We start from the raw sequence: 57,671 nt of genomic DNA, 5'->3' as shown, positions 1-57,671 counted from the left end.
GTTAACATAATATTAACTCAGCGTACCAGTTTATAAATTGTGCAGAATGCAGGTTGCGAAGCGCGTCACTATTTATTTTTCTTATGACCTCAGGAACAAAGAAACAGCGGACGGGCCGCTGTTTCTTTTACTACTAAATACAACAGGTTATTCCGTTACAAAGGTCTGTACACTGGCAGGCCCCGGGTTATACCATCCCCAACCGCCATAACCGTACCGCCCATGACGTGGATACGGGCCCCACATCCATGGATCAATGGGTTGCGGCGGCATCACCACCTGTTGTACGACGCGCCAGCGTTTATAGCCGGTCACGTTCATCATCATATATTTGTATGAGGTATCGCCGATTTTTCCGTCTACCGTCCCAACAATAGGCCCGACGACGGTCACCAGCTGGTCGCGGAAATCAACCGGATCAAGGAAGCCGTTCACATCGGCATAGATGCGCCCGCGCGATGCAGCGCCTAATAACGGGCGCGCACCGCTGTCCAGTGGAACCGTAGCGATTTCAAGCCGGGTTTTCCCCTGCTCGTTGCGAACACTGACCACCTTGCCGCCAAATCGCGCCTCCTGCCCCACGTACAACGTCGGAGCGGCCATTACCCGAGTCAAATCCTGCTGTGGTGTCGGGCTTGTCCCCTGAATGGCATCAGGGACGGTAACACAGCCGCTTAAGGCAATGGCCATCAGTCCGACCAGCAGCCCACGTGAAAAACGCTTTTGACCCACCATGGTGTGGCTCCTTCATCATAACTGCCGAAAAAATCTCTTATTACTAAGATTCATTCACGGCCCGGAAGTTTCTTCCACGCGACTTCATTACGTAAATATTTCGGTTCGGCATTTTCCACCGCCACCGTTTTTTGTTCGCTGAAAAGCTGACAGGCCAGCGGCAGCATATCTTCGGCGGACGGCAGCAGCACGTCGCCATCGGCGAGCATAAGTTCAGCGTTCTGCGCCATGTCAGGATAGGCCTGCCAGCCGGTGCCGACGGTCGCCCAGCGGCCATTGAGCTGCTTCAGTCGCGCGTTAACGGCTTCCGGTTTCAGCACGGCTTCACTCGCTTCGCCGTGCCAGATGCCCTGCTCGTCACGCTGATATTCTGCCCAGTAGACTTCGCCCATTCGGGCATCAATTGCCGCCAGCACACGGGTCGCCCCGGTTTTACGCCACGCGCCCTGCGCCATGGTCGCCAGCGTCGAGACGCCGATCATCGGCAACGCCGCGCCCAGCGCCAGCCCCTGCGCGATGCCAATGCCGATACGCACGCCGGTAAAGCTCCCCGGTCCACGACCAAAGGCCAGCGCATCGAGGTCAGTCAGCGCAATGGCATTCTCGTTCAGCAGCGTCTGAACCAGCGGCAGGATGCGTTGAGTATGTTCGCGGGGGCACAGTTCAAAGTGTGCAGAGAGAACACCGTCGTTCCACAGGGCGGCAGAACAGGCCTCTGTGGCGGTATCAATAGCCAGAATTCGCATGGGTTTTCGCGCTCTTGCAATAGCAGGTCTTCAAAATGGCGCGCATATTACCACAGTCTGCAACAAATTACCGCGTTGATGACAGTGCAAGGAAGCGCACCGCCCGGCCGAGGTCGCGCGTGCGTGGCGCCGGGGGGAGGCTGGCGAGGAACACCGCGCCGTAGGGGCGCATCACCAGCCGGTTGTCGCAGATCACCAGCACTCCGCGGTCGTCCACGTCGCGGATCAATCGTCCGACACCCTGCTTGAGGGTAATGACCGCATCCGGCAACTGGACTTCGTCAAACGGATCGCCGCCGCGCAGGCGACAGTCGTCCATACGGGCTTTAAGGAGAGGATCATCCGGTGAGGTAAACGGCAGTTTGTCGATAATGACCAGCGACAGCGCATCGCCCCGCACGTCCACACCTTCCCAGAAACTACTGGTCGCCACCAGTAAGGCGTTACCGGCACTGACGAACTGCTGCAATAACTGCGCTTTGCTGGTTTCGCCTTGCAGCAACACCGGCAGCGTCATGGTGGCGCGGAACTGTTCGGCGAGATCACGCATCATGGCATGCGAGGTACACAGCATAAAGCAGCGCCCGTCGTTAGCTTCAATCAACGGCCGCAGCATTGCCGCCAGATGCCGTGCGGCACCTGGCTGATTGGGCGACGGCAGATTGCGCGGCACGCACAGCAACGCCTGTTTTTCGTAGTCGAACGGACTTGGCAACAGCAGCGACTCCGCTTCTTCAATGCCGAGACGAGCAGTAAAATGGTGCAAATCGTCATTCACCGACAGTGTGGCGGAAGTGAAAATCCAGCTGCCGGGCTTTTGCGCCATCACCTCTTTGAATTTATCGGCGACGGTCAGTGGCGTCAGTGCGAGCGTGAAATGGCGCGACGTGCATTCATACCAGTAGCTGTAGCCGGGCTGGTTGATCTCTTTCAGCCGTTTGAGACGGCCGCGATACAGCGTGGCGCGCTCAAAGGCCGCATCCAGCAGCGCCGAGCGCCCCAGCGAAAGTTTCGCCACGTCGTAGCAAAGTTCAAGCGCATCATCGAGCAGTAGCAACGCACGCTGAATATTGTTGTCTGCCAGCAGCTCGCGCAGATTGCCGCGATAGCCGGGTTCGCCCAGTTGCAGACGAAAATCCTGCGCGCTTTGCGCCAGGCGATCGGCGCACTTCTGCAATTGTTGGGTATCTTTCAGTTCGGTGCGGTACGCGATGGTGATATCTTTCGCCAGATCCAGCAACTGGCGGCTGGAGAGAGACTGACCAAAATACTGGCTGGCGATGTCCGGTAACTGGTGAGCTTCGTCGAAGATCATTACTTCCGCTTCCGGAATCAGCTCTGCGAAACCACTCTCTTTCACTACCATATCGGCGAGAAACAGGTGATGGTTCACCACCACCACGTCGGCGTCCATCGCCTTTTTCCGCGCTTTGACAACAAAGCAGTCTTTGTAGAGTGGACAATCGCTACCGAGGCAGTTGTCGTTGGTACTGGTGACCAGCGGCCAGGCAGCGGAATCTTCCGCCACGCTGATGCAGGTGCTGATGTCGCCGTCGATGGTTTGATTGGACCATGAGCGTAAGAGGATCACGTCGCTCAGCGTCTGAACGGGTAAGTCGCCGCCCGCCAGCGCCTGCTGTTCGAGGCGTTCCAGACACAGGTAGTTCGAGCGCCCTTTCAATAACGCCGTTTTGCCGGTGAAGCCCAGCGCCTTCGCCACGGTCGGCAGGTCACGGCTGTAGAGCTGATCCTGCAATGCTTTCGAGCCGGTAGAGATGATGACTTTTTTATTTGCCCGCAACGCAGGCGCCAGGTAGGCGTAGGTTTTGCCCGTCCCGGTGCCCGCCTCAACGACCAGCGGTTGCGTCTCTTTGATCGCCTTCGCGACCGCCATCGCCATCTGGCGCTGCGGTTCACGCGGCTTAAAGCCGGGTATCGCGTTAGCTAACTGACCGTCTGTTGCAAAATCGTCTGTCACACTACCCCCTGTATATCTGGACAGGGATTATGTCAGGCCGCAGCGTGTTGCGCCAGTCGAAGTGATGACTCCGGCGGCACATTGTGGCAGTCTTGCGGCACACCGATGGAATACCACAGAGGAACCTGACTATGACGATTACCCGTATCGACGCCGAAGCCCGCTGGTCTGACGTTGTGATCCACAACCAGACGATTTACTACACCGGCGTACCGGAGAATCTTGATGCCGATGCCTTTGAGCAGACCGCCAACACCCTGGCGCAGATTGACGCCATGCTGCAAAAACAGGGCAGCGATAAATCCCGCATTCTGGATGCGACGATTTTTCTCGCCGATAAAGCCGATTTCGCGGCAATGAACAAAGCGTGGGATGCGTGGGTGGTGGCAGGCCATGCGCCGGTACGCTGCACCGTGCAGGCCGGGTTGATGAAGCCGCAATACAAAGTTGAAATTAAGATTATCGCGGCAGCGTAATTACTCGTCGTCTTCGTCTTCAAAGCGCGCCACGATCCGCTCGCCGGTATGGCTGGCGCGCAACTCTTCCGCGACCTGGGCAATCGCCTGACCGCTGCTCATCCCCTGCGACATCAGTTCCTGAATACGCTCTACGGCGTGCTGCTGTTGCTCATGGGAGAGCGAAGGTAAACCTGCAAACATGACTGACTCCTGCTACATTATTGGCTGTAATTATTTCATGTCGCCCCGCCATTCACCAGTGGCTGACTGACTTTATCGATCGAGGAAGATGTTGTCCCCTTCTATTATGACACTGCCCTGGCGTGAAGATGCCGCAGAACACTGGTTTTCTGCGCTCAGCGCGACGCCCTGGGCAATGCTACTGCATTCCGGCTATGCCGATCATCCCTACAGCCGTTATGACATTGTGGTCGCGGATCCACGCTGTACGCTGGTGACCCGTGGTGATACCACCACGCTGCGTCACGGTAGCGATATACGCGAATCCACTGCGGATCCCCTGGCGCTGTTGCAACAGGCACTGGACAACTGCGGTATTCACCCGACTACCGACGATGCATTGCCGTTTCTTGGCGGCGCGTTGGGGCTGTTCGGTTATGATCTCGGCCGCCGCTTTGAGCGTCTGCCTTCCGTCGCGGAAAACGACATCGCCCTTGCCGATATGGCGGTGGGGATCTACGACTGGGCGCTGATTGTCGATCACCAGCTTGAGCGCGTCACGCTGCTCAGCTATGGCGATCCGGCCGTGCGTCTGCAGTGGCTGGAATCGCAAACGCGCCCGGCTGCAGCGGATTTTGTCCTGACGTCGCCGTGGCGTTCAAATATGAGCCGGGAAAGCTATGGCGAGAAGTTTCGCCAGGTGCAGGCGTATCTGCACAGCGGTGATTGCTATCAGGTCAATCTGGCTCAGCGTTTTCAGGCCCGTTGCTCCGGTGATGCCTGGCAGGCGTTTGTGCGACTGAATCGCCAGAATCGCGCGCCGTTCAGCGCTTTTTTGCGCCTTGATGACGGCGCGGTGGCGAGCCTCTCCCCGGAACGCTTTATTCATTTGCAACAGGGGGCGATTCAGACCCGCCCCATCAAAGGGACGCTGCCGCGACTGAGCGACCCCGATGCCGACCAAAAGCAAGCTGAAACACTGGCGGCCTCACCGAAGGATCGGGCGGAAAATCTGATGATTGTCGATTTGATGCGAAATGACATAGGCCGCGTGGCGGTTCCGGGTAGCGTGAAAGTGCCGGAACTGTTCGTCGTCGAGCCGTTCCCCGCTGTACATCATCTGGTCAGTACCATCACCGCCACGTTGCCTGCGCATCTGCATGCCACTGATCTGCTGCGTGCAGCGTTTCCGGGCGGGTCAATCACCGGTGCACCGAAAGTGCGGGCGATGGAAATTATCGACGAGCTGGAGCCGCAGCGACGTAACGCGTGGTGCGGCAGCATTGGCTATCTCAGCTTTTGCGGCAATATGGACACCAGCATCACCATCCGCACGCTGACCTTAACTGACGGCAATGTCTATTGCTCCGCCGGTGGCGGCATTGTTGCCGACAGTGAGGAAAGCGCGGAGTATCAGGAAACCTTTGATAAAGTGAATCGTATATTGCAACAACTGGAGCCGTAACTGATGCAATCCCCTGACCTCAGCCTGGACGATTTTATCTCCCGCTTTCAATTGCTGCGACCGCAAACGCGGCTCGGTACGCAGAATCAGCGGCAGGCGGCGGTGCTCATTCCGGTGGTGCGTCGTGCGAAGCCGGGGTTGTTACTGACGCAACGTTCACCACTGCTGCGCAAGCATGCCGGTCAGGTGGCATTTCCTGGCGGCGCGGTAGACAGCACGGATGCGTCGCTTATCGCCGCCGCGCTGCGTGAAGCGCAGGAAGAAGTTGCTATCCCGCCGGAGACAGTGGAGATCCTCGGCGTACTGCCGCCGGTCGACAGCGTGACGGGGTTTCAGGTCACGCCGGTAGTGGGAATTATTCCCCCGGATCTGCACTATCACGCCAGCGTCGATGAAGTCGCTGCGGTGTTTGAAATGCCGCTTGCCGAGGCGTTGCGTCTGGGCCGCTATCACCCTCTCGATATCCACCGGCGCGGCAACTCGCACCGAGTGTGGCTCTCCTGGTACCAACACTATTTTGTCTGGGGCATGACCGCAGGGATCATCCGCGAGCTGGCGCTGCAAATCGGTGAAACTCCTTAGCTATACTTATCGTGTGAACCCGACGAGATCGGCGTCTCAGTATTAGTAAAATCGCGGTTAAACATTAGTTTTATTCATGTGAATAATTGAGCTGACAACGCCGTTCCCTCTTACACTATGCCCAGTTATTACATCGTTGCCGGAAGGTCCGGCAACCCTGTCAGGAGTGTTATCGTGATTAGTATATTCGACATGTTTAAGGTGGGGATTGGTCCCTCCTCTTCCCATACTGTAGGGCCAATGAAGGCCGGGAAGCAGTTCGTCGATGATCTGGTCGAAAATGGGCTGATTGATAATGTTACCCGCGTGGCGGTTGACGTCTACGGTTCGCTGTCTTTAACCGGTAAAGGCCACCATACCGACATCGCTATCATCATGGGGCTGGCGGGCAACCAGCCGGATACCGTGGATATCGATGCGATACCCGCGTTTATCCGTGACGTGCAAACGCGCGGCCGCCTTCTTCTGGCGCAGGGGCGTAAAGAGGTGGATTTCCCACCGGATGACGGCATGCGTTTTCGCAGCGACAACCTGCCGTTGCATGAGAACGGCATGACGGTACATGCATACGCGGGTGATAATGAAATCTACAGCAAAACCTATTATTCCGTCGGCGGTGGTTTTATCGTCGATGAAGAGCATTTCGGTAAAGACGTCGTTGGCGCGGTGGATGTGCCATGGCCATTCAAATCGGCGAAAGAGATGCTGGATTATTGCAAAGAGACCGGCCTGTCACTCTCTGGCATGGTGATGAAAAACGAGCTGGCGTTGCACAGCAAAGAGGAGATTGACGCGTACTTTGCGAACGTCTGGCAGACCATGCAGGCGTGTATCGATCGCGGTATGAACACCGAAGGCGTGTTGCCTGGTCCGTTGCGGGTGCCGCGTCGCGCCTCTGCGCTGCGCCGCTTGCTGGTCTCCAGCGACAAACTCTCCAGCGATCCGATGGTGGTCGTTGACTGGGTGAACATGTTCGCGCTGGCAGTGAACGAAGAAAACGCCGCAGGTGGACGCGTGGTCACCGCGCCAACCAATGGCGCCTGCGGTATCGTTCCTGCTGTACTGGCCTATTATGATCACTTTATCGAACCTGTCAGCCCGGAAATCTACACCCGCTATTTCCTCGCCTCCGGCGCTATTGGCGCGCTGTATAAGATGAACGCCTCAATCTCCGGCGCGGAAGTCGGTTGTCAGGGTGAAGTAGGTGTAGCCTGTTCGATGGCAGCGGCCGGTCTTGCGGAACTGCTGGGCGCCAGCCCGGAGCAGGTTTGTGTGGCGGCGGAAATCGGTATGGAACATAACCTTGGTCTCACCTGTGACCCGGTAGCCGGTCAGGTTCAGGTGCCGTGCATTGAGCGAAACGCAATTGCATCGGTAAAAGCGATCAACGCTGCGCGAATGGCAATGCGCCGGACCAGCGAGCCACGCGTGTCGCTCGATAAAGTCATTGAAACTATGTATGAAACCGGTAAGGACATGAACGCGAAATACCGGGAAACGTCGCGTGGCGGCCTGGCGATTAAAGTACAATGTGACTAATTCCACATCTTTCCAACGCCCGTCAACCTGACGGGCGTTTTTTATCTCCTTCATCCTGCTCTTTTTTTTTTGCACACTACACTTTCAGTGTTGCGGTTGTTAATTCCCTTTACAGCACGATAACAGGCATCAGCAATGCAAAATGCTCAGCGGGCCATTAAACATTATCGACAAAAGCGCATTTTCATCTGCCTCGTGGTCGCGCTAGTCACACTGTTAACCACACTGGCGGTACGATTTATTTCGCAGCGTAGCCAAAATCAGCAACAATTGCATACTGCCGCCGTTCACGCGATAACGACAATTGATAAAGTCTTGTTGCCATTACAAAAAGAACATGCGGAATTGCTTCAGCTCGTTGGTCAGCCCTGCGAGGCAATTAACCTGCCGTTGCGCAGGGAAGCCGCGGCATTACAGACGCTGCGCTCTATCGCGCTGGTGAAATCCGGTACGCTGTACTGTTCGAGCGTGTTGGGTCAGCGTAACGTTGTTCTTCATGATGTGGTGAGCGAATTGCCCAGCGATTCACCGCAACTTCTGCTGTTTACAGATAACACGCTGATTAAAGGCCGTCCCCTGCTGCTGCAATGGTATCCCGCCACCAGTGACGCAGGCAGCGGCGTGCTGATGAGCGTGAATATTGATCTGCTCAGTACCCTGATGCTGGAACCGCAAAAGCCGCTTATCAACAGCATCAGTCTGACAGTCAAAGACCGCCATCTTTCGGATGCGAGCGGCGTCATGACAACGCTTTCCGTGCCGCCTTCCGACCAGATTTTTTAGTCTTCCTTCAACCCATTTTCCTTTTACCGTCAATCTGATAAGCCCGGGCTCCACTGAACTGGCGTTGAGATCGCTACCTGCCCAGCTACCGCTGGCGTTAATCCTTAGTCTGTTAATGGCTGGCATCGCCTGGCTTGTCACTGCCAGCCGGATGAGTTTTTCGTGGGAAATCAATATGGGGGTTGCATCGCGGGAATTTGACGTCTGGTGCCAGCCGTTGCTCAATGCCGCCGACCAGCAATGCGTGGGGGTAGAAATTCTGTTGCGTTGGAACAACCCGCGACTGGGCCCCATCCCGCCGGATGTGTTTATCCCACTGGCGGAGGAGCATCATCTGATTGAAACACTGACACGCTATGTGATTAGCGAGACCGTACGGCAGATTGACGTCTTTCCAAAAAGCCCGCATTTTCACGTCGGTTTTAACGTGGCGGCAAGCCATTTCGTCGAAGGCAAACTGCTGCGCGACCTGAATCATTACTGGTTCAGCGCCCATCCGCATCAACAACTGATCGTGGAGCTGACGGAGCGGGATGATATTCACGACGTCGATTACCGGCTGATCAGAGAGATGCATCGCAAAGGGATCAAGCTGGCGATTGACGATTTTGGCACCGGCAACAGTTCGTTTTCCTGGCTGGAAAAGCTACGCCCGGACGTGCTGAAAATCGATAAGTCGTTTACCCATGCTATCGGTACCGATGCGGTGAACTCGACAGTGACGGACATTATTATCGCCCTGGGTCAGCGGCTGAAGATTGAGCTGGTCGCGGAAGGGGTGGAAACGGAGGAACAGGCGCAGTATCTGTTCCGGCACGGTGTGCACATTCTGCAGGGGTATTTGTATGCACGCCCGATGCCGCTGATCGCGCTACCCCAATGGCTGGCAGACTACCTGCCGCGCCTGTTGGCGCAGCAGGACGGGCATCCAGGCCCCGTAAGCGGCGACATCGAGGATTACTCTTCTTCGTCGTCGTGATGCGGCTGCTCTTTAACAATATGCACGAGGTCAATACGATAGTCGTTCGCTTCGACAATGGTGATGCGCAGCGGCGGTAACGCAATGACGTCGCCCACCTGCGGGATTTGCCCGTTGACGGCGATCGTCAGCCCGGCGACAGTCGCCACTTCCTGATCGTCATCAACCAGCGTGTCCATACCCAGCATCTGTTGCAGGGCGTGAAGATCGGTGGAACCTTTGACCAGCCAGCCGTTGCCATCGGTGACGATTTCCGGCGTTTCGTCGGCATCCGGGAACTCACCGGCAATCGCTTCCAGCACGTCCAGCGGTGTAACCAGCCCCTGCACCACACCGAATTCGTTGGTGACAATCACGAAACTGCCACGCGCACGGCGCAGAACCCCCAGCAGGTTAATCGGATCGAGGGTTTCCGGCACGACAATCGCTGGCGACGCCGACGCGATAGCGGCGACATCTTCACCCGCTTCCAGGGCCACCAGCATCTCTTTGGCACGCACGATACCGATGATTTCATCCAGTTCGCCACGGCACACCGGGAACAGGCTGTGCGGCGAGGAGAGCAGTTGCTCGCGAACTTCAGCGGCGCTCAGGCTGGCATCAACCCAGCTTATCTCTCCACGCGGGGTCATGATGCTGCGCAGCGAGCGCGAAGCCAGGGTCAGCACGCCGTTGATCATATAACGCTCTTCTTCGGCGAACGCCCCTTCCGGTACCGGCACCGGCGAGGACGGGCTGTCGGCATCATGCGAAACGTTGACCTGTTTGCGACCGCCCATCAGACGCAGGATGGCATCGGCCGTTCTGGCGCGCAGCGGCAGCGTCGACTGATGGCGAATAAAGTTACGACGGGCAATCTGATTAAACAGTTCGATGACAATCGAGAAGCCAATCGCCGCGTACAGGTACCCTTTCGGAATATGGAAACCAAAGCCTTCCGCCACCAGACTGAGACCGATCATCAGCAGGAAACTCAGGCAGAGCACCACCACTGTCGGATGCTGGTTAACAAAGCGGGTTAACGGTTTAGAGGCCAGCAGCATCACCGCCATCGCAATCACTACCGCCGCCATCATCACCGGGAGATGGTTGACCATCCCGACCGCCGTGATGACCGCATCGAGCGAGAACACCGCGTCCAGCACCACAATTTGCAACACAACGACCCAGAAGCTGGCATAGCCCTTGCCGTGGCCTTCGTCATGCTGGCGATTTTCCAGCCGTTCATGCAGTTCGGTTGTCGCTTTGAACAACAGGAATATCCCCCCGAGCAGCATGATCAGATCGCGTCCGGAGAAACTGTATTCCCAGATGCTGAACAGTGGCCGGGTGAGCGTGACCATCCACGAAATTACGGAAAGCAGCGCCAGACGCATCACCAGCGCCAGCGACAGGCCGATCAGGCGTGCTTTATCACGCTGTTTTGGTGGCAGTTTGTCAGCCAGAATCGCGATAAACACCAGGTTATCGATGCCGAGGACAATTTCCAGCACAACCAGTGTTAACAGGCCGATCCAGATGGAGGGATCCATTAAGAATTCCATGTCTGTCTCCTGCTACGGGCGTAAGCCATCGTACCGGGGGTTCCGGCAGGCGTGACAATAACGGGTGAAAAACGAGGCTGGCGCGAGGCGCCGGTTTGCCAGGTGGCGAGGCACCTGAAAAGGATGTGGCGTCGGTGACGGTCCATATAGCGGGCTTAACCCTGTACTCCTGTCTGATTAAACTGGAGGTAAACATATCAAAGAATCCCGGTTTGACGCAAAGATTTACCTGAATTTGCAAAAAACACGATTTTTTGCATCGCAAAATTATTAATCGTCTATAACTAAATTACGGATCTTCATCACATTAATTATTTTTTCACTATCTAAAATAATTCGCGGAAGTCTTAATTTTTTATGCTCGAACCCTTGTCTGAATCGATTCGGTTACTGACAAAGTCTCAAGGTGCATCTATAGGCAGTGGTGCATAAATAGATAATAAGAGGAGGTAGCAAGTGACGATTGCTATTGTGATAGGCACACATGGTTGGGCTGCAGAACAACTGCTGAAAACAGCAGAAATGTTGCTGGGCGAGCAGGAGAACGTCGGCTGGATTGATTTCGTCCCAGGCGAAAACGCAGAAACGCTCATCGAGAAATACAACGCGAAGTTGGCCAGTCTCGACACCAGTAAAGGTGTGCTGTTTCTCGTCGATACATGGGGCGGCAGTCCGTTTAATGCGGCAAGTCGCATTGTCGTCGATAAAGAGCATTACGATGTGGTGGCGGGCGTCAATATTCCGATGCTGGTCGAAACCTTAATGGCGCGTGATGACGATCCGAGTTATGACGATCTGGTCGCGCTGGCCGTCGAAACCGGACGCGAGGGCGTGAAAGCGCTCAAAGCCAAACCGGTCGAGAAAGCCGCGCCAGTAGCAGCAGCACCGCGAGCAGCTGCGCCTGCGAAGCCTATGGGTCCCAACGATTACATGGTCATTGGACTCGCGCGTATCGACGACCGCTTAATCCACGGTCAGGTAGCCACTCGCTGGACCAAAGAAACTAACGTCACCCGAATCATTGTCGTCAGCGATGAAGTCGCGGCGGACACCGTGCGTAAAACCCTGCTGACGCAGGTGGCGCCGCCAGGTGTCACAGCGCATGTCGTCGACGTGGAGAAAATGATTCGCGTCTATAACAATCCGAAATATGCAGGTGACCGCGTCATGCTGCTGTTTACCAACCCAACAGATGTTGAGCGCATCGTTGAAGGCGGCGTGAAGATCACGTCCGTTAACATCGGTGGTATGGCTTATCGTCAGGGTAAAACCCAGGTAAACAACGCCGTTTCGGTCGATGAAAAAGATATCGAAGCATTTAACAAACTGAACGCTCGCGGTATTGAGCTGGAAGTGCGTAAAGTGTCCAACGACCCGAAATTGAAAATGATGGATTTGATCAGCAAGGTCGGCAAATAACACCGGCGCTGGTTTTCACACTTAAGGCTTATGTTATAGGAGAAGTACAATGGAGATTACCACTCTTCAGATTGTGCTGGTGTTCATCGTCGCGTGTATTGCAGGTATGGAATCCGTACTTGATGAATTTCAGTTCCACCGTCCGTTGGTGGCCTGTACGTTAATCGGTATCGTTTTAGGTGATATGCAGAAAGGCATCATCATCGGTGGTACCCTGGAAATGATCGCGCTGGGCTGGATGAACATCGGTGCGGCGGTAGCACCTGATGCGGCACTCGCCTCCATCATTTCTACCGTTCTGGTTATTGCAGGGGGTCAGAGCATCGGCGCCGGTATCGCGCTGGCTATTCCACTGGCTGCAGCAGGCCAGGTACTGACCATTATCGTTCGTACTATTACCGTTGCCTTCCAGCACGCTGCAGATAAGGCGGCCGAAAGCGGCAACCTGACTGCGCTTTCCTGGATCCACGTCTCTTCCCTCTTCCTGCAGGCAATGCGTATCGCCATCCCGGCGGTTATCGTGGCAATTTCTGTCGGTACGAGTGAAGTTCAGGGCATGCTGAACGCAATTCCGGAAGTGGTGACCAGTGGTCTGAACATCGCCGGTGGCATGATCGTGGTTGTTGGTTACGCAATGGTCATCAACATGATGCGTGCAGGCTACCTGATGCCGTTCTTCTACCTCGGTTTCGTCACCGCGGCATTTACTAACTTCAACCTGGTTGCTCTGGGTGTTATCGGCGCAGTGATGGCGATTCTGTACATCCAGCTGAGCCCGAAATACAACCGCGTCGCGGGTGGGCCCGTACAGGCCGCTGGTAATAACGATCTCGATAACGAACTGGACTAACAGGTGAGCGAAATGGTTGATATCACTAAAACTACTACCGAGAAAAAACTCACTCCGGGTGATATTCGTGGCGTGTTCATCCGTTCCAACCTGTTCCAGGGTTCATGGAACTTCGAACGTATGCAGGCGCTGGGTTTCTGCTTCTCAATGGTGCCGGCGATTAAACGCCTGTATCCGGAGAACAACGATGCGCGTCGTCAGGCGATTAAGCGTCACCTGGAATTCTTCAACACCCATCCTTACGTAGCGGCGCCGGTTCTGGGTGTTACGCTGGCGATGGAAGAGCAGCGCGCTAACGGTGCGGAGATCGACGACGGTGCCATCAACGGTATCAAAGTTGGTCTGATGGGACCGCTGGCGGGTGTCGGCGACCCGATTTTCTGGGGTACCGTACGTCCGGTATTTGCGGCACTGGGTGCTGGTATCGCGATGAGCGGCAGTCTGCTGGGTCCGTTGCTGTTCTTCGTCCTGTTCAACCTGGTGCGTCTGCTGACCCGTTACTATGGCGTGGCATACGGTTACCGTAAAGGGGTAGATATCGTTCAGGATATGGGCGGCGGCTTCCTGCAGAAACTGACGGAGGGGGCGTCAATCCTCGGTCTGTTCGTCATGGGGGCGCTGGTTAACAAGTGGACGCATGTGAACATCCCGCTGGTGGTGTCGACCATCACCGGTCAGGATGGCCAGACGCGTGTTACCACGGTACAGACCATCCTTGACCAGCTGATGCCGGGCCTTGTGCCGCTGTTGCTGACTTTCGCCTGTATGTGGCTGTTGCGTAAGAAAGTGAACCCGCTGTGGATCATCGTTGGCTTCTTCGTCATCGGTATCGTGGGTTACGCTATCGGTCTGCTGGGTCTGTAATCTGTTCGCTGTATACCGGGGGCCTGTGCCCCCGGTATTTTTTATCCGGAGGCTTAATGACAATCACGGACTGGATACTGGTTATTTTTATCGTCGCCCTGCTCGCTTACGCCATCTATGATCAGTTCATCATGCCACGCCGCAACGGCCCCCTGCTGCTCTCCATTCCCCTGCTGCGCCGTAACCGTGTGGACGGGATTATCTTTGTCGGTCTGGTTGCCATTCTTATCTATAACAACGTGACGCAACATGGCGCGATCGTGACCACCTGGCTGCTCAGCGCGCTGGCATTAATGGGGTTGTATCTGTTCTGGATCCGCACCCCGAGAATACTGTTTAAAACAACGGGATTTTTCTTCGCCAACGTCTGGATAAATTATAACCGCATTAAAGAGATGAATTTATCTGAGGACGGCGTACTGGTGATGCAATTAGAACAACGGCGGTTGCTCGTTCGCGTGCGGAATATCGACGATCTGGAAAAAATATATAAATTTCTCGTTTCAACTCAATAAGTTAAACATATAGCCAGCGCTATATTTTGCTGCGTTCTTTGCAGTGCGTAATATAGCAATGGCTATAATCCCGGCGTTCATTCCCTCATATTTATTAACGATTTTATTACCAATAAATTTAAATGAAAATCGTTATCAATAAGTAATATAAATAATGATTGCCTGTTATTGTTTTATATTCAAAAAATATGTTAAGGTTGCGCCCGTCGTTGGGGAGTAGCCGATTTCCTTTCCCGGAAATGTACGTATCAACATACTCGTTGCAAAACGTGGTACGTACGGATGACCAGCCCGCTGGTGCATCAGGCGAGACCATAGACACATCCGCTGCTGTACGCCGGTTATGGCGTATGTTTACTGGGGGCAGTGATGTGTCATATGGAGATACCCCGGTCAGGACACACCCATGAATTTATCTGCCACAATTCTTCTCGCGTTTGGCATGTCGATGGACGCTTTCGCTGCGTCGATCGGGAAAGGCGCGACGCTGCATAAACCCAAATTCTCCGAAGCCCTGCGAACCGGCCTTATCTTTGGCGTCATCGAAACCCTGACCCCGCTGATCGGCTGGGGGCTTGGCATGCTCGCAAGCCAGTTTGTGCTGGAATGGAACCACTGGATCGCCTTTGTGCTGTTGGTTTTTCTCGGCGTACGAATGATTGTGGAAGGGGTGCGCGGTGATGATGACGAAGAAACGCTGGCGCCAAACCGGCATGGTTTCTGGCTGCTGGTGACCACCGCAATTGCCACCAGCCTGGACGCCATGGCCGTTGGCGTGGGTCTCGCCTTTCTGCAGGTCAGCATTATCACCACTGCGCTGGCAATCGGCTGCGCCACGCTGATCATGTCAACCCTCGGGATGATGATCGGTCGCTTTATCGGCCCGCTGCTCGGCAAACGGGCGGAAATCCTCGGCGGAATTGTGCTGATTGGCATCGGCTCGCAGATCCTCTGGAGCCACTTCGCCGGTTAAGCGTCGCGCTGCCAGGAGTGAATCGCAAAGTCGGTCTGACAGTGGAATTCCTTCTGCTGTTGCAGTTTTTCCCACACGTCAGGTCTGGCTCGCCAGGCAAACGGCGTCATTTGTAACAGCGCCACCGCTTCCAGCCCTGACAGCGTCATTCGATACGCTACCTGCTTGTACTGTTGTAGCGTAAAACCTTCCAGTTGTTCGCTGTGCGGCGCATGCAAATGAACCTCTTCGTAAATCAGCCCTTTTAATTCCATCAAATGACGAGGCCCCGGCGTGGCGGTGAAAACCCAGCCTCCCGGGCGAACAACGCGCGCCAGCTCCTGCGGATTACAGGGTGCGTAAATCCGCACAACCGTGTCCATACTATTATCGTCAAACGGCAGACGCTGGCTGGATGCCACGCAAAAATTCACCTGCGGATAACGCTTTGCTCCGGCGCGTATCGCCGCCTTTGAAACATCCAGCCCCCAGGTCTGCGAAACAATCTCTGCAAAAGCATGGGTGTAATACCCTTCTCCACAGCCGATATCGAGCAGTTGCGCCGCGCCTGTTTGTTCCAGTTGCTGACAAATGGCGTCGCGTAGTGGCTGGTAATGCCCGGCATCAAGAAACGCGCGACGGGCGTTCATCATCTCTGCACTGTCACCCGGATCGCGCGAGCGCTTGTGCTGAACGGGAAGCAGATTCACATAACCCTCTTTCGCCAGGTCAAACTGATGCCGCTGCGGGCAGATATAACTGTTTTCACGGCGCGTCAGCGGGGCGTGGCAAAGAGGACAACTGTAAGACATGACAACTCCGGGGACATTCTACGAAGGGCGAAGTGTACCGCCATCGCACGGGAATTTCGAGCGGATTGCGGCCATGAAAAAGCCCCGCAGATGCGAGGCTTTATGGCTGATGGTGCGCGCAGGACGCGCAACAAGATCAGTGGTGCTGGATTCAGATAGCAGTTACGTTAACTGCAGCCGGGCCTTTCTGACCGTCCTGAATTTCAAACTCAACGTTCTGACCTTCGGCCAGAGTTTTAAAACCATTACCCTGAATAGCAGAGAAGTGTACGAATACATCTTTGCTGCCGTCAGCCGGAGTAATGAATCCAAAACCTTTAGATTCGTTGAACCACTTAACTTGACCTTTAATCTTTGCCATTTGCAAAATTCCTTAGAGTGTTTTCTTCGCCCGAAGGCACTTACATAGATAAAACTGAGACATGACTGCATGAGGCACTAATTAAGGTTCGGCAGAGAAGCGGTATTCAACGTCAACGTGTTTACTCAGGACTTCTTTACTGAAAATGCCATACATAAACAGAACTGTACCTCGTTTAACCCAAAACGTGTTATCACACACAACGATAATAATGGCAAGCCATTTTTAAACGTGTCACGATCGGTCGCACAAAATCGTTGTTCGTCTTTCGATCCTCTGCACATTTATGCGCAATGTTCTCAGTTGAACCACTCTCAGCAAGTGTTTGAAAAACGCGCGCACATGCTGATAATCATAGACATTTTCACCATAGACCAACACTCGCGCTTCGTCCAGTTGTCCCTGTTTATATCAGGCAATTTTTTATATCCTTCGCTGATTTGTGCATAGTCATGCGCACCCGGTTTAACAAAAAATGTTAAAAGAGGCGTAAACAACCTTGCTTACGGTTTCGCTTTCCGTGTAAGGGAATGCGAATGAATAAAGCCTATCTTGCACCATAATAATGAAATTTTAATGACAGTGCTTCATCGCGAGGCATATAAAAACGTTTCGCTAAAAAATAGCTTTGAATATTGAAAAAGTGGAAATTAAAGTTTCAGTGAGTGATTTAATGCATAAACCAACAATAATAACCGTTAATTTAAACTTAAACGAAACGGTAAAAGAAAATGCCAACAGAAAAGGCGCACCATGATGGTGCGAAATGATGACGTCTGTCCCGGTATCTGGCAGATTGTCGTTACCGGGAAGACGTGCAGCGAAGATTAGCGCTCGGCAACCAGACGAATCATGTCATCGTCCTGCGGCTTCACGTTCGCCTGCACCGCAGGCTCCTCTTTTTCCGGTTCGTTTGCTTCACAAAGGCGTCTTAACAGCACAGTCTGACGCTTCTGCTGATCCAACAACGCTTCAAGCAGTTCAATCTGCTCGTTCGCGCGTGAGCTGGCCCGATTGACGAAAAACCACAGTACCAGACCAACAACCAGCAACAGCACAGACATCGCCAGCGATGCCAGATTCAAAACCCCGGAATTCAGTAAGTCACTCATTTCACCACCTCAAAAATAACAGTCTATTTTACCACTCGCATTCAGGAAGGAAATCATTCGAGCATAAAATGTCTTACCAGGGGATGAACTTGTTGATGGTACAGATCCCACTGAAGAACTGTACATCCTGATCGCACATCACGTTGATGGTCTGCGTCCAGAGCAGTACACACAACAGCAAGATGACAGCCAGGATAACCCACCGATATTTTTTCACTCCACTCTCCGGGATAATTCATACTGAAATCAGGTTATCACTCCTACCTTAAACGGTGACTCACTGTAATCCGTTCTGATCATTTTAGGAATCATTGACTTGTTTCAGTCAACCGCTGCGTTAACCTGTTATCGCTATGATTCATAAAAAGAGGCAGCAATGCGTTTAATTATTCGTTCAATTATTGTGCTGGCTATCGCGTGGATTGCTATTTTGCTCAGCGGCTATGGCGTGCTCATTGGCAGCAAAGAGAATGTGGGTGGATTGGGCTTACAATGCAAGTATCTTACTGCTCGCGGCGTCAGTACCGCACAGTATGTTCATACCGACAGCGGGATCATTGGACTGACGGACTGTCCGGTACTGCGAAAAAGTTCGACCGTCGTCGATGAAAGTTAACGAAAACGCCGCGATAACGCGGCGTTTTTCATCTTACGACGATGCTCAGAACGGATAGTCGTTATAGCCCATCTGCTCAGAGATTTTCGCCGCCGCGCTGTGCAACATTTTCACGTATTCGTGTAAGCGCTCTTCGGAAAAACGCAGCGTCGGGAACGAAATACTCAGACCCGCAATCACCACGCCAAAACGGTCAAAAACCGGCACAGCGATACAACGCAACCCTTCTTCCTGCTCTTCGTTATCTTCACCGTAGCCCTGCTCACGGACTTTATCGAGCACCGGCAGCAGATCCTGCGTACTGGTAATGGTGCGCTCAGTACTGCGCTTATACTCCACCCCGTCGAGAATTTGCACCGCTTCGTCTTTATCACGCCACGCCAGCAGGACTTTACCAATCGCGGTGCTGTACAGCGGGTTGCGGCGACCTACGCGCGAGTACATGCGCAGGTTATACATCGAGTCAATTTTATGGATATAAACAATACTGTCTTCATCCAGCGCGCCGAGGTGAATGGTCTCCTTCGTCAGACGCGACAAATCACGCATCTGAATGTCTGCGCTACGGATCAGATCCACGTTTTGCAGCGCACGAGCGCCCAGCTCAAACAGTTTGAGTGTCAGAGAATACTTTTCAGACTCGCCTTCCTGCGCCACATATCCCAGTGATTTCATGGTTTGCAAAAAGCGATAGACCGTGCTTTTCGACATCATGACGCGCTGCGACAGTTCGGTAATACCAATTTCGCGCTCTTCCCCAAGCGCCTGCAGAATGCCAAAGACTTTCAGAACTGAAGAGACAGAATCTGGCTGCTTATCCAAATCTGCGACTGCCATTTATCACCTCACCGCGAGTGTTTTATAAAAATCAGAACGAGTTTTTAGTATAAATTTGTGGGACCTCAACCGCAATGCATCTTCTCGAATCTGGTTACAAATCTGCGAGCTGAGATTAAATAATCAATGCTAAAATCATTATCCGATCAATAATTTCCCTTAACACATACTTTTTATATGGATAAAAATCCTTCTGAAGGGCTGCCCCTGCCTCAGCGGTACGGCGCCATCATTACGATTGTCATTGGTCTGTCAATGGCCGTGCTGGATGGCGCTATCGCAAACGTTGCTCTGCCAACGATTGCCACCGACCTGAATGCCTCACCTGCCGCGTCAATCTGGGTGGTGAACGCCTACCAGATCGCCATCGTGATTTCATTGCTGTCGCTTTCGTTTCTTGGGGATATGTTCGGTTACCGCCGGATCTACAAGGCAGGACTGGTGGTGTTTACCATCACATCGCTTGTCTGCGCGCTCTCGCATTCGCTGGAAATGCTGACGCTGGCGCGTGTTGCGCAAGGACTGGGTGGCGCCGCACTGATGAGCGTAAACACGGCACTTATCCGGCTTATTTACCCGCAGCGTCATCTCGGTCGCGGTATGGGGGTTAATTCATTTGTTGTGGCGGTCTCCTCTGCCGCCGGGCCCACCATTGCGGCAGCTATTTTATCCGTCGCCTCCTGGCAGTGGCTGTTTCTGATCAACGTGCCGCTGGGGATTATTTCGTTAATTCTGGCGATGCGTTTTCTGCCCGCCAACAATGCCCGTAGCCAGGCGTCACGTTTTGATCTTCCCAGCGCGGTGATGAATGCCCTCACGTTCGGCCTGCTCATTACCGCGCTCAGCAGCTTTGCACAGGGGCAATCGCTCCGGCTGGTGCTGGCAGAAGTGGTGGTGATGCTGATTGTCGGGTTCTTCTTTGTTCGCCGCCAGTTGCGTCTGCCAGTGCCGCTGCTGCCCGTGGACCTGCTGCGTATTCCACTGTTTTCCCTGTCGATCTGTACCTCCATTTGCTCCTTCTGTGCGCAAATGCTGGCGATGGTCTCCCTGCCCTTCTTTTTACAAACCGTGATAGGCAGAAGCGAAGTGGAAACCGGGTTGCTGCTCACCCCCTGGCCACTGGCGACAATGGTGATGGCGCCGCTGGCAGGTTATCTTATCGAAAAAGTCCATGCCGGATTCTTAGGCGCGCTCGGCTTACTGGTGATGGCTTGCGGGCTGTTCGCGCTGGCGATGCTACCGGCGGCTCCAGCCGACTGGGATATCGTCTGGCGAATGGCGCTGTGCGGTGCCGGTTTCGGCCTGTTTCAGTCGCCCAATAACCACACGATTATTCTCTCAGCGCCACGCAACCGCAGTGGTGGGGCCAGCGGTATGCTCGGCACCGCGCGTCTGCTCGGGCAAAGCTCCGGGGCAGCGCTGGTCGCATTATTGTTTAACCTCGCCGGGGAACATGGTACCCACGTTTCGCTGTTACTGGCAGGTACCCTCGCCGTGGTGGCCGCCGTCGTCAGTGGTCTGCGCGTCACGCAGCCCAGAACGGAGGCATAAAAAAAGCGCGTCCATGGACGCGCTTTTTCATTATTCAGATCTTACTTCAGATATTCGCCACTACGCAGCGCTTCAATACGTTTGTCCAGCGGCGGGTGTGTCATGAACAGCTCGCTCAATGACTTCGATTTACCGTTGATGCAGAATGCCATCATGCTACTGGCTTCCTGCGGCTCATAGCTGGTTTTCAGACGCTGGAGAGCGGCAATCATCTTCTCGCGCCCCACCAGTTTTGCCGAACCGGCATCCGCATGGAACTCACGGTAGCGGGAGAACCACATGGTGATAATGCTGGCCAGAATACCAAACACCAGTTCGAGCACCGTCGCCACCGCGAAGTAAATCAGCGGGTTACCGTTACTCTCTTCGCCTTCGTCGCGGTTACCCCCGAGGAAACCCGCCGCAATCTGCGCGATAACGCGTGAGATGAAGATGACGAAAGTGTTCACCACCCCCTGAATCAGCGTCATGGTGACCATATCGCCATTGGCAACGTGGCTGATTTCGTGCGCGATAACCGCTTCCGCTTCATCACGGCTCATGTTTTGCAACAGACCGGTGCTCACCGCTACCAGCGAGGCGTCACGACGTGCGCCGGTGGCAAAGGCGTTGATGTCCGGGGCGTGATAAATCGCCACCTGCGGCATACCAATACCCGCCTGACGCGCCTGCTGCGCGACGGTGTTCATCAGCCAGTTTTCTGTTTCATTACGCGGCTGTTCAATAACTTCCCCACCGACCGATTTCAGCGCCATCCATTTCGACATCATCAACGAAACGATGGAACCGCCAAAACCAAAAAGCAGAGCCATGATTAACAGCCCTGTCATGCTGCTCGACTGAATTCCTGTCAGACTTAATACCAGCCCGAACACCACCATGACGGCCAGGTTGGTCAACAGGAAGAGCGCGATTCGCATCATAATTTTCTCTTAACCTCATTATAACAACACGCACTATGCGATTACCCACATCGTATGGGTATTATGCGTATTTCAAGCATTGGCGGGCGCTAAGTCACGAGAAAAACACAACTTTACATTTTGTAGTATGTTGTTTACGTGTAAAAAGAGAGAAAAAAACAGGCACAATGACTTGTGCCTGTTGGGGATTATTTCGCGGGTGCAGGTTCTTCTGCGGGGCGCTCTTTTTCCAGTTTTGCCAGGTCGAGCGCGATATGGACGGTTTCGTCCAGATACGGATCGGGCTCCTGATAATCTTTCGGCAAATCATCCAGTTTTTTCAGCGGCGGTCTCCCTTCTCGCTTGAAGCGATCGTTAATCCGCGCCAGACGCGTTGCATCATCTTCTTCGTTCTCTTTTTCGCGCTGGGCGTAATTGAGAGAGACGATGTTGCGTTTTGCTTTCATCGCGTTAAAGCGCGCGATGTCTTTCATGATGTACTGGAACTCAGGATCTTTGGCGATGCGTTCGTCATGCAACTTCAGCAGTTCCGGTCCAAACGGCGTCATGTCGCCCGTTTTGACGAAGGTGGCTGCGTTAATGCTGTCCCACGGCAACGCGTTATCTTCAAACTTCTCGCCAGTTTCCGTCTCTTCATTGCCAGTCGGCATCAGAATGTCTGGCGTCACGCCTTTCCGCTGTGTACTGCCGCCATTGATGCGGTAGAACTTCTGAATGGTGTACTGGACAGAGCCCAGCGCAGGCCATTCCGGGCGCAGCATCTGATCGTAAATACGATTCAGTGAGCGATACTGCTGCACCGTGCCTTTACCAAAGGTTGGTTCGCCGACGATCAGCGCTCGTCCATAGTCCTGCATCGCCGCAGCAAAAATTTCAGAGGCTGAGGCGCTAAAGCGGTCAACCAGCACCACTAACGGACCTTTGTAGTACACCACTCCGTCGGTGTCGCTGTCTTCACGTACTTTGCCGTTGTTATCACGGACCTGCACCACCGGGCCGGACGGGAAGAAGAGACCGGAGAGCGAAACCGCTTCGGTCAGCGCGCCACCGCCGTTGCTGCGCAGATCAATAATCACACTGCTGACGTTCTGTTTTTCCAGCTTCTGCAGCTGTACTTTCACGTCATCAGTCAGGCCAACGTAGAAGCCGGGGATATCCAGCACGCCGACTTTCTGGCTACCGACGGTTTTGACCGACATTTTGACCGCGCGATCTTCAAGACGAATGCGCTCTCGGGTCAGCGTCACAATGCGGGTTTTGGTCCCTTTACCGGCAGGCAGTACCTCCAGGCGCACTTTGCTGCCCTTCGGTCCTTTAATAAGCGCCACGACGTCATCCAGACGCCAGCCGATCACATCAACCATTCCTTTACCGGTCTGGCCGACACCGACAATACGGTCACCAACACTTATCGCTTTACTTTTCGCCGCCGGACCGCCCGCCACCAGGGAGTTGATCACCGTGTAATCGTCATCCATCTGCAACACCGCGCCAATCCCTTCCAGAGACAGGCTCATCTCGGTATTGAACTGTTCGGTATTGCGCGGAGACAGATAGTTGGTGTGCGGATCGATTTCGTGTGCGAAAGCGGTCATCGCCAGTGAGAAGACGTCTTCGCTGTTGGTCTGCACCAGGCGGCGAATGGCGAATTTGTAGCGGCGGGTCAGCGTTTCGCGGATCTCTTTTTCATCTTTCCCTGTCAGCTTCAGGCTCAGCTCATCATACTTCACCTTACTGTCCCACAGGGCATTCAGCTCGGCGACGTCTTTCGGCCACGGCGCTTTACTGCGATCAAGATTAAAGGTGTCGTTGCCGGTGAAGTCCATCGGCTGCGCGAGCACTTTTAGCGCGTACTGATAACGCTCAAAACGACGTTTTTGCGCCAGATTGTAGAGATCGTAGAAAACATCGAGCTTACCGGTTTTCAGTTCTTCACCGACGTCTTTTCGGCGAGCAGTAAACTGTTCTACGTCGCTGGCCAGCAGCACGTTATGGCTGAAATCCAGCAGATTCAGGTAACGATCGAAAATTTTCGCGGAAAACGCCTGATCGAGATCGAACTGGCGATAGTGCGAACGGGTAAAGCGTGACGTGACACGCTCACTCACCGTCGCGTGCTGCGCTTCTTCCTTCAGAACCGGAATCTGATCAGCACGCGTGATGTCGTCAACAGCGAACGCGTGGCCTGTTATTGCCAACAGACCTGCGAGCGCGGTGACCTTAAAAAAAGTGTTCATGCCTGGCGCGGCCTCCGTCTCAGAACACGAGGTGTTCTGCGCGTACAATCATTGACATACCAGAAGTCAGCTGTACACGAACGCCATCTTTGGTGATCTCCAGTACAGTGGCGTCCATTGCGTTGTTGCCTGCTTTCACCTTCAGCGCTTGCCCCACTGTCAGCACGGACAGATCGGATACCGGGGTCAAACGCTCTTCACGCGGCGGGCGCGGAGCGGCTTTTGCTGCTACCGGCTTCGCAGCACGAGGCTTGCGATCGCCCTCTTCTTTACGACGAACCGCAGGACGCGGTTTACGCTCACGACGCGGCGCGTCCTCGCCTGCCGCGGCAGCCGCTTCGCGTTTTTTCGCTTGCTGTTCTGCACGCTGCGCCTGAACACGCGCTTTGGCTTCTTCAAGCTGCTGGCGAGCGTGAGACACGTGCTGCTCGTCCAGTTCCCCACACGGGTTACCGTCGAGATCGACACGGGTTGCGCCCGGCTTGATACCGTACAGGTAACGCCAGCTCGAAGTATAAAGACGTAATGCGGAACGAAGTTGGGTTTTGCTGAGGTTCATTTCGCCCTCAACACGCTCAACAAGATCCTGAAAAATACCAATTTTCAGGGGGCGCGCTTCGCCTTCGGCACTAAAGCAGTGCGGAAAACGTTCGGCCAGATAAGCGATAACTTCTTTACTGCTGTTCAACTTAGGTTGATTTTCCATGAAATTTCCTGATTACAACGGACGTAGCCAACAAGCCGCAGGCATGAACAGGCGTCATTATAATGACGCCATCGTTAATTGCTACGTTATCCGTTGATTATCCTGCGACGGGCGCAAAGAATTTTTGATAATCGGTCGCCTCAAGCAGCGTTTCGAGATGCCCGACCAGTTCGCGCAGCCCCTGCTCGTCCTCATCGGTGAAGCGAGAGAAGGCGATACTGTCGATATCCAGTACACCAATAATCTGATTTTTTACGCTGACAGGAAGTACGATTTCGGCATTACTCGCCGCGTCACAGGCGATGTGACCGTCGAACGCGTGGACATCGGCCACGCGCTGAACGCGATTTTGCGCCACCGCCGTACCGCAGACGCCACGTCCAACGGGAATACGCACGCAGGCGATTTTACCCTGAAATGGCCCAAGCACCAGCGTGTCACCTTCCAGTAAATAAAATCCGGCCCAGTTGACCTCATCCAGACGCTCGTACAGCAAGGCGCTCAGGTTAGAGATCATTGCCAGAAAACTGGTTTCACCTGCCATCAACGCCTGAAAATCGCGATTCAAATCTGCGTAAAATTCTGTTTTGGTCATTTTATAATCACTTGGTTGCCTTACTTCGATCCCGGTAGTGTTCCCGGGGCATAGCCCTATAAAATAAACATTAAATGCGGCCGGGCTCAAGATGAATCCATACATGAGTTAAGATAGTTTTACACATTCATTCTTATAAGTGATAAATGGCACTAAAATCACCCCAGTTTACGCCAGAGACCAAAATTACCGTTCACTCCATCAGTGAACCGCTTCCCCACGCTCATTATCAGCGCTGCCCTGAGTGCGACACGCTGTTTTCACTGCCGCTGATGAAATCCCATCAGAGCGCATACTGTCCTCAGTGTAATGCGAAAATCCGCGATGGGCGCGACTGGTCGTTAGCGCGTTTAGGCGCCATGGCGATTGCGATGCTGTTGTTGATGCCGTTTGCCTGGCAGGAACCTTTGCTGCGGTTGCATCTGCTCGGCACGCGTATCGATGCCAATTTATTACAGGGTATCTGGCAGATGACCCGCCAGGGTGACCCGATGACCGCGTCGATGGTCTTTTTCTGCACCGTTGGCGCGCCGGTGGTGTTAGTGGTGGCCATTGCTTATTTGTGGCTGGGCAACGTGCTGGGAATGAACCTGCGGCCGGTGCTGCTGATGCTGGAGAAACTCAAAGAGTGGGTGATGCTGGATATTTACCTGGTCGGCGTCGCGGTGGCCTCTATCAAAGTTCAGGATTACGCGTTCCTGCAACCGGGCAACGGGCTTATCGCCTTTATCAGCCTGGTGATCCTGAGCCTGCTGACGATGATTCATCTGAACGTCGAGCAACTCTGGGAGCGTTTTTATCCGCAGCGCCCCGCCACCCGCTATCATTCGGCATTGCAGGTCTGTCTTAACTGCCACTATACCGGGCTGCCCGATGCGCGCGGACGCTGCCGCCGTTGCCATACGCCGCTGTATTGCCGCCGCAAAAACAGCCTGCAAAAAAGCTGGGCGGCGTTGATAGCTTCGCTGATTTTCCTCATTCCAGCCAACGTTCTGCCGATATCTGTTATATATGTGAATGGTGCGCGCCAGGAAGATACCATTCTCTCCGGAATTATCTCTCTGGCTCACAGCAACGTTGCAGTGGCCGGCGTCGTCTTTTTCGCCAGTATTCTGGTGCCGTTCACTAAAGTGATCGTGTTAATAACGCTACTGATCAGCATTCACTTTAAATGTGAGCAGGGGCTGCGCACCCGCATTTTGCTGCTGCGTTTCGTGACCTGGATAGGCCGCTGGTCAATGCTGGATCTGTTCGTTATTTCGCTCATGATGTCGCTGATTAATCGCGACCAGCTCCTTTCTTTTACTATGGGTCCCGCTGCGTTTTATTTCGGCTCAGCGGTAATATTGACTATTCTTGCAGTTGAATGGCTGGACAGCCGCTTACTTTGGGATGCACATGAGTCAGGAAACGCCCGCTTCGCCGACTGAAGCGAGAATTAAAACAAAACGTCGCATTTCGCCTTTCTGGCTGCTTCCGGTCATCGCACTGATGATTGCCGGATGGCTTATCTGGAGCAGCTATGAAGATCGCGGCAACACGATAACCATCGACTTTATGACCGCCGACGGCATCGTCCCCGGTCGTACGCCCATTCGTTATCAGGGCGTTGAAGTTGGCACCGTACAGAACATCAGTCTCAGCAAAGATCTGAATAAAATCGAGGTTCGCGCCAGCATCAAAAGCGACATGAAAGATGCGCTGCGTAAAGAGACGCAGTTCTGGCTGGTCACACCGAAAGCCTCGCTGGCAGGGGTTTCCGGTCTTGATGCGCTGGTCGGTGGTAATTATATCGGCATGATGCCCGGCAAAGGCGAGGAAGAAGATCACTTCGTTGCGCTCGATACGCAGCCCAAATACCGTATTAACAACGGCGAATTGATGATCCACTTGCACGCGCCAGACCTTGGCTCGCTGAACAGCGGTTCGCTGGTTTATTTCCGAAAAATTCCGGTCGGTCGTGTTTACGACTACACCATCAATCCCAATAAACAGGGTGTGACCATTGACGTGCTGATCGACCGCCGTTTCACCAGTCTGGTAAAAAAAGGCAGTCGTTTCTGGAATGTCTCCGGCGTGAAAGCGGATGTCGATTTCAGTGGCGCGAAGCTTCAGCTTGAAAGTCTGGCCGCGCTGGTCAATGGCGCAATTGCCTTTGACTCGCCGGATGACTCGGCCGCCGCGAAGCAGAACGATGAATTTGGTCTTTATGCCGATCTGGCTCACAGCCAGCGTGGGGTGATAGTGAAGCTTGATCTGCCTGACGGCGCGGGGCTGAATGCAGGCTCCACACCGCTGATGTATCAGGGGCTTCAGGTCGGGCAGCTCACGAAACTGGATCTCAACCCGGGCGGCGCAGTGACCGGCGAGATGACCGTGGATCCCAGCGTGGTGAATCTGCTGCGCGAGAATACGCGCATCGAACTGCGAAATCCGAAGTTGTCGCTGTCGAACGTCAACGTCAGCTCCCTGCTCACCGGCAGTACGTTTGAGCTGGTTCCTGGCGAGGGTGCGGCGCGTAACCACTTTTCCGTGCTTCCCGCCAACAAAACTTTGCTACAGACGCCGAACGTTGCCACGCTGACGCTGACCGCCCCGGAAAGCTATGGCATCGACGCCGGACAGCCTGTCATTCTGCATGGTATTCAGATTGGCCAGGTCGTCGAGCGAACGCTGACGGCAAAAGGCATCACCTTCGCAGTGGCCATTGAACCGCAGTACCGCGAACTGGTACCTGGCGACAGCAAATTTGTGGTAAACAGCCGCATCGATGTGAAAGTGGGGTTGGATGGCGTGGAATTCCTGGGCGCCAGTGCCACAGAATGGGTTAATGGCGGCATCCGCGTCCTGCCGGGTGAGAAAGGGGCGCTTAAAGCCAGTTATCCGTTGTTTGCTAACGTTGAAAAAGCAGTGGAGAACAGCCTCGGCGATCTCCCCACCACTACCCTTTCCCTGACCGCCGACACCCTGCCGGATGTCCAGGCAGGCTCGGTGGTGCTGTACCGCAAATTCCAGGTCGGTGAAGTCATTACTGTGCGTCCACGCGCAAACGCATTTGATATCGATCTGCACATCAAACCGGAATACCGCAATTTGCTCACCAGCAATAGCGTATTCTGGGCCGAAGGCGGCGCGAAAGTGCAGCTTAACGGCAGCGGTCTGACTGTGCAGGCATCACCGCTGTCACGCGCACTAAAAGGGGCCATCAGCTTCGATAATCTGAGCGGCGCGGGAGCCGGGATCAGAAAAGGCGACAAACGCCCGCTCTACCCGACGGAAACCGCTGCGCGCGCCGTCGGCGGTCAGATCACCCTGCATACCTTTGATGCCGGGAAACTGGCGGAAGGGATGCCGATTCGCTATCTCGGCATCGACATCGGTCAGATCCAGTCGCTGGAGCTGATTACCGCCCGTAATGAAGTGCAGGCAAAAGCAGTCCTTTACCCGGAATACGTGGAAACCTTTGCCCGCGGCGGTACGCGCTTCTCGGTCATCACTCCGCAGATTTCCGCCGGTGGCGTTGAGCATCTCGATACGCTATTGCAGCCCTATGTCAACGTCGAACCCGGACGCGGCAAGCCACGCCGCGACTTTGAAATTCAGGAAGCGACGATTACCGATTCCCGCTACCTCGACGGCCTGAGCATTGTGGTGGAAGCGCCGGAAGCCGGTTCTCTGAATATTGGTACGCCAGTACTGTTCCGCGGCATAGAAGTCGGTACAGTCACCGCGCTGCGTCTGGGATCGCTGTCAGACCGCGTGATGATTGAACTGCGTATCAGCCAGCGCTATCAGCATCTGGTACGTAACAACTCAGTGTTCTGGCAGGCCTCGGGCTACAGTCTGGATTTCGGTCTGGTGGGTGGCGTGGTGAAAACCGGCACCTTCAACCAGTTTATTCGCGGCGGCATTGCCTTCGCGACGCCACCGGGCATTCCGCTGGCGCCGAAAGCGCAGGCGGGTAAACACTTCCTGCTGCTGGAAGCCGAACCGAAAGAATGGCGCGAATGGGGAACCGCCCTGCCACGCTAAACGCCACGCCCCGGTGTCCTCCGCCGGGGCGTTTATGCTAAACTGCGCACCCGTTTTTTTGCTGGTGGTGCGCTCTGTGGCTCAAAACTCCGTTTACCTTCCCGATGACTTTCTGGCGCAGATGCGTGAAGCCATGCCCCCAACGCTGTCATTAGATGATTTTATTGCCGCCTGCCATCGCCCGCTGCGGCGCAGCATTCGCGTCAATACGCTGAAAATCAGCGTCAGTGATTTCCTCACTCTCGTTGCTCCCTATGGCTGGCAGTTAACGCCAGTGCCATGGTGCGAGGAAGGTTTCTGGATCGAACGGGACAACGAAGAGGATCTGCCGCTCGGCAGTACGGCGGAGCATTTAAGCGGGTTGTTTTATATTCAGGAAGCGAGCTCCATGTTGCCGGTCGCGGCGCTGTTTGCCGATGGTAATCAACCGCAACGGGTGATGGACGTTGCTGCCGCGCCAGGTTCCAAGACCACCCAGATCGCCGCCCGTATGGGCAACCACGGCGCTATTCTGGCGAACGAATTCTCCGCCAGTCGGGTGAAAGTGCTGCATGCCAATATCAGTCGCTGTGGCATCCGTACTGTGGCGTTAACTCATTTCGATGGCCGCGTATTTGGCGCCGCGTTACCGGAATCATTTGACGCGATCCTTCTGGATGCGCCCTGCTCCGGTGAAGGCGTGGTGCGAAAAGATCCGGACGCGCTGAAAAACTGGTCCATCGCCAGCAATCAGCAGATTGCCGCCACGCAGCGGGAGCTTATCGACAGCGCGTTCCATGCGCTGCGCCCTGGCGGCACGCTGGTTTACTCTACCTGTACGCTCAATCGCGATGAAAACGAGTCGGTAATTGCCTGGTTACTGGCCCGCTATCCGCAGTCAATTGAAGTCGTCTCACTGGAAGGATTATTTCCGCAGGCGTGCAACGTGCTGACGGACGAAGGCTTTTTGCACGTCTTTCCACAAGTCTTCGATTGCGAAGGGTTCTTCGTCGCAAGGCTGCGGAAAACGGCGCAGGTCGAGCCATTACCTGCGCCGGGATATAAAGTCGGTAAATTTCCGTTTGCGCCACTGAAGGGTCGCGAGGCGTCTGCGGTAATTGATGCGGCTGCGGCAGTGGGCCTGCGCTGGGATGATGCGCTGACACTCTGGCAACGGGACAAAGAGATCTGGCTTTTCCCGTCAGAAATTGAGCCGTTACTCGGCAAAGTGCGGTTTTCCCGTATCGGCCTGCGACTCGCGGAAACGCATAACAAGGGATATCGCTGGCAACATGAGGCGATTATCGCTCTCGCTGAGACCGCTAACACCGGGTTTGAACTCAACGTCGCGGAAGCTGAGGAATGGTATCGCGGTCGCGATGTCTACCCGGACAACCTGCCTGCAAAGGATGACGTCATCGTGACCTTCCAGGGGGTTCCGCTCGGGCTGGCGAAAAAAATAGGGTCGCGGCTGAAGAACAGCTACCCACGTGAGCTGGTGCGTGATGGCCGGTTATTTGCGGGCAATGCGTAACAACGCGCAAAAAAGCAGCAAATTCTTACTGGTAATCTTCTCTCAGTTGACTAGGATGAGAAATGGGCGATCAGACTGGTCGTACCACGACACCGCGTTTCAAGGAGAAGATGATGAGCAAAACCAGCGTACGTATCGGAGCCTTTGAGATTGATGATGCCGAGCTGCATGGCGAACAGCACGGCGAACGAACGTTAAGTATTCCCTGCAAATCCGACCCGGATTTATGCATGCAACTTGATGCCTGGGATGCTGACACCAGCGTGCCTGCTCTGCTGAATGGCGAGCATTCCGTTCTTTACCGCAAACATTACGATGAGCAGTCCGATGCCTGGGTCATGCGCCTTGCCTGACTCAAAAAGAACCCGTCGCTAAGGCGGGTTATTTATTTGTCAGTTTCCCCTGCACGACTTCCTCCCCTACAATGAATACAGGGTGTACGGCTTTGAGGGAGCGATGTTCGCACTGGTTTTGTTTGTCTGTTATCTCGACGGCGGCTGTGAAGATATTGTCGTGGATGTTTATCGCACCGAGTCGCAATGTGTTTTTGCCATGCAGGATCAGCGCCTGCGTCAGGGTGGCTGCTTTCCGGTAGAAGATTTTATTGATGGTTTCTGGCACCCGGCCAATGAGTTCAGCGACTTCTGATTACTGAAGCTGTACCATGGTCAGCTCGCCGCCAAAGACGGCGCCGGTATCAATGTAATGCTGGTTCCCCGCATCATAGCGCGTCTGCAGCGGTGTATGGCCAAACCAGAAGTGGTCAGCGCCAGTGATTTGCGTATGGCGCCCGGCAAAATGATCGCTCAGCCGCTGGCGATTCCACAGTACTTGCTGCGCATCGACTGCTTTCTGCCAGACATACTCTGCAGAAGGGTAATCAGCGTGCGCGATAATATTCACCCCGCTTTCGCAATCCACTTCAATAATATACGGAAGCTGATGGCAGTTTTGCAGCAAGCGCTTTATATCCGCCTGGATTGCCGGTGCGCTATCTAAAAACCAGTCGCCGCCGTTCATATACCACAACGACATATCGCCATTATCCAGGGCATCCATCGCCATTTGTTCATGATTTCCCCTGATCGCCGCAAACCATGTCTCGTTTAATAACCCCAGACACTGATAACTCGCCTCGCCACGATCAATTAAATCTCCGACCGATATAAGTAAATCCTCATAAGGATTAAATTTTCGCACCTTAAGCGCAACCATCAGCGGTTGCCAGCAGCCGTGCAAATCACCGACCAGCCAGATATGCCGCCATTGTTTACCGTCGATTCGCTGATACATGTTTTTTCCTCCCGGATAAAGTATAGAAAAAACAAAAACAGGGTGATGAGTAGCAACTAAAGGGAAATTACCTCAACCGTCACTAAACAGAACGGGAATATAGTCAGGCGGAGCGTTAATACAGCAGTTATCACCCGGTAAAATAACTGCAGAATAATGATGAGGTATTTTCCCGTGACTGATAACAGTCTGCACACAGAACAGGCTTTTACGCATCGCTCCAGCCTGATTTCCGCCCTGGTGACGGGCGAACTGACGCCGGCCCCTATCTGGAAAAAAAGAAACTATCGGCTCAAATTTTTGCTGCGCACACTGCTGTTTTATACACCGACGCGCCGCATGCTGGGCAGTCTGTCTCAACGACCTAATTTCGAGCAGTTACTGAGAGCGCAGGTGACGCTACCGAGCAAGCCACATCGTCAGTATCTGACGCTCGGTCTGAACGCCCGCCAGCGTGCCGATGCCATAGTGAGCCATTATGCATTTATCGACACCCTAACCGGTTCACGACTGGCGCAGGCGCTGATGTCTGCAGACGAAACACCGCTTATCGAACTGGAAGGTAAGGACGCGTCACGTTTTACCCTCTCCGCCTCCTGTGCCAGTAAGGCCGAACGCGAAGGTGAAACGACCCTCTGGCTGCACGATGCCAATCGCACATTACTTGCCAGTGTGACGTTCAGCGTGGTGCGTAATAATGGCGAATGGCAACTGGTGATCGGTGGATTACAGGGTCCTCGCCGCAACATATCTCACGAGGTGATTAAACAGGCCACTCGTGCCTGCCACGGCATTTTCCCCAAGCGTCTGCTGATGGAATTTATCTGGCTTTTTGCCCGCCACAGTGGAATTTCAGCCATGTATGGCGTCAGTGACAACGGGCACGTATTTCGGGCGCTGCGTTATCGTTTGAGCAAAGGCCGCCATTTCCACGCCAGTTATGACGAATTCTGGGCATCGGTTGACGGTGTAAAAGAAAATCGCTGGCGCTGGCGTTTGCCGCCTGAGATGGCGCGTAAATCGCTGGAAAGCATTGCCAGTAAAAAACGCGCGGAATATCGCCGCCGTTTCCAGTTACTGGACAGTCTGGCTGAGCAGATTTCATTACTGACGAAGTAACCTTTCCTGCGCCTGCTTCTGTGACAGAAGCAGGCACCTGCGCTTAATACAATGAGGCTTCGCCCGCAGGACGCGTTTTGAAACGCCGATGCACCCACAGATATTGCTCCGGCGCGCGCAAAATTTCCCGTTCGATGACTTTATTCATATAACATGCCGCGGCCATTTCATCTTCCACCGGATAGTCATCCATCGCTTTGCTGATATAGAGGCGGTAACCCTGTTGGCAGGGTTTGCGCACCATGGTGATGGTCAACAATGCCGAGCCGGATAACTTAGACAATACATACGTGCCGTTCGTCGTGGCAGCGTCTGGCACGGAGAAAAACGGCGCGAAAACGCTGCCTTTACGTCCATAGTCCTGGTCCGGGGCAAACCAGACGGCTTCACCGGATTTCAGCGCCTGCACGAGGCCGCGCAGATTACGCCGATCAATCATCGCCTTGTTCGAACGCAGGCGCCCTTTCGTTTGTACCCACTCCATTAACGGGCTGTTGTGCTGGCGATACGTCGCCATCATCGGGCGGCAAAGCCCCATCACACGCCCGCCCAGTTCCAGTGACATAAAATGAATGCCGACCACCATCACGCCTTTGCCAGTGCCGAGCGCGCGGGTCAGATTGTCATAGCCTTCTACGTCGAACCATTTCTTCACCCGTGCATCGCTCCAGAACCAGGCCATGCCGGTTTCAATCAGTCCCATGCCAAGCGAATGAAAATTTTGCTCCAGCAAACGCTCCCGTGCCACAGGACTCATATCCGGAAAACAAAGCTCAATGTTTCTGTCAGCGATGTGTGCCCGTCGTTTCAGAAAGCGGCGCGATGCCGTTCCCATTGCAGAACCAAGGAACGAGAGCACGGGATACGGAAGCTGGACGAGCAGCCAGAGAATGCCAAGACCAAACCAGGTGAACCAGTAACGGGGATGGAGTAACGATCGATCAAATGCAACGGACATAAAAATTTTACCGTAAGCGTCAAAAATTTGGGTAACGCATAAGAAAAAAATGAGTCCGCTCATCTGTCTTTTAGGCGATACGTATAGCGCAAGTGACAGTGAACCAGTTGATCAACCCACGTCCCCATGACAAGAAGGTGACCACACAAAAAAAACCTGCAACTGAGGCTGTAGCTACGCTTCGCACAGCATGCGCCTTTTGAAGATAAAATAACAGAGCGCGATTGTAATTTTCAGAAAACATTACGTAGGAATAAGTTGAGTCCTAAAACAAATTTTTTCAGCGCTTTCTGTCTTTCCTGAATAATAAAAACGTTGTGCTGCTGAAATATACAAGTAAATAAATTGTAATTTTTCATGGGATATTATGCCCGAACAGAAACGAGGGCTGGAATATTTGTCATTTTTCATGCTGGCACTGTCATTACCCGGCAGACTGACGCCGGGGAATCCCTTCTTATCACAAAGAGAGTAAACACCATCGCTTTGCGATAGAATGGGCGCATCATCATAGTGAATCTAATGCTTAACCGCATGAAAGATAAGGAGTCATGACGAGTGTTGTTCAAAAAGCTTAACAAGCAATACCGGCATATCACCGCGCGTCATAACATTGACTGGACGTCTGACACGCCGCGTGAGGGCACCCCCATCAGCAGTATTATCATCCCTACCGTCGGTGAAGACTATATTGAAGAGGCGCTGCTGAGCGCAAAGTTCGCCTCGCTGAACGCCGTCACAGCGAAAGAGATCGTCATTGTTACCGATCAGCCTGTGGAAAAATTTTGCGACCTGCCGGCGAAAACGCGCGTTGTCCGATTAGAGATCTGCATTCCGAATCCGCAGCATAAATATGCGCAAATCTATAAAAGCAGAATGCTCAAGATCCAGGCCCCTTTGCAGGCATCTGCGGATTCAACCGGCGTGTTAATGATTGACTCTGATCTCAATTTATTGCGCGATCCGGCTTATCTGGTCAAAGAAGGACGGCTGTACTCCTGCTTCCGGAAAGGACGAATGGGCGCGAAATTCGACAATGACCGCTATAAATACGTCCCGGCCTATTACGCGTCAACAATTCGCCCATCGCTTGAAGAACATGTCAACAGTGCCTTTCTTGCCGCGACATATCGCACTTTCCAGCGATTGTGTCCGCTCTGGCTCAACCTGTTCAACGACACCTGGGAGATGATCCCCGACGACCAGCCGCCGACCGACCAGCCGCCGCTCGCCGCCACCCTGGATCTGCTGGATTTTATTACTGTCAATCTGGGCGACTGGACGAACTGGCCAGTATCGAAAAAAATCGGCGGAACGCCATCGGTTATCCCGAAAGAAGTAATTGGCGCTCATGGTGGTTTCCCACTTTCCGAATGGCAGAAATATCTGGAATCACCGGACGCGCCTTTGCTGTTCAAAGGGCAGGATTATACCCGGAAGGTGCGTTATCTGAGCGATGCGGAGAAGCAGGAACAGGCCCGTTAATTGCACACCGCGTCCGGAAAAACACCGGACGCAGTTAACATCAGAATCCTTCCAGCACAATTTTGCCTACGGCGCGATGGGTTTCCAGTAATTCATGGGCGCGGCGCAGGTTGGCGGCGTTTATCGCACCGTAATGCTCGCCGAGCGTAGTTTTTAGTACCCCATCATCAATGAGCTTTGCCACCCGGCTCAGCAGGTGATGCTGCTCAATCATGTCGCGGGTTTCGAACATCGACCGGGTGAACATAAATTCCCAGTGCAGAGAAAGGCTCTTCGCTTTCAACGGACGGGCGTCCAGCGTTTGCGGATCATCGATGAGTGCCAGCTTGCCTTGTGGGATCAGCGCTTCGATCAGTTGCCCGTAATGCTGGTCGGTATGCGTCAGGCTGGCGACGTGAGTCACGTGCTTCACGCCAATACGCGCCAGTTCCTCAGTGATCGGTTTACGATGATCAATAACATGATGCGCGCCCAGTTCGCTGACCCACTTCTGGCTTTCCGGGCGCGATGCCGTGCCAATCACGGTAATTCTGGTCAGTTTTCGCGCCAGTTGCGTCAGTATGGATCCGACGCCGCCTGCCGCACCCACAATCAGCAGCACGTCATTTTCATTGCCTTTTTCCTGCACGCCGAGGCGGTCGAACAGCATTTCCCACGCGGTAATAGAAGTGAGCGGCAGCGCGGCGGCAGCGGCATTATCCACCGAGACTGGCTTCAGTGCAGTGATGCGTTCATCCACCAGTTGATACTCGCTGTTACTACCCGGTCGGGTCAGCGAACCGGCGTACCATACCTCATCACCTGGCTTAAACAGCGTGACCGCTTCGCCTGTGGCAACCACCACGCCTGCGGCATCCCAGCCCAGAACGCGCGGCTCGTTGCCAGTGAAACCACCACGAACTTTGGTATCTACCGGGTTCACGGAGATGGCTTTCACCTCCACCAGCAAATCGTGACCGCTGGCGGTGGGCTCTGGCAATGTGATGTCCTGCAACGCAGCGATGTTACTGCCGGTTTCGGCTGAACGGGTAATAGCAATTGCTTTCATAATAGCTCCGGATACGTTAATGGATTCATCTCACCTGTAAAATCATGGTACAAGGTGCACTAAACGCGAAAAACGGACGTCGGGAAATAACACTTATCCTCGGGGAGTAAAAATGCTCAGGCTGGAAGATCTCACCCTGTTCGTCAGGGCTGCCGCTTTAAACAGTTTCAGCGATACCGCTCGCGAAGCCGGGTTACAGCCCGCGCAGGTGAGCACCGCCATCAAGCGGCTGGAGAAAATTCTTAATATCCGCCTGTTCGCCCGCTCCACACGTAGTCTGCGCCTGACGCCCGAAGGCGAAACCTGGCTGCCCTACGCCGTTCAGATATTACAAACACTGGAAGCCGGTATTGAGCAGATCCAGCCGCCAAGCGACGAGGTGCGAGGGATCCTGCAAATTGCGGTGCCTTCCGATCTCGGGCGTAATATGCTGCTGGATGTGTTTCAGGCATTTCGCCGCAACCATCCGGCGCTGAACCTGAAGATCCTGTTTTCCGACCAGGTGACGGACGTGTTTAAAGATCCGGTAGACCTGGCCTTCCGCTACGGTAATAACGACGACGCTTCTTATATTTCGCTGCCGGTAGCGCCGGAAAACCGCCGCGTGGTGGTAGCCTCGCCGGATTATCTGGCGCGCTATGGCGAGCCGAAGACCATCAGCGACCTGGCGCAACATAACGCCCTGACATTCGTGCTGCGAGGCCGGGTTTATAACAACTGGACTTTTACCCGCCACGGCAATAAACATCACATCGCGGTGAAAGGGTCGATGATGAGTGACGATGCTGAAGTGATCCATCGGCTCGCACTCAATGGCGAGGGGATCACCTATAAATCCTGGCTGGATGTCAGTGAAGATGTGCTGGCGGGGAGATTAACCGTCGTGCTGCCACAATATGAGGGGGACAGCGTCCCCCTCAATCTGATTTGCCCGCACCGCAAGCAACTTTCAGCCACGGTTCGCTTGTTACATGAAGCGGTAAAAGCGCGCTGCGAGTCAGCACTGCGCCACCTTCCCGCGATAACGGACTAGTACGCCACCCAGTCGTTTTCCGCCGCCGCTGGCTTAACCATGCCTTTCGGCACAGGCACGGTTTCAACGTCAGACCTGGCGATGACATCACTGTCGGCAAGACGGAACCGGGCAACGGCCTGTTGCAGCGTTTCGGTTTGCCCTTCCAGCGCGACGGCGGCGGCAGAGATCTGCTCCACCAGGGCAGCGTTCTGCTGGGTTACGCTGTCCATTTCGCTGACTGCCACACCAACCTGCGAAATCCCTTTACTTTGCTCGTCGGTAGCCGAGGCGATTTGCTTCATAATCACCGTCGTATCGGCCACGGCTTTCAGCACTTCCTCCATTGTACTGCCCGCCTCGCCGACCAGTTCTGTCCCGCTGTCCACCCGGCGAACCGAATCGGCAATTAGCGTTTCAATCTCTTTCGCGGCCTCAGCGCTGCGGCTGGCAAGATTACGAACTTCCCCGGCCACGACGGCAAAACCTCGCCCCTGCTCGCCGGCGCGGGCGGCTTCCACTGCCGCATTCAGCGCCAGAATATTCGTCTGGAACGCAATGCTATTGATTACGCTGGTTATCTCGCTAATTTTCTTCGAGCTCTCAGAAATACCTTCCATAGTAATCACCACATCCCCCACCAGCTTGCCGCCCCGGCTGGCTGTTACTGAGGCTTTTTCCGCCAGACTGCTTGCCTGACGCGCGTTATCGGCATTGAATTTCACCGTCGCGGTCAGCTGTTCCATGCTGGCGGCTGTTTCTTCCAGCGCAGAAGCCTGTTCTTCAGTTCGGGAAGAGAGATCGTTATTACCGGAAGAGATTTCCGCCGCCCCGCGATTAATATTTTCCGTACCACTACGGATGGTGCTCACCGCTTCGCGCAGACTACCCTGCATTTCGGCCAGCAACGGGAAGAGCCGCCCGACACAGTTGTTGCCGAAAGACTCGACCGGCTGGCTTAAATCCCCTTTCGCAATCACGGTAAAATGGTGGCGAATGCGATCCAGCGGTTTCACCATAAACTTCACCAGATAACGATCAGTAAACAGCAGGATAAACAGACCGATAATAATCGCTGTCACCACCGTGACTTTCATTAGTTGCGTCAGGCTATCCATCGCTATCCGGGTCTTGTCCAGCTTTGCCTCAGCGACTGAAGTAAATTTATTACTGCTGGCACCGAATGCGCGGCTCAGTTCCGGGGTGACCTGGGTCGCATGCTGGCGGTAGTCGCTGGCGCTGCCCTGCTGTGCGAGCTGCATCTGCACCACCACACCGTCATCCAGTAATTTCTGCCATTTATTCAGCACATCAGCGGAAACGTCCGCATCCATCGGGCCAGGCGACACACTTTTCAGCCGTTCTAACTGGATTTTCATATTATCCAGCGCTTCCTGCACGGGTTTAAAATTCGTGGCCTCCCCCGCCGCTTTTGCCTCCATCACGCGGGAAAGCCGGGTGACAAAGCGGAAATACTGATCGTTCCCCTTACTCAGCATGGTCAATTGCGAGACCAGTTCGCGATCGACGATATTGCCATCGCTAAGTTTCGTCAGCGAATACGCGGTAAATATCCCCACCGCGGACCAGAGCAGACAAAACAGCCCCAGCACCCAGAGCATAACGCTGCGAATAGTGAAGTTTTTCAACAAGCCCATAGGTATTGACCCTTACATGTGAATCGTGGTTGTTATCCCGTTATTACCGGGCGTCAATGGGGTTATCGGCATGCCAGCGGAGAGGAATGATCGGTTTATGATGAATTTTTTCGGAGGGTTCACAAAATTTGCGCCGTAGGGAGCGAGACGAGCAAAGCCGGTTTGTTACATTCCGTCACACATCCCTGCACTGCCCCTTCTTTACATCCCATTCTCCTCCGGAGTATTGTTATATTATAACATTACACTTGAGACTCATATGCTTGCTCCAACTTTCTTTTCACTCTCCATTTGCCTGCGGCTTGGCGTTGGAATCCTCATTTTAAGTATTTTGTGGCTCGCCGTTCTGTGGGCGATCGCGTTGCCATGATTGAACTTAACGCTCTCAGAGTGGGTTATGACTACTCACCCGTAACACCGGCCATCAGTGGAAGTATTACAGAAGGGAGCATGACGGCTATCGTCGGTGATAATGGTTGTGGTAAATCAACATTACTCAAAACGCTGGCGGGTTTTCTTCCCCCGGTAAAGGGTAGCGTTCACTGGCCCAACGGGCGCCCGGTCATTGGGTGGCTTGCCCAGCGTATTACATTTGAGTCCGACTTCCCGATTGTTGTGCAGGATGTTGTGAACATGGGACTTTGGCCGACGGTCTCGCTTTTTCGCAGCATAGGCCGTAGTGAGCGATTGCAAATTGCTGCCGCACTCGAACGCGTCGGGATGCTTCATCTCGCCAGAAGCCCTGTCGGGACGCTATCAGGCGGGCAATTCCAGCGGATGCTTTTTGCCCGGGTCTGGCTACAGCAGGCTCCCCTGGTCATGCTGGATGAACCCTTGACGGGAGTGGATGAAAACACCAGCCAGGTCCTGATGTCATTGATTGGAGAAATGCACCAACGGGGGCAAACGATTCTGGCTGTTCTGCACGATACTTCGCGGGTTAATCGCTATTTCCCTGCAGTGCTGCGTCTGGGAAGTACGTGCTGTGAGTGGCAAATGCAGGTGAAAAAGGAGTGTGTGGCATGACGTTACACTTCCTTATTCAGCCGTTTATCGAATATGGGTTTATGCGTCGGGCGCTGGTGGCCTGCCTGGCGCTGTCGTTAAGCACCACCACGCTGGGCGTTTTCCTGTTTTTACGGCGGATGAGCCTGATGGGCGATGCACTGTCGCACGCCATTTTACCAGGCGTAGCCACCGGTTACCTTCTGAGTGGCATGTCGCTCCTGGCGATGGGAGCAGGCGGATTTATTGCGGGGATTCTGGTCGCGCTGGTGGCGGGATGGGTCAGCAGACGAACACCTTTGAAAGAAGACGCCAGCTTTGCCGGATTCTACCTTGGTTCACTTGCGCTGGGCGTTACGCTTGTCTCACTACGCGGCTCCAGCGTGGATCTCCTGCATCTCCTGTTCGGCTCGATTCTGGCAGTAGATCGGGAGTCTCTGACTTTCGTGGCGTCTGTGGCCACACTGACACTGCTTTGTCTGGCGGTTTGTTATCGGGGACTGGTGAGCGAGGTGTTTGACAGCACGTGGCTCGAGGTGAATAAGAGACGCCTGCCAACGCTGTTTCATACGCTTTTCCTCGGGCTGTTGGTCCTCAATCTTGTCGCAGGCTTCCAGGTACTCGGTACGCTGATGGTGGTCGGCATGATGATGCTGCCAGCAGTTGCCGCGCGCTGCTGGATGCAAACCCTGCCGGGGATGCTCCTGCTGGCGGGTATTGTCGGCGTCCTGTGTTCATGGTTCGGGCTCAGTCTTTCCTGGAACGTCGCATTGCCCGCAGGTCCCTCTATCGTGCTGTGCGCCAGCACTTTTTTCTTTTTTTCAATTTTATTTGGCGGGCGTAGCAGGCTGGCTATTGTTCTGCTGCGCCCATTCTTTGGTAAGGAGAGATAATGAAACGTACAGCGCTTTTTCTGGCATTAAGCATGGGAATGATGGCTCACGGCGTCAGTGCCAAAACCTTAAATGTGGTCACCAGTTTTTCTATTCTTGGTGACATTGTTCAACAGGTGGGCGGAGAGCACGTTAAGGTGCAAACCCTTGTTGGGCCAGATGGTGATCCTCATACCTTTGAGCCATCACCGCAGGACAGCGCGGCAATCAGTAAAGCCGATGTTGTGGTTGTTAATGGGCTGGGGCTGGAAGGATGGCTCGACAGACTGATTAAAGCATCAGGTTTTAAGGGTAAACTGGTGGTTGCTTCCGACGGTGTGGCAACACATACTATAGAGGAAGATGGCAAGACCGTCGTCGACCCTCATGCCTGGAACAGTGCGGCTAATGGTGCCCGGTATGCGCAGAACATCATGAAGGGACTTATCAGCGCGGATCCAGAAGATAAGGCCGCGCTGAGCAAGACAGGCGATGACTATATCGCGCAGTTGCATGAGCTCGATAGCTGGGCGAAAAAACGTTTCAGTGACATCCCGGAATCGAAACGTATTGTTCTGACCAGCCATGATGCGTTTGGTTACTTTAGCCGCGCTTATCATGTCCGTTTCCTGGCTGTGCAAGGACTTTCCTCTGAAAGCGAAGCCAGCGCAAAAGACGTTGCGGCGCTCATTGACCAGATCAAAGTGGACCATGTCACCACCTGGTTTATGGAAAACCAGCTCGACCCACGTCTGGTAAAACAAATTGCGAGTGCAACAGGGGCGAAGCCTGGCGGTGAATTATTCCCTGAAGCGCTTTCACCGAAGGGTGGCCCGGCGGAGACCTATACTCAGGCGTTTAAACATAATGTCGATGTCATCGCTGACAGTATGAAATGAAGATAATGTGGTGATAGATCCCAGACCCTGAGTCAATTGGACGGCTACAACGTGGCCCGGGAATCAAAATTTTAATACTGAGCGAACGGGACGAGTAATTGTATCTGTTCCAGTTCATTGGGAATATGCGCCCGGTTGGTGGGAGAAGCCCATTGATTAATACTCGCGTCGAAACCGCTGCCACCAGCTGAATGTTTAGACCGTTATGGCAGTATGGGCGGCGATTCAGTTAGAAAAAATCAAGACAGTTTAAAAAAGGGAATCCGTATGGGTTCCCTTTACTGATCATTAATTGGTTAGGCTATGTTTTAAATTAACGTTGAACTTGACAAGCTTTTGATGCTATGGTGGGGAAAAGGGAATATTTACAGGTTTGGAGGAAAATTACATGAAGCCAAAAGAAATAGTTTGCCAATGGGTTGACGCATTTAATAATGCAGATATAGAAATTATTTCAGAGTTATATGATGATAATGCAATAAACCATCAGGTTGCCAATGAGCCAGTTATTGGGAAAGATGCAATAAAGAAAATGTTTGAACAAGATTTTTCTTTCCCAGAAATGGTTTGTATCGTTGAAAACATCTTCGAAGATGGACAATGGGCAATTTTAGAGTGGCGTGATCCATTAGGTTTGAGAGGTTGCGGTTTTTTTCACATAGTAAACAATAAAATTTTATTTCAAAGAGGCTACTGGGATAAGCTATCTTTCTTAAAACAGCACAATTTGCCTATTGAATAAAATGAATATGTACCTTGTGTGAATAGTTTGCAGATTTCTTAAAATGTGCATTAAGGGAAGCATAATAACTTCCCTTAAAAGGGTTATAACATCAACATTATATTAAAACATAGCCATTGGTTAAAGTACTGATCATATCATTACCACGCTTTGGTGTTTGTCTGTGCCAGGATCGACATATGTCTGACCATACTCAGAGCATTTAGAGCAATGTTGCCAGTTTTCTTGCTGTTGCAGTGACTGCTTTTGCTTTCCCGATACATGATGATAATCGATGATTGAAAGACCGGTAACGCCAGTGATATACGATACAGCATGATGTAATTGCACATTCATCTGCATCAGCGCCTTCTGCATATGTTGAATATGCGCAGACCGATATTCTCTCAGGCGCTCCCGTTGCCTACACATCACTACTGAGCCCAGTGAGAAGGCCTATTTGATGCTCTGATTTTTTGTAAAAGAAATGTTAAGGTGCTTTTTGATGTGATATAAGAGAAAAAGACCGGAATACAGAAATCAGGACACTTTCGGAGCCGCAATCATAACCGATTGAAAAATAAGATAAATAAAAAGAGACCGAATACGATTCCTGTATTCGGTCCAGGGAAATGGCTCTTGGGAGAGAGCCGTGCGCTAAAAGTTGGCATTAATGCAGGCTAAGTCGCCTTGCCCTTTAAGAATAGATGACCGTGCCAGGTTTTCCAGTCCGCTGCAAAAGTGGTCAGAAAATTGCCGGTGCTAAACGGTCCGGAAAAGAAAAAACCGCACGTTTTCATAATGAAAGCTTGCGGTTTTTTATTGGAAAACAGCCAGATATTTTATGTTAACTAGCAGAGCGTCTGTGCGCGTTCGATAAATGGCACCAGGCTCATTTTCTTACCAGGCTGTCCCGGTTCGTCAACACGAATCACATCAATCGACTGCCCGCTGGTTTTGCCCTCCGCCACCTGTTTTTCGGCAGCCTCATTGAGTGGGTATTGCATCAGTGTGCTGGGGTTAATGACAAACAATGCATTGCCTGGACGGCAGGTCAACATCACCTCTTCCCGGTTAAAAGCCCACTTGTCTTTACCCATTTCAAAACGGCTGACGGTAATCACCTGCGGAGCGGCAAACGCTGCGGCGGAGGCCGCCATTAACAGTAAGGAAAGTGCAATTTTCTTCATCATTGTATCGTTAGTATCAAAAGGGTTCCCAGGTCGCAAACAGGCTGACCGCCAGTAACACCAGCGCGCCAAGCACAACTTCTGCCAGTGTGGTGCGGATAAACCAGTGTTGCGCCCGTTCCCCATTCGTGGAAAGTCGTGGCACCAGAACATACCTGTTCACCAGCGCAATTACCACCATCAACGCTACCAGTGCACATTTCACTAAAAGCATTTTGCCGTAGTCAGAATCCGAGATAAGCGTTCCCTGAATCAGCCAGGCGTTAATGATCCCTGTGAGGATCACCAGTGCGACGGCGAGATGACCATAGCGGGAAAAACGCATCATCGTATCAATTGCCAGTTGCCGCCATTGCCCTCGCGCCAGTTGCAGACAGTAGAGGAACGGCAGTAAACCGCCAAACCAGGCAGATGCGCAGATCAGATGCACGGCGTGGTTGAACCGGTGTACAACACCCGTCACTCCCACGTGTATGGCCGCGTGACCGATACCCGCCAGCAGGATGAGCTGAAAACTGAGCAGTAACATCAGGAATCGCATGCTGCGATCAGGCCGCAACAGCAGGACAACCAGCGACAGCCACGCCAGAATGATTTGCCATAGCCAGAGATTACCGAAGCGCGTCCCCATGACCGCCAGCCAGACATCAGGCAGGAATACGTCCTGCCAGCCGCCGGCCATCAGCCCGCCCTGCACCATCAACATGAAGATTGTGCTAATGGCGCTCACGACAAGTGCGCCACGCATCACGCTGCGAAAACGCCGCGACAGCAAGGGACGCAAACGGGCTGGCGCCCACCAGCCACTGTACAGAGCACCGCCAAAGGCCACCATCAGAGTGACGAAATGGATAAAGCGCAGTGCAACCCAGACAGACGCCAGCATCATTTATTTCACACTGAAATGGTATTGCCCTTTTGTCTTATGGCCGTCAACTGAAACGACATGCCAGTCCACAGTATAGTTACCCGGTGCCAGCGACTGTTCGAGGGGGACGACCAGCTGGGTATTATCTTTACCATCTACGCTGGCAAGGCCGGTGGCGATTTTTGCCTGAGCAGGACCGGTGAGAGTAAGGCCGCTGAACTTCGCTTCCACACCTTCAGAGAAGGTCAGCGTCAGCGCCCGGGGAGCGTCTGTCACCTGGCTGTCAGCCGCCGGGGACTGATTTTTCAGATGTGCATGCGCCAGCGCGCCGGTGGTGGTTAACAGGCTGACCAGAAGGGTCGATGTCTGGAGCATTCGCGATGAGGTGAATCCCATATTCTTCATTCCTTTTTGTTATACATGCCGCACAGAGGATAACCCTGTATACTTCGGGAGTCGAGGCTCCCCTGCCCGGACTTGTTATTCTTCGCCACTCCGGGTAATTTCTGCGTCGTAAAAAAGAGGAGAACGTTGTGTACGCAAATCTGGCAAAGCTTCCCCAGGAAGAGATGGATAAAGTTAACGTTGATCTTGCCGCTGCCGGGGTCGTGTTTAAAGAGCGCTACAACATGCCGGTGGTGGCTGAGGTGGTTGAACGTGAACAGCCTGAGCATCTGCGCGGCTGGTTCCGCGAGCGGCTGATTGCGCACCGACTGGCCTCGGTCTCCCTCTCCCGCTTGCCCTATGAGCCGAAAATAAAGTAATTCTTACTGATAGTTACGCTTCCTTACACTGTCGCTGTTAGACTACCTGGACTATACTCAGGACTGAGTTCGGGACAGTGTGTTAAGGATGCCACCATGTCTGTATGGACGATAGCGGCTGCTCAATATGAGCCGCGCAACCGGAGCGTTGCAGAAAATATTACCCACCATTTACGCTTTATCGACGCCGCCGCTGCGGCATCGTGTGAAGTGCTTTTTTTCCCGGAATTATCGCTGACTGGCCCCGTGCGAAACACATCTCTTCCGTTACCGCCGGATACGACCGCGCTGCGACCGCTTTGTGAAGCCGCCACCCGGCACAAAATCATGGTCATTGCCGGATTACCGGTCATTAAAAACGGCAACGCGGTGAAGGGGCTGGCGATTTTTGTTCCCGGCAGACAGGAGCCGGTCATGCGCCCACAGGGGAAAGGCGCCTGCCTTACGCCATTGCAAACCGATATCAGCGTTCTGCCGCTCAATGCCGACCCCACCGAGCTTGACCCGCAGGCATCAGTGATGGCCACGGGCTACTGTCCTGACGAGCCACTGGAGCAGCAATCGACCGCAACGCTACAGCGCTTTGCCCACCGCTACGCCATCGCAGTTCTGAAATCAGATTACGCCAGCGGTACGCTGCTCGGCGGGAGTGCGTTATGGGACGAGCAAGGGCAACTGATTGTCCGGGCCGATCGGGGTGAGTTGCTGCTGACCGGGCAAAAGCTTGCCGAGGGTTGGCAAGGCGACATCATTCCTTTACGCTAACCCTTTTCAGGCAGGAGTGAGCCATGCTGCGCGTTATCGATACGGAAACCTGCGGTCTGCAAGGAGGGATTGTCGAGATTGCTTCTGTGGACGTTGTGGATGGTGTCATCACCAATCCGATGAGCCATCTCGTGCGCCCGGACCGCCCCATTAGCCCGCAGGCGATGGCGATCCACCGTATTACCGAAGCGATGGTTGCCGATAAACCGTGGATTGAAGAGATTGTTCCTCACTATCAGGGCAGCGCCTGGTATGTAGCGCACAACGCCAGTTTTGACAGCCGGGTGTTGCCGGAGATGCACGGCGAGTGGATCTGCACCATGAAGCTGGCGCGTCGGCTGTGGCCGGGCATCAAATACAGCAATATGGCGCTGTATAAATCCCGTAAGCTCAACGTAACGCCACCACCCGGGCTACACCATCACCGTGCGCTGTATGACTGCTATATCACCGCCGCGCTGCTCATCGACATTATGAATGTTTCCGGCTGGACGCCTGACGAAATGGCGGATATTACCGGTCGCCCAGGGCTGGTGACGACCTTCAGTTTCGGCAAGTACCGCGGTAAACCCGTCGCAGAAGTCGCGCAGGACGATCCCGGCTATCTGCGCTGGCTGTTTAATAACCTGGATCGAATGAGCCCTGAGTTGCGCTTAACGCTCAGGCATTACCTGGGTGAATGATTATTCTGCCGCGTAGCCCGGCAGCGTCCCCTGCGCCAGTGCGATCAAAAAGGTATATTCCATCGCCACGCCTTCGTAGCTTTTGAATCGCCCGGATTTCCCACCATGACCGGAATCCATGTCCGTGCAGAGCAGCAACAGGTTATCGTCCGTTTTTAATTCACGGAGCTTCGCCACCCATTTCGCGGGTTCCCAGTACTGTACCTGCGAATCATGCAGACCTGTTGTCACCAGCATATGCGGATAGGCTTTCGCATCAACGTTATCGTAAGGGCTGTAACTTTTCATGTAGTGATAGTATTCCACACGCTTCGGATCGCCCCACTCTTCAAACTCCCCGGTGGTCAGGGGGATGGATTCGTCCAGCATGGTAGTCAGCACATCGACAAACGGTACCTGGGCGATAACGCCACGGAATAACGAGGGGCGCTGGTTGATGACCGCCCCCATCAGCAGACCACCAGCGCTGCCGCCCATACCAAAACAGAGATCCGGGTGACCATACCCTTGCGCCAGCAGCGCATCGCAGACATCCAGATAATCATTGAAGGTATTTTTCTTGCACAGGAATTTGCCATCTTCATACCATTTCTGCCCCAGTTCACCGCCGCCACGAATATGGGCAATCGCGAAGACAAATCCCCGGTCGAGCAGACTCAATCGGCTGGTGCTGAAATCCGCGTCCATGCTGGCGCCGTAGGAGCCATAGCCATACACCAGCAGCGGGTTGTTGCCTTTACGGAAATGGTCCTTGTGATAAACCAGCGAAACGGGCACTTCTGCACCATCGCGTGCGTTCACCCACAGGTGTTCGCTGCGATAGAGACTACTGTCAAACCCTTTCACTTCCTGCTGTTTCAGCACCCGCCGTTCACCGGTGTCCATATCCAGCTCAAACAGCGTATCCGGTGTGGTCATTGATGAATAGCCATAACGCAGTCGTGAGGTTTCCGGTTCCGGGTTATAGGCAAGCCAGGTCACATACGCGGGATCGTCAAAAGCGATACCGGTGACTTCGCGTGTCTTACGGTTGATTTGCCGCAGGCTGGTTAACCCCCGCTGACGCTCTTCCACCACCAGCCAGTCAGTAAACAGTGTAAAGCCTTCCAGCATCACTTCGTCGCGCGCCGGGATCAGGGTCTCCCACTGGCCTTCATCACGCACCGTTGAGCGGTACAGGCCAAAGTTTTTACCATCACGATTGGAGCGTACATAAAAACGGTGCTGATAGTGGTCGAGGCTGTACTCATGGTCTTTGCGACGCGGGAGAAAAACCGTTGGCTGCGCATCCGGCAACTCTGCATCCAGTAGTAACACTTCGCTGGTCGTGGCGCTGGCCAGAGAGATTATGACAAAGTGACGTGACGTCGTTTTATGCAGGCTGACGTAGAAGGTCTCGTCATGCTCTTCATACACCAGTTCATCACTCGCCATCGGTGTACCGACGGTGTGCCGCCACACCTGGAACGGCAACAGTGTGACGGGATGTTTGCGGACGTAATAGAGCGTCATGGAATCATTGCCCCAGACCACATCCGGCGTGACGTTATCCAGCAGTTCGGGATACCAGTTCCCGCTCTCCAGATTTTTCAACCGCAGCCCGTACTGCCGCCGCGAAAGATAGTCTTCCGCCAGCGCCATAATGGTATTGTCGGGTGAAATCGCCATGCTGCCAAGGGTATAAAACTCGCTGTGTGCAGCGCGCTGGTTAGCGTCGAGAAGCTCTTCCCATTCCTCCCACTCGGCTTTGATCGCCGACTGGCGCTCATAGATGGCGTATTCGCATCCGGGCTCGTAACGATAACGGTAGCGATAACCGTTGCGGACGTACGGGGCCGAAATTTCCTGCTGCGCAATGCGGTCGACAATCTCTTTGAGTACCCGATCCTGCAGCGCGCTCTGGGAGTCCATCACCTGTCGGCCGTAGTCGTTCTCTTGTTTCAGGTACTCAAGCACTTCCGACTGCGAACGGGAGTCGTCACGCAGCCAGTAGTAATTATCGATTCGTGTGTCGCCATGTAAGGTCATGGCGTGAGGGTGTTTTTTCGCTTTAGGTAACATCGCTTTGTGCTTTTTATTCCACATCCCTTAAGGGTGGCAAAAGTCAGCGATGATGCAAGCGAAACATGTCACGGAACCGTTAAAGTGCCTGTTTTTGCTGCTGAAGATCCTGTTCGATGCTGGTGCGAACATCCTGTGGGATGTTTAGCGCATCGCCAAGCGCATTCAGATAACTGCGTTCCATAAAGTGATCGATGTCGATAGCGGCGCAACTAAGGAAGTAAAGTTCCAGCGCCTCCTCTTCATTCTGCACATCGCGCGCCAGCAACTGTGGGTCGAGCGGCTGTTCGATGGCCTGCCCCACCAGCGCCCGGCCTTGCGCCTCAACGCCCGCTTCACGCAGCTGCTGTTCAATAGCCGCACGCTCTTTGTCATCGATGTGCCCATCGCTTTTTGCCGCAAACACCAGCGCCAGAATCAAACGCCCGGTACGCGCATCCAGCGATGCTGGCTGTAGTTCCGCTGCGGGTGCTGCTTGCGTGGCACCGCCCATACGATCTTTATATTTGTTCCACAACACTGTTCCGGCAATCGCGCCGCCGCCCGCTAATAATGCGCTGGTACCATATTTCGCCAGCAGCTTACGCGATGATTTGCTGGAGAGTAGTAGCCCTGCCAGCCCGCCCAGCGCACCAGGAACTAACAGGTTATTTAACCCCTGATTGCCTCCGGCAGTTGCGGCTCCGCTGTTTTGCCCCAGTAACGACTGCAATTGATTTAGCCAGTTAGACATTTTTCACCCCGAAATGGACAAACGTAATCCACAGAATAAACACGGACTTGTCAGGAAATGTCTGTTCTGCCTAAAGATGAGCAAATAAGTCATCACGTCGTCAACAAGACAGACGCAAACGTTTTCGTCTATAATGCGCCATCGCTTTTTATCTCGGATAAACGTTATGACTTTATTAGGAACGGCACTGCGCCCTTCAGCCACGCGCGTGATGTTGTTAGGTTCTGGAGAACTGGGTAAAGAAGTCGCTATTGAGTGCCAGCGGCTGGGTCTGGAAGTGATTGCGGTTGACCGCTACGCCGATGCCCCGGCGATGCACGTCGCCCATCGTTCTCACGTCATTAATATGCTGGATGGCAATGCCCTGAAGGCGCTGGTTGCACAGGAAAAACCCGATTTTGTCGTGCCAGAAATTGAAGCCATCGCCACCGATATGCTGCTCGAACTGGAAGCGGCCGGGCAGAGAGTCGTTCCCTGCGCCCGCGCGGCGAAACTGACCATGAACCGGGAAGGCATTCGCCGCCTTGCCGCAGAAGAGCTGGCGCTGCCAACCTCCCGCTACCGTTTTGCCGACAGCGAAACCGCGTTTAAAGACGCGGTAGACGCTATCGGCTATCCCTGCATCGTAAAACCGGTGATGAGTTCGTCCGGCAAAGGCCAGAGTTTTATCCGTTCCGCCGCGCAGTTGAGCGATGCCTGGCAGTATGCCCAACAGGGGGGTCGCGCTGGTGCCGGGCGAGTCATCGTTGAAGGAGTGGTGAATTTTGATTTTGAAATCACCCTGCTCACCGTCAGCGCCATCGACGGTGTCCATTTTTGTTCACCGATCGGCCATCGCCAGGAAGATGGCGATTATCGCGAATCCTGGCAACCACAGCAGATGAGCCCACTGGCGCAGGCACGCGCCGAGGAGATCGCCCGTAAAGTCGTGCTGGCGCTCGGCGGTTATGGCCTGTTTGGCGTTGAACTGTTTGTCTGTGGCGATGAGGTGATTTTCAGCGAAGTCTCTCCGCGCCCGCATGATACCGGCATGGTGACGTTGATTTCTCAGGATCTGTCGGAGTTTGCCCTGCACGTTCGCGCGTTTCTTGGTCTGCCCGTTGGCGGCATTCGTCAGTACGGACCATCAGCGTCGGCTGTGATCCTGCCACACCTGACCAGTCAGAACGTCACCTTCAATAATGTACAGGCAGCGGTTGGCGCGGGCGTACAGTTGCGTCTGTTTGGTAAACCGGACATTGACGGGTCGCGTCGCTTAGGCGTGGCGCTGGCCGTGGCGGAAGATATTGATCAGGCGGTGACGCGTGCCAAAGCCGCAGCGGCGTCCGTGGTGGTGAAAGGATAATAAAAAAGCCCGGTGGCGCAACGCTACCGGGCTTTTTGTGAAAACTTACTTCGCGCCGTCTACTGCTTCGCGCGCCAGCTTCGTAATACGATCCCAGTCACCCGCTTCCAGCGCATCTGCCGGAACCAGCCAGGAGCCGCCGATGCACAGCACGCTTTTCAGCGCCAGGTAATCACGGTAGTTCGCCGGAGAGATCCCGCCGGTCGGGCAGAAACGAATGTTGCCGAACGGACCAGCAATCGCCTGCAGCGCTTTCACGCCGCCATTGGCTTCCGCCGGAAAGAATTTAAATTCTTTCAGACCGTAATCCATGCCCAGCATCAGTTCAGAAACAGTGCTGATACCCGGGATCAGCGGAATGGTGCCTTCGGTTGCCGCTTTCAGCAGCGGCTCGGTCAGCCCCGGACTGATGGCGAACTGCGCGCCTGCATCCGTGACCTCTTTCAGCTGTTTGACATTAGTGACAGTGCCCGCACCGATAATCGCTTCAGGCACTTCTTTGGCAATGGCGCGGATCGCATCAAGCGCACAATCGGTACGCAGAGTCACTTCCAGCACGCGGACACCACCGGCTACCAGCGCTTTCGCCATCGGTACCGCATGCTCCAGTTTTTTCACTACGATAACCGGTACTACAGGCCCGTTGGTCAGGATTGCTTCTGCTGTTGTTTTCCAGTTTTTCATCAGAGTTTTTCTCTCGCCAGATCGATAATTCTTGTCGTTTTAAAACGTGATGCAGGTTGCACCCTGCTCTGCGCCGGACAGTTTTTCACGCAGTGCGCCAAACAGTTCGCGGCCGGTACCTGTGCGCGAGGCGCTCAGGTCAGGAATATGCGGCTGACGGGCAGCTAATTCGGCGTCATCCACCAGCAATGTCAGTTCGCCGGTCTGCCCGTTAACACGGATCATGTCGCCGTCACGAACTTTAGCTAACAGACCGCCGTCATAGGCTTCCGGTGTGACATGAATAGCTGATGGCACTTTACCTGATGCGCCGGAAAGTCGTCCATCGGTCACTAACGCAATTTTGAAACGGCGGTCCAATAATACACCTAACGGCGGCATAAGTTTATGTAATTCTGGCATGCCGTTCGCTTTTGGCCCCTGATGGCGTACCACGACAACACAATCTTTATCCAGCAGCCCGGCTTCAAAGGCCGGCAGCACGTCGTGTTGACTCTCAAAGACCACCGCCGGCGCTTCGATAACCTGGTTTTCCACCGGCACGGCGGAAGTTTTCATAACTGCACGCCCAAGGTTGCCGCTCAACACTTTGGTACCGCCATGGTGGGAGAATGGTTTGTCAAACGAGGCAATGATATCGCTGTCAAGCGAGGCGGTTGCCCCTTCGCGCCAGTCCAGTTCGCCGTTATTCAGCCACGGCTCCATGGTATAGCGAGACAGACCAAAGCCTGCCACGGTGTTGACGTCTTCATGCAGCAGACCGCCTTTCAGAAGCTCACGCACCAGCACTGGCACGCCACCCGCCGCCTGGAAGTGGTTGATATCGGCCGGACCGTTCGGATAAAGACGCGCCATTAACGGCACCACATCGGAAAGCTCAGAGAAGTCGTCCCAGTTAATGCTAATACCCGCCGCGCGAGCCATGGCCACCAGATGCATCGTATGGTTCGTCGAGCCGCCGGTCGCCAGCAACGCGACAATCCCGTTAACCACCACTTTTTCATCAAACAGTTTACCGAGCGGCATCCATTCGTTGCCATTGCCGGTCAACCGGGTGACCTGGCGCGCGGCAGCCGCCGTTAACGCTTCGCGCAGTGGCGCATCCGGATGAACAAATGACGAACCCGGTAACTGCATACCCATAAACTCGATAACCATCTGGTTAGTGTTCGCCGTACCGTAGAAAGTACAGGTGCCTGGCGCATGATACGATGCCGCTTCAGATTCAAGCAGCGCCATACGATCAACTTTGCCTTCCGCGTACAACTGGCGGATGCGCACTTTTTCTTTATTTGGCAGCCCGCTGGCCATCGGGCCGGACGGAATAAAGACAGACGGCAGATGACCAAACGACAGCGCCGCCATCGCCAGCCCCGGGACGATTTTGTCACACACGCCGAGATACAGCGCGCCATCAAACATATTGTGAGACAGCCCCACCGCTGCCGACATGGCAATTACTTCGCGGCTCAGCAACGAGAGCTCCATACCGTCCTGCCCTTGCGTCACGCCGTCGCACATGGCTGGTACGCCACCCGCCACCTGGCCTACGGCGTTCGCGCTGTGCAGCGCTTTACGAAGGATGTCCGGGTAGTGTTCGTACGGCTGATGCGCCGAGAGCATGTCGTTGTAGGAGGTAATGATGGCGATATTGTTACGCAGCATGCTTTTCAGTGCGGCTTTATCGTCAGGCTGGCAGGCAGCGAAACCGTGCGCTAGGTTCCCGCAGGCCAGTTGAGAGCGGTGTACTGTCTCTGTCTTTGCCTGATTAATCCGTTCGAGGTACGCCGTGCGGGTCTCTCGCGAGCGGTCAATAATTCGCTTTGTTACGCGTAACATTATCAGGTTCATAGAAGCTCCTCAAATTTATCTGTCCGGGCCGCGGGATTAACAAGATTGTCAGTAATGATTAACAATGCTGAAACGCTTGAATGCCGGAGCTCAGGGGAAAAATCGCTTCAGTCAGTGTAATAAAAAAAACTCCGCGGGGAAATCCACGCGGAGCTTATTAGTGCAAAAAATCGCCATTAATGTGTATCAGATCATGTTACCGGTAAAATAACACCTCTGAGGAAGCACGTCCGGTTTATTCAAACTCGTTCCAGGAGCGGCCATCACGGGTGATCATCGCCACAGAAGCGACCGGTCCCCAGGTGCCTGCCTGGTACGGCTTCGGCGCATCCTGATCCGCCGCCCACGCCTCGGTAATGGAATCGACCCACTTCCACGCCTCTTCCACTTCGTCACGGCGCACAAACAGCGCCTGGATGCCACGCATGGTCTCAAGCAGCAGACGCTCATAGGCATCCGCCAGATGCGTCTGATTGAAAGTTTCGGAGTAGCTCAGATCCAGCTTAGTGATCTGCAGATTATGTTTGTGGTCCAGCCCTGGTACTTTGTTCAGGACCTGAATATCCACGCCTTCGTCCGGTTGCAGACGAATCGTCAGCTTGTTCTGCGGTAGATCCTGCCAGGACTCTTTGAACAGATTCAGCTCAGGCGTTTTGAAGTAGACCACCACTTCTGAACATTTGGTCGGCAGACGCTTACCGGTACGGAGGTAGAAAGGTACACCCGCCCAACGCCAGTTGTCGATATCGACGCGAATGGCGACAAAAGTCTCCGTATTGCTGCTTTTGTTCGCGCCCTCTTCTTCCAGATAACCCGGCACCTTTTTGCCCTGTGCAAAACCGGTGGTGTACTGACCACGGACGGTTTTTTCACGCACATTGGAGCGATCAATGCGGCGCAGCGACTTCAGCACTTTCACTTTTTCATCACGAATGCTGTCGGCAGTGAGATCCGATGGCGGCGACATTGCAATCATGCACAGAATTTGTAGCAGGTGGTTCTGGATCATGTCGCGCATCTGGCCGGCCTGGTCAAAGTAACCCCAGCGGCCTTCAATGCCCACCTCTTCCGCAACGGTGATTTCCACATGATCAATCGTGCGGTTATCCCAGTTATTCACAAACAGAGAGTTAGCAAAACGCAGCGCCAGCAGGTTCAGTACCGTCTCTTTACCCAGATAGTGGTCAATGCGGTAAACCTGGCATTCTTCAAACCAGGTTCCCACCTGATCGTTGATTTCGCGGGAGGTATCCAGTGAAGTGCCCAGCGGTTTTTCCATGACCACGCGGGCCGGTTTGGCATTCAGTTTCGCCTCGCCGAGGCCTTTGCAGATCGCGCCAAAAGTACTTGGCGGCATGGCGAAATAGTTAATCGTGACACGCTCTTTTTGATCGAGCATTTTGCCCAGTCTGGAAAACGCTTTGGTGTCGTTAACATCAAGATTGCAGAAATCCAGTCGGCCGCTCAGCGTATCCCATAACCCTTCATCAATTTTTTCCTTCATGAAGGTTTCCAGCGCTTCACGTACCACTTTGGTGTACGCGTCTTTATCCCAGTCTGCGCGCCCAACACCAATAATGCGCGTATCAGGGTGAATTTGTCCTGATTTTTCAAGTTGATACAGGGAAGGCAGCAATTTACGACGAGCCAGATCTCCCTTGGCGCCGAAAATGACCAGATCGCATGCCTGGGCTGTTTGCGTTACCGCCATGTCATTCTCCTTAGTTGATTTCCCGGCACAGGAGCCAGGACTTCGTTGTAATTTTATTACGATGCACTGTACTGTGTTTACGGATTTCCCGAAACCCCATTCCTCGCTTTACGCGGCTAAAGCGCATCCTTTGAAAAAGTGTACGAACACATTTCAGGCAAATAGCTAATTTTGTTCGTTCTTTCGCCCTGAATATCGTCACTAAAACACGACTCTGATCAAGTAATGAAAAAAAACAACATTTCCGCTCGTTGTTCCTTACCTTTACCGCCTGTCGGGGGGTATATTCTTGCTAATTCGCATGACGATTTCACCCATTTCAGAAATCGCTTTAGTTGATGAGCGTTTAATAATGAACATGCTTGAGAAAATCCAGTTCCACCTTGAACACCTTAGCAAATCTGAACGCAAAGTGGCTGAAGTCATTCTCGCCGACCCGGCTCAGGCCATCCATTCAAGCATCGCCACGCTGGCATTGCAGGCTGGCGTCAGTGAACCCACGGTAAACCGCTTTTGCCGCAGCCTTGAGACTCGCGGTTTTCCGGATTTCAAGCTGCATCTGGCTCAGAGCATCGCCAACGGCACCCCCTATGTTAACCGCAATGTCGATGAAGATGACAGTGTAGAAGCCTATACCAGCAAAATCTTCGAATCAGCGATGGCAAGCCTGGACCATGTTCGCCAGTCGCTGGACATGGGCGCAGTGAATCGTGCGGTTGACCTGCTCACGCAGGCAAATAAGATCGCCTTTTTTGGTCTGGGCTCCTCCGCCGCAGTCGCCCACGACGCGATGAACAAATTTTTCCGCTTCAACGTACCGGTAATTTATTCCGACGACATTGTTTTGCAACGAATGAGCTGTATGAATTGCAGCGACGATGACGTCGTGGTGCTAATTTCCCACACCGGCAGAACCAAAAGCCAGGTCGAACTGGCGCAACTGGCCCGGGATAACGATGCCATGGTGATCGCCATTACCTCGGCCGGTACGCCACTTGCCCGTGAGGCGAGTCTGGCCATTACGCTGGATGTACCGGAAGATACTGACATTTACATGCCCATGGTTTCACGCCTGGCACAATTAACTGTTATCGACGTATTGGCTACCGGTTTTACGCTACGTCGGGGGGCTAAATTCAGAGATAACTTGAAGCGAGTCAAGGAAGCGCTGAAAGAATCGCGTTTTGATAAGGAATTGCTGCTGCGCAGCGATAATCATTAAAAATCGAAAACCAGGTTGTAACTTATTTGTACATTCGGTTAAGTTCCTCCAGAGTTAACGTGAGGACGACCCCGAATTCCTTTTCACGCAACACCAAAGTTGTATCAGTCAACGGAGTATTACATGTCCAGAAGGCTTCGCAGAACTAAGATTGTCACCACGTTGGGCCCGGCAACTGATCGCGACAATAATCTCGAAAAAATTATTGCTGCTGGCGCTAACGTAGTTCGTATGAATTTCTCTCACGGCACCCCGGAAGACCACAAACTGCGTGCTGACAAAGTGCGTGAAATCGCAGCCAAACTGGGCCGTCATGTCGCCATCCTCGGCGATTTGCAGGGGCCAAAAATCCGTGTATCGACCTTCAAAGAAGGCAAAGTTTTCCTCAATATTGGTGATAAATTCCTGCTCGATGCCAGCCTCGGTAAAGGCGAAGGCGACAAAGAAAAAGTCGGCATCGACTATAAAGGTCTGCCAGCGGATGTGGTTCCTGGCGACATTTTGCTGCTCGACGACGGTCGCGTGCAGTTAAAAGTTCTCGACGTTCAGGGGATGAAAGTGTTCACCGAAGTGACTGTCGGTGGCCCGCTCTCTAACAACAAAGGCATCAACAAACTCGGCGGCGGTCTGTCTGCTGAAGCACTGACCGACAAAGACAAAGCGGATATCCTGACCGCAGCGCAAATCAGCGTTGACTACCTGGCGGTCTCCTTCCCGCGCTGCGGCGAAGATCTCAACTACGCCCGCCGTCTGGCTCGCGACGCCGGTTGCGATGCCAAAATCGTCGCCAAAGTTGAGCGTGCGGAAGCGGTCTGCACCCAGGATGCGATGGACGACATC

Annotated in this window: 55 protein-coding genes, 3 pseudogenes and 1 riboswitch; of the genes and pseudogenes, 30 read left to right on the top strand and 28 right to left on the bottom strand. The window is 53.8% G+C overall.

The window, feature by feature from the left end:
• Positions 1-147 precede the first annotated feature (147 nt).
• The 3 genes from GTGU_RS01270 to yoaA form a co-directional block, all read right to left on the bottom strand.
• Positions 148-735 (bottom strand): Slp family lipoprotein, encoded by a 588-nt coding sequence (locus tag GTGU_RS01270; protein ID WP_038153574.1) that lies wholly within the window; start codon positions 733-735, stop codon positions 148-150.
• Positions 736-785: 50 nt separating this feature from the next.
• Positions 786-1,481, bottom strand: a complete 696-nt coding sequence (gene tsaB, locus GTGU_RS01265; protein ID WP_038153573.1) for a tRNA (adenosine(37)-N6)-threonylcarbamoyltransferase complex dimerization subunit type 1 TsaB — start codon at positions 1,479-1,481, stop codon at positions 786-788.
• 67 nt (positions 1,482-1,548) lie between these two features.
• Entirely contained in the window at positions 1,549-3,459 is a 1,911-nt protein-coding gene (gene yoaA / locus GTGU_RS01260; protein ID WP_038153572.1) for a DNA repair helicase YoaA, read from the bottom strand.
• 131 nt (positions 3,460-3,590) lie between these two features.
• On the opposite strand from yoaA, the gene GTGU_RS01255 reads away from it, so the two are divergent.
• Entirely contained in the window at positions 3,591-3,935 is a 345-nt protein-coding gene (locus tag GTGU_RS01255; RefSeq protein WP_038153571.1) for a RidA family protein, read from the top strand.
• On the opposite strand, the gene GTGU_RS01250 is transcribed toward GTGU_RS01255, so the two are convergent.
• The gene (locus GTGU_RS01250; protein ID WP_038153570.1) at positions 3,936-4,118 is read right to left on the bottom strand and encodes a YoaH family protein; all 183 of its coding nucleotides are present in this window, start codon (positions 4,116-4,118) and stop codon (positions 3,936-3,938) included.
• 88 nt (positions 4,119-4,206) lie between these two features.
• On the opposite strand from GTGU_RS01250, the gene pabB reads away from it, so the two are divergent.
• From pabB to GTGU_RS01230, 4 genes and pseudogenes are all read left to right on the top strand, one after another.
• Positions 4,207-5,562: an aminodeoxychorismate synthase component 1 gene (gene pabB, locus GTGU_RS01245; protein ID WP_038153568.1), complete on the top strand. Its 1,356-nt coding sequence runs from the start codon at positions 4,207-4,209 to the stop codon at positions 5,560-5,562.
• A gap of 3 nt (positions 5,563-5,565) precedes the next feature.
• Complete coding sequence (locus tag GTGU_RS01240; RefSeq protein ID WP_038153567.1) at positions 5,566-6,144, top strand: CoA pyrophosphatase; 579 nt, start codon at positions 5,566-5,568, stop codon at positions 6,142-6,144.
• A gap of 174 nt (positions 6,145-6,318) precedes the next feature.
• A complete protein-coding gene (gene sdaA, locus GTGU_RS01235) occupies positions 6,319-7,683 on the top strand; it encodes an L-serine ammonia-lyase (RefSeq protein WP_038153566.1) in 1,365 nt (454 codons plus the stop codon).
• Between the two features lie 135 nt (positions 7,684-7,818).
• Positions 7,819-9,445, top strand: a pseudogene (locus GTGU_RS01230) (EAL domain-containing protein).
• On the opposite strand, the gene yoaE reads toward GTGU_RS01230, so the two are convergent.
• The gene (gene yoaE / locus GTGU_RS01225) at positions 9,424-10,989 is read right to left on the bottom strand and encodes a CNNM family cation transport protein YoaE (protein WP_038153565.1); all 1,566 of its coding nucleotides are present in this window, start codon (positions 10,987-10,989) and stop codon (positions 9,424-9,426) included. The pseudogene GTGU_RS01230 and the gene yoaE overlap by 22 nt on opposite strands.
• Before the next feature lie 456 nt (positions 10,990-11,445).
• Here yoaE and manX point away from each other — a divergent pair, with 456 nt between their 5' ends.
• The 5 genes from manX to mntP all read left to right on the top strand — a co-directional run bounded on the left by manX (position 11,446) and on the right by mntP (position 15,610).
• Positions 11,446-12,408 (top strand): PTS mannose transporter subunit IIAB, encoded by a 963-nt coding sequence (gene manX, locus GTGU_RS01220; RefSeq protein WP_038153564.1) that lies wholly within the window; start codon positions 11,446-11,448, stop codon positions 12,406-12,408.
• Positions 12,409-12,457: 49 nt separating this feature from the next.
• Entirely contained in the window at positions 12,458-13,258 is an 801-nt protein-coding gene (locus GTGU_RS01215; RefSeq protein ID WP_038153563.1) for a PTS mannose/fructose/sorbose transporter subunit IIC, read from the top strand.
• A gap of 12 nt (positions 13,259-13,270) precedes the next feature.
• Positions 13,271-14,122 (top strand): PTS mannose transporter subunit IID, encoded by an 852-nt coding sequence (locus tag GTGU_RS01210; RefSeq protein WP_038153561.1) that lies wholly within the window; start codon positions 13,271-13,273, stop codon positions 14,120-14,122.
• Positions 14,123-14,178: 56 nt separating this feature from the next.
• Positions 14,179-14,637, top strand: coding sequence for a DUF986 family protein (locus tag GTGU_RS01205; protein WP_038153560.1), 459 nt, complete (start codon positions 14,179-14,181; stop codon positions 14,635-14,637).
• A gap of 199 nt (positions 14,638-14,836) precedes the next feature.
• Positions 14,837-15,017: riboswitch (yybP-ykoY riboswitch) on the top strand.
• A gap of 26 nt (positions 15,018-15,043) precedes the next feature.
• Complete coding sequence (mntP, locus tag GTGU_RS01200; RefSeq protein WP_038153558.1) at positions 15,044-15,610, top strand: manganese efflux pump MntP; 567 nt, start codon at positions 15,044-15,046, stop codon at positions 15,608-15,610.
• Here mntP and rlmA read toward each other — a convergent pair.
• The 5 genes and pseudogenes from rlmA to mgrB form a co-directional block, all read right to left on the bottom strand.
• Positions 15,607-16,401, bottom strand: a complete 795-nt coding sequence (gene rlmA, locus GTGU_RS01195; RefSeq protein WP_038153557.1) for a 23S rRNA (guanine(745)-N(1))-methyltransferase — start codon at positions 16,399-16,401, stop codon at positions 15,607-15,609. The genes mntP and rlmA overlap by 4 nt on opposite strands.
• 151 nt (positions 16,402-16,552) lie before the next feature.
• Positions 16,553-16,762: a transcription antiterminator/RNA stability regulator CspE gene (gene cspE / locus GTGU_RS01190; protein WP_001062678.1), complete on the bottom strand. Its 210-nt coding sequence runs from the start codon at positions 16,760-16,762 to the stop codon at positions 16,553-16,555.
• Positions 16,763-16,774: 12 nt separating this feature from the next.
• A pseudogene (locus GTGU_RS26470) lies at positions 16,775-16,918 on the bottom strand (DUF2627 domain-containing protein).
• Between the two features lie 671 nt (positions 16,919-17,589).
• The gene (locus GTGU_RS01185; RefSeq protein ID WP_038153555.1) at positions 17,590-17,874 is read right to left on the bottom strand and encodes a YebO family protein; all 285 of its coding nucleotides are present in this window, start codon (positions 17,872-17,874) and stop codon (positions 17,590-17,592) included.
• Positions 17,875-17,947: 73 nt separating this feature from the next.
• Positions 17,948-18,091: a PhoP/PhoQ regulatory lipoprotein MgrB gene (gene mgrB, locus GTGU_RS01180; protein WP_038153554.1), complete on the bottom strand. Its 144-nt coding sequence runs from the start codon at positions 18,089-18,091 to the stop codon at positions 17,948-17,950.
• A 159-nt stretch (positions 18,092-18,250) separates the two neighbouring features.
• Here mgrB and GTGU_RS01175 point away from each other — a divergent pair, with 159 nt between their 5' ends.
• Positions 18,251-18,490 carry a YobH family protein gene (locus tag GTGU_RS01175; RefSeq protein ID WP_038153553.1) on the top strand — a complete coding sequence of 80 codons (240 nt, stop codon included), beginning with the start codon at positions 18,251-18,253 and terminating at the stop codon, positions 18,488-18,490.
• Between the two features lie 45 nt (positions 18,491-18,535).
• Here GTGU_RS01175 and kdgR read toward each other — a convergent pair whose 3' ends face one another.
• Positions 18,536-19,327 (bottom strand): DNA-binding transcriptional regulator KdgR, encoded by a 792-nt coding sequence (gene kdgR, locus GTGU_RS01170; RefSeq protein ID WP_038153552.1) that lies wholly within the window; start codon positions 19,325-19,327, stop codon positions 18,536-18,538.
• A gap of 177 nt (positions 19,328-19,504) precedes the next feature.
• On the opposite strand from kdgR, the gene GTGU_RS01165 reads away from it, so the two are divergent.
• The gene (locus GTGU_RS01165) at positions 19,505-20,878 is read left to right on the top strand and encodes an MFS transporter (protein WP_038153551.1); all 1,374 of its coding nucleotides are present in this window, start codon (positions 19,505-19,507) and stop codon (positions 20,876-20,878) included.
• A gap of 41 nt (positions 20,879-20,919) precedes the next feature.
• Here the strand turns inward: GTGU_RS01165 and htpX are convergent, their stop codons facing one another.
• From htpX to GTGU_RS01145, 4 genes are all read right to left on the bottom strand, one after another.
• A complete protein-coding gene (gene htpX, locus GTGU_RS01160; RefSeq protein ID WP_038153550.1) occupies positions 20,920-21,801 on the bottom strand; it encodes a protease HtpX in 882 nt (293 codons plus the stop codon).
• A 188-nt stretch (positions 21,802-21,989) separates the two neighbouring features.
• Complete coding sequence (gene prc / locus GTGU_RS01155) at positions 21,990-24,038, bottom strand: carboxy terminal-processing peptidase (protein ID WP_038153548.1); 2,049 nt, start codon at positions 24,036-24,038, stop codon at positions 21,990-21,992.
• A gap of 19 nt (positions 24,039-24,057) precedes the next feature.
• Positions 24,058-24,744: an RNA chaperone ProQ gene (gene proQ, locus GTGU_RS01150; RefSeq protein WP_038153547.1), complete on the bottom strand. Its 687-nt coding sequence runs from the start codon at positions 24,742-24,744 to the stop codon at positions 24,058-24,060.
• Between the two features lie 97 nt (positions 24,745-24,841).
• Positions 24,842-25,339: a GAF domain-containing protein gene (locus tag GTGU_RS01145; RefSeq protein ID WP_038153544.1), complete on the bottom strand. Its 498-nt coding sequence runs from the start codon at positions 25,337-25,339 to the stop codon at positions 24,842-24,844.
• A 146-nt stretch (positions 25,340-25,485) separates the two neighbouring features.
• Between GTGU_RS01145 and yebS the strand changes: the two genes are divergently transcribed.
• From yebS to GTGU_RS01120, 5 genes are all read left to right on the top strand, one after another.
• On the top strand, positions 25,486-26,769 hold the full coding sequence (yebS, locus tag GTGU_RS01140) for a membrane integrity lipid transport subunit YebS (protein ID WP_038153543.1): 1,284 nt from the start codon (positions 25,486-25,488) through the stop codon (positions 26,767-26,769).
• Positions 26,738-29,371, top strand: a complete 2,634-nt coding sequence (locus GTGU_RS01135) for a PqiB family protein (RefSeq protein WP_038153542.1) — start codon at positions 26,738-26,740, stop codon at positions 29,369-29,371. Before yebS ends, GTGU_RS01135 begins: the two co-directional genes overlap by 32 nt.
• Before the next feature lie 76 nt (positions 29,372-29,447).
• Entirely contained in the window at positions 29,448-30,884 is a 1,437-nt protein-coding gene (gene rsmF / locus GTGU_RS01130) for a 16S rRNA (cytosine(1407)-C(5))-methyltransferase RsmF (protein ID WP_156963977.1), read from the top strand.
• A gap of 113 nt (positions 30,885-30,997) precedes the next feature.
• Positions 30,998-31,237, top strand: coding sequence for a YebV family protein (locus GTGU_RS01125; RefSeq protein WP_038153539.1), 240 nt, complete (start codon positions 30,998-31,000; stop codon positions 31,235-31,237).
• A 103-nt stretch (positions 31,238-31,340) separates the two neighbouring features.
• The gene (locus GTGU_RS01120) at positions 31,341-31,532 is read left to right on the top strand and encodes a YdfD/YebW family protein (protein WP_038153582.1); all 192 of its coding nucleotides are present in this window, start codon (positions 31,341-31,343) and stop codon (positions 31,530-31,532) included.
• On the opposite strand, the gene pphA is transcribed toward GTGU_RS01120, so the two are convergent.
• Positions 31,533-32,177 carry a protein-serine/threonine phosphatase gene (pphA, locus tag GTGU_RS01115; protein WP_038153538.1) on the bottom strand — a complete coding sequence of 215 codons (645 nt, stop codon included), beginning with the start codon at positions 32,175-32,177 and terminating at the stop codon, positions 31,533-31,535.
• A gap of 159 nt (positions 32,178-32,336) precedes the next feature.
• On the opposite strand from pphA, the gene GTGU_RS01110 reads away from it, so the two are divergent.
• A complete protein-coding gene (locus tag GTGU_RS01110) occupies positions 32,337-33,296 on the top strand; it encodes a VirK/YbjX family protein (protein WP_072011875.1) in 960 nt (319 codons plus the stop codon).
• Between the two features lie 43 nt (positions 33,297-33,339).
• Here GTGU_RS01110 and lpxP read toward each other — a convergent pair whose 3' ends face one another.
• On the bottom strand, positions 33,340-34,254 hold the full coding sequence (lpxP, locus tag GTGU_RS01105; RefSeq protein ID WP_038153581.1) for a kdo(2)-lipid IV(A) palmitoleoyltransferase: 915 nt from the start codon (positions 34,252-34,254) through the stop codon (positions 33,340-33,342).
• 561 nt (positions 34,255-34,815) lie between these two features.
• Here lpxP and GTGU_RS01100 point away from each other — a divergent pair.
• Positions 34,816-35,739 carry a hypothetical protein gene (locus GTGU_RS01100; RefSeq protein WP_038153580.1) on the top strand — a complete coding sequence of 308 codons (924 nt, stop codon included), beginning with the start codon at positions 34,816-34,818 and terminating at the stop codon, positions 35,737-35,739.
• A 40-nt stretch (positions 35,740-35,779) separates the two neighbouring features.
• On the opposite strand, the gene GTGU_RS01095 is transcribed toward GTGU_RS01100, so the two are convergent.
• Positions 35,780-36,787, bottom strand: a complete 1,008-nt coding sequence (locus GTGU_RS01095; protein WP_038153535.1) for a zinc-binding alcohol dehydrogenase family protein — start codon at positions 36,785-36,787, stop codon at positions 35,780-35,782.
• Between the two features lie 112 nt (positions 36,788-36,899).
• On the opposite strand from GTGU_RS01095, the gene GTGU_RS01090 reads away from it, so the two are divergent.
• Positions 36,900-37,820 (top strand): LysR family transcriptional regulator, encoded by a 921-nt coding sequence (locus tag GTGU_RS01090; protein WP_038153533.1) that lies wholly within the window; start codon positions 36,900-36,902, stop codon positions 37,818-37,820.
• On the opposite strand, the gene GTGU_RS01085 is transcribed toward GTGU_RS01090, so the two are convergent.
• Entirely contained in the window at positions 37,817-39,457 is a 1,641-nt protein-coding gene (locus GTGU_RS01085) for a methyl-accepting chemotaxis protein (protein ID WP_038153532.1), read from the bottom strand. The genes GTGU_RS01090 and GTGU_RS01085 overlap by 4 nt on opposite strands.
• Positions 39,458-39,823: 366 nt before the next feature.
• Between GTGU_RS01085 and GTGU_RS01080 the strand changes: the two genes are divergently transcribed.
• The 4 genes from GTGU_RS01080 (at position 39,824) to GTGU_RS01065 (ending at position 42,975) form a co-directional block, all read left to right on the top strand.
• Positions 39,824-40,483, top strand: coding sequence for a metal ABC transporter ATP-binding protein (locus GTGU_RS01080; protein WP_038153531.1), 660 nt, complete (start codon positions 39,824-39,826; stop codon positions 40,481-40,483).
• Positions 40,480-41,355, top strand: coding sequence for a metal ABC transporter permease (locus GTGU_RS01075; protein ID WP_038153530.1), 876 nt, complete (start codon positions 40,480-40,482; stop codon positions 41,353-41,355). Before GTGU_RS01080 ends, GTGU_RS01075 begins: the two co-directional genes overlap by 4 nt.
• Positions 41,355-42,233 carry a metal ABC transporter substrate-binding protein gene (locus GTGU_RS01070; RefSeq protein ID WP_038153529.1) on the top strand — a complete coding sequence of 293 codons (879 nt, stop codon included), beginning with the start codon at positions 41,355-41,357 and terminating at the stop codon, positions 42,231-42,233. The genes GTGU_RS01075 and GTGU_RS01070 overlap by 1 nt, the downstream gene beginning before the upstream one ends.
• A gap of 388 nt (positions 42,234-42,621) precedes the next feature.
• Positions 42,622-42,975, top strand: coding sequence for an ester cyclase (locus GTGU_RS01065; protein WP_038153528.1), 354 nt, complete (start codon positions 42,622-42,624; stop codon positions 42,973-42,975).
• Positions 42,976-43,245: 270 nt separating this feature from the next.
• Here the strand turns inward: GTGU_RS01065 and GTGU_RS26965 are convergent.
• The 4 genes and pseudogenes from GTGU_RS26965 to yobA all read right to left on the bottom strand — a co-directional run.
• Positions 43,246-43,380: pseudogene (locus GTGU_RS26965) on the bottom strand (IS110 family transposase); the annotation flags it as partial.
• Between the two features lie 425 nt (positions 43,381-43,805).
• Complete coding sequence (locus GTGU_RS01055; protein ID WP_156963976.1) at positions 43,806-44,147, bottom strand: YebY family protein; 342 nt, start codon at positions 44,145-44,147, stop codon at positions 43,806-43,808.
• A gap of 13 nt (positions 44,148-44,160) precedes the next feature.
• On the bottom strand, positions 44,161-45,030 hold the full coding sequence (copD, locus tag GTGU_RS01050) for a copper homeostasis membrane protein CopD (protein WP_038153579.1): 870 nt from the start codon (positions 45,028-45,030) through the stop codon (positions 44,161-44,163).
• 3 nt (positions 45,031-45,033) lie between these two features.
• On the bottom strand, positions 45,034-45,408 hold the full coding sequence (gene yobA / locus GTGU_RS01045; protein ID WP_038153525.1) for a CopC domain-containing protein YobA: 375 nt from the start codon (positions 45,406-45,408) through the stop codon (positions 45,034-45,036).
• 137 nt (positions 45,409-45,545) lie between these two features.
• Here yobA and GTGU_RS01040 point away from each other — a divergent pair, with 137 nt between their 5' ends.
• From GTGU_RS01040 to exoX, 3 genes are all read left to right on the top strand, one after another.
• A complete protein-coding gene (locus tag GTGU_RS01040; protein ID WP_038153524.1) occupies positions 45,546-45,776 on the top strand; it encodes a DNA polymerase III subunit theta in 231 nt (76 codons plus the stop codon).
• 96 nt (positions 45,777-45,872) lie between these two features.
• Positions 45,873-46,541 (top strand): carbon-nitrogen hydrolase family protein, encoded by a 669-nt coding sequence (locus GTGU_RS01035; RefSeq protein ID WP_038153522.1) that lies wholly within the window; start codon positions 45,873-45,875, stop codon positions 46,539-46,541.
• Positions 46,542-46,564: 23 nt separating this feature from the next.
• Entirely contained in the window at positions 46,565-47,224 is a 660-nt protein-coding gene (gene exoX, locus GTGU_RS01030) for an exodeoxyribonuclease X (protein WP_038153521.1), read from the top strand.
• Here exoX and ptrB read toward each other — a convergent pair whose 3' ends face one another.
• On the bottom strand, positions 47,225-49,285 hold the full coding sequence (gene ptrB / locus GTGU_RS01025) for an oligopeptidase B (RefSeq protein WP_038153519.1): 2,061 nt from the start codon (positions 49,283-49,285) through the stop codon (positions 47,225-47,227).
• Positions 49,286-49,364: 79 nt separating this feature from the next.
• A complete protein-coding gene (locus GTGU_RS01020; protein ID WP_038153518.1) occupies positions 49,365-50,018 on the bottom strand; it encodes a tellurite resistance TerB family protein in 654 nt (217 codons plus the stop codon).
• Positions 50,019-50,184: 166 nt separating this feature from the next.
• Between GTGU_RS01020 and purT the strand changes: the two genes are divergently transcribed.
• Entirely contained in the window at positions 50,185-51,363 is a 1,179-nt protein-coding gene (purT, locus tag GTGU_RS01015) for a formate-dependent phosphoribosylglycinamide formyltransferase (protein WP_038153517.1), read from the top strand.
• A gap of 45 nt (positions 51,364-51,408) precedes the next feature.
• On the opposite strand, the gene GTGU_RS01010 is transcribed toward purT, so the two are convergent.
• The 3 genes from GTGU_RS01010 to zwf form a co-directional block, all read right to left on the bottom strand.
• Positions 51,409-52,047 (bottom strand): bifunctional 4-hydroxy-2-oxoglutarate aldolase/2-dehydro-3-deoxy-phosphogluconate aldolase, encoded by a 639-nt coding sequence (locus tag GTGU_RS01010; RefSeq protein WP_038153515.1) that lies wholly within the window; start codon positions 52,045-52,047, stop codon positions 51,409-51,411.
• 39 nt (positions 52,048-52,086) lie between these two features.
• Positions 52,087-53,898: a phosphogluconate dehydratase gene (gene edd / locus GTGU_RS01005; RefSeq protein WP_038153514.1), complete on the bottom strand. Its 1,812-nt coding sequence runs from the start codon at positions 53,896-53,898 to the stop codon at positions 52,087-52,089.
• Positions 53,899-54,133: 235 nt separating this feature from the next.
• On the bottom strand, positions 54,134-55,609 hold the full coding sequence (gene zwf, locus GTGU_RS01000) for a glucose-6-phosphate dehydrogenase (RefSeq protein WP_038153513.1): 1,476 nt from the start codon (positions 55,607-55,609) through the stop codon (positions 54,134-54,136).
• Positions 55,610-55,961: 352 nt separating this feature from the next.
• On the opposite strand from zwf, the gene GTGU_RS00995 reads away from it, so the two are divergent.
• Both GTGU_RS00995 and GTGU_RS00990 read left to right on the top strand, forming a co-directional pair.
• A complete protein-coding gene (locus GTGU_RS00995) occupies positions 55,962-56,831 on the top strand; it encodes a MurR/RpiR family transcriptional regulator (protein WP_038153512.1) in 870 nt (289 codons plus the stop codon).
• A gap of 123 nt (positions 56,832-56,954) precedes the next feature.
• Positions 56,955-57,671: pyruvate kinase (locus GTGU_RS00990; RefSeq protein WP_038153510.1), on the top strand; the 717-nt coding region annotated here is incomplete at its 3' end.

It is taken from the genome of Trabulsiella guamensis ATCC 49490 (assembly GCF_000734965.1).
GTDB classification, from domain to species: Bacteria; Pseudomonadota; Gammaproteobacteria; order Enterobacterales; family Enterobacteriaceae; genus Trabulsiella; species Trabulsiella guamensis.
Note: the sequence above shows the minus strand (reverse complement) of the source record. Positions and strands in the feature narration are given on the sequence as shown.

Coding starts and splice junctions, on each gene's coding strand:
- yoaE (WP_038153565.1), bottom strand. CDS start 10,989: ATGGAATTCTTAATGGATCCCTCCATCTGGATCGGCCTGTTAACACTG.
- kdgR (WP_038153552.1), bottom strand. CDS start 19,327: ATGGCAGTCGCAGATTTGGATAAGCAGCCAGATTCTGTCTCTTCAGTT.
- cspE (WP_001062678.1), bottom strand. CDS start 16,762: ATGGCAAAGATTAAAGGTCAAGTTAAGTGGTTCAACGAATCTAAAGGT.
- GTGU_RS01165 (WP_038153551.1), top strand. CDS start 19,505: ATGGATAAAAATCCTTCTGAAGGGCTGCCCCTGCCTCAGCGGTACGGC.
- htpX (WP_038153550.1), bottom strand. CDS start 21,801: ATGATGCGAATCGCGCTCTTCCTGTTGACCAACCTGGCCGTCATGGTG.
- GTGU_RS01110 (WP_072011875.1), top strand. CDS start 32,337: ATGAGGTATTTTCCCGTGACTGATAACAGTCTGCACACAGAACAGGCT.
- rlmA (WP_038153557.1), bottom strand. CDS start 16,401: ATGTCTTACAGTTGTCCTCTTTGCCACGCCCCGCTGACGCGCCGTGAA.
- yebS (WP_038153543.1), top strand. CDS start 25,486: ATGGCACTAAAATCACCCCAGTTTACGCCAGAGACCAAAATTACCGTT.
- GTGU_RS01250 (WP_038153570.1), bottom strand. CDS start 4,118: ATGTTTGCAGGTTTACCTTCGCTCTCCCATGAGCAACAGCAGCACGCC.
- GTGU_RS01065 (WP_038153528.1), top strand. CDS start 42,622: ATGAAGCCAAAAGAAATAGTTTGCCAATGGGTTGACGCATTTAATAAT.
- GTGU_RS01205 (WP_038153560.1), top strand. CDS start 14,179: ATGACAATCACGGACTGGATACTGGTTATTTTTATCGTCGCCCTGCTC.
- zwf (WP_038153513.1), bottom strand. CDS start 55,609: ATGGCGGTAACGCAAACAGCCCAGGCATGCGATCTGGTCATTTTCGGC.
- GTGU_RS01125 (WP_038153539.1), top strand. CDS start 30,998: ATGAGCAAAACCAGCGTACGTATCGGAGCCTTTGAGATTGATGATGCC.
- GTGU_RS00995 (WP_038153512.1), top strand. CDS start 55,962: ATGAACATGCTTGAGAAAATCCAGTTCCACCTTGAACACCTTAGCAAA.
- GTGU_RS01185 (WP_038153555.1), bottom strand. CDS start 17,874: ATGAGTGACTTACTGAATTCCGGGGTTTTGAATCTGGCATCGCTGGCG.
- GTGU_RS01020 (WP_038153518.1), bottom strand. CDS start 50,018: ATGTCTAACTGGCTAAATCAATTGCAGTCGTTACTGGGGCAAAACAGC.
- GTGU_RS01075 (WP_038153530.1), top strand. CDS start 40,480: ATGACGTTACACTTCCTTATTCAGCCGTTTATCGAATATGGGTTTATG.
- tsaB (WP_038153573.1), bottom strand. CDS start 1,481: ATGCGAATTCTGGCTATTGATACCGCCACAGAGGCCTGTTCTGCCGCC.
- GTGU_RS01090 (WP_038153533.1), top strand. CDS start 36,900: ATGCTCAGGCTGGAAGATCTCACCCTGTTCGTCAGGGCTGCCGCTTTA.
- GTGU_RS01210 (WP_038153561.1), top strand. CDS start 13,271: ATGGTTGATATCACTAAAACTACTACCGAGAAAAAACTCACTCCGGGT.
- GTGU_RS01035 (WP_038153522.1), top strand. CDS start 45,873: ATGTCTGTATGGACGATAGCGGCTGCTCAATATGAGCCGCGCAACCGG.
- pphA (WP_038153538.1), bottom strand. CDS start 32,177: ATGTATCAGCGAATCGACGGTAAACAATGGCGGCATATCTGGCTGGTC.
- mntP (WP_038153558.1), top strand. CDS start 15,044: ATGAATTTATCTGCCACAATTCTTCTCGCGTTTGGCATGTCGATGGAC.
- prc (WP_038153548.1), bottom strand. CDS start 24,038: ATGAACACTTTTTTTAAGGTCACCGCGCTCGCAGGTCTGTTGGCAATA.
- GTGU_RS01270 (WP_038153574.1), bottom strand. CDS start 735: ATGGTGGGTCAAAAGCGTTTTTCACGTGGGCTGCTGGTCGGACTGATG.
- GTGU_RS01255 (WP_038153571.1), top strand. CDS start 3,591: ATGACGATTACCCGTATCGACGCCGAAGCCCGCTGGTCTGACGTTGTG.
- GTGU_RS01175 (WP_038153553.1), top strand. CDS start 18,251: ATGCGTTTAATTATTCGTTCAATTATTGTGCTGGCTATCGCGTGGATT.
- GTGU_RS01055 (WP_156963976.1), bottom strand. CDS start 44,147: ATGATGAAGAAAATTGCACTTTCCTTACTGTTAATGGCGGCCTCCGCC.
- GTGU_RS01135 (WP_038153542.1), top strand. CDS start 26,738: ATGAGTCAGGAAACGCCCGCTTCGCCGACTGAAGCGAGAATTAAAACA.
- exoX (WP_038153521.1), top strand. CDS start 46,565: ATGCTGCGCGTTATCGATACGGAAACCTGCGGTCTGCAAGGAGGGATT.
- proQ (WP_038153547.1), bottom strand. CDS start 24,744: ATGGAAAATCAACCTAAGTTGAACAGCAGTAAAGAAGTTATCGCTTAT.
- edd (WP_038153514.1), bottom strand. CDS start 53,898: ATGAACCTGATAATGTTACGCGTAACAAAGCGAATTATTGACCGCTCG.
- GTGU_RS01010 (WP_038153515.1), bottom strand. CDS start 52,047: ATGAAAAACTGGAAAACAACAGCAGAAGCAATCCTGACCAACGGGCCT.
- GTGU_RS01085 (WP_038153532.1), bottom strand. CDS start 39,457: ATGGGCTTGTTGAAAAACTTCACTATTCGCAGCGTTATGCTCTGGGTG.
- GTGU_RS01095 (WP_038153535.1), bottom strand. CDS start 36,787: ATGAAAGCAATTGCTATTACCCGTTCAGCCGAAACCGGCAGTAACATC.
- GTGU_RS01215 (WP_038153563.1), top strand. CDS start 12,458: ATGGAGATTACCACTCTTCAGATTGTGCTGGTGTTCATCGTCGCGTGT.
- GTGU_RS01145 (WP_038153544.1), bottom strand. CDS start 25,339: ATGACCAAAACAGAATTTTACGCAGATTTGAATCGCGATTTTCAGGCG.
- GTGU_RS01120 (WP_038153582.1), top strand. CDS start 31,341: ATGTTCGCACTGGTTTTGTTTGTCTGTTATCTCGACGGCGGCTGTGAA.
- ptrB (WP_038153519.1), bottom strand. CDS start 49,285: ATGTTACCTAAAGCGAAAAAACACCCTCACGCCATGACCTTACATGGC.
- GTGU_RS01070 (WP_038153529.1), top strand. CDS start 41,355: ATGAAACGTACAGCGCTTTTTCTGGCATTAAGCATGGGAATGATGGCT.
- lpxP (WP_038153581.1), bottom strand. CDS start 34,254: ATGTCCGTTGCATTTGATCGATCGTTACTCCATCCCCGTTACTGGTTC.
- yobA (WP_038153525.1), bottom strand. CDS start 45,408: ATGGGATTCACCTCATCGCGAATGCTCCAGACATCGACCCTTCTGGTC.
- GTGU_RS01080 (WP_038153531.1), top strand. CDS start 39,824: ATGATTGAACTTAACGCTCTCAGAGTGGGTTATGACTACTCACCCGTA.
- GTGU_RS01240 (WP_038153567.1), top strand. CDS start 5,566: ATGCAATCCCCTGACCTCAGCCTGGACGATTTTATCTCCCGCTTTCAA.
- copD (WP_038153579.1), bottom strand. CDS start 45,030: ATGCTGGCGTCTGTCTGGGTTGCACTGCGCTTTATCCATTTCGTCACT.
- pabB (WP_038153568.1), top strand. CDS start 4,207: ATGTTGTCCCCTTCTATTATGACACTGCCCTGGCGTGAAGATGCCGCA.
- purT (WP_038153517.1), top strand. CDS start 50,185: ATGACTTTATTAGGAACGGCACTGCGCCCTTCAGCCACGCGCGTGATG.